The following is a 56,515-nucleotide window of genomic DNA, read 5'->3' as shown; positions in this document are numbered from 1 at the left end:
CACTCCGCACACCGCCCGTACGCACACACGCCGGACATTCGCCCCGGGAACTTCACCCCCCGGGGTGAATTCGGTATCGGTTCGCTTACAAGCAGCAACCGCACCACCACTCACGCAGTCAGACGGTGCACACCATCGTCACCATCGTCACCGAGTACGCCAACCGCACTCAACGGGGAGCGCATATGCACATCAGGGGCGACCATGCCGAGCTGGTCGTCGGGGGCCGCCTCGACGTTCGCAGCGCGGCGGACGCCCGTACGGCCCTGCACTCGGCCGTCGACGACGGAGTCGGCGATCTGGTGCTCGACCTGTCCGAACTGGACTCCTGGGACGCCACCGGGCTCGGGGTGATCATGGGGGCCCATCGGCGGGCCGGCCGCTGCGGTCGCCGTCTGGTGCTGCGCCGTGTCCCGCCGCAGATGCAGCGCCTGCTGGTGGCCACCCGGCTGCATCGCATCCTCGCCATCGAGGGCGGTATCGGGGTCGAGTCGCTGCCCCGGGCGTGACCCGCCGAACGGCCGTGGCAGCGCGATGGGCCGCGCCGCGGACGCGGTGAACGCGGGCACGGGCACGGTGAACGGAGGGGCGCGGGCGACGGGGGAGAACCGGGCGCAGCCGCCGAAGCGCACGTCGGGGGCAATCCTCACCGGACTGTGACGTCTCGGACCGCACGGCACCCCGCCCTGTCGGAGATACTGAGCGAAGGTTTAGGGTTCGGTCGCCCGCTCCCTCGCAACCCTCGACCGAGCGGGTCCGGACCAGAAGCGACAGCGCGGTGTGCGACAAGGCCGGGAGGGGCCGGAATCACGGGCACACGACGCTTTTGGGGGGCTAGGACCTATGGACCCGATCAACCCGGGACCCGAGGAGTACGGCCAGGCGCAACACCGCCGCCCGCCCCGGGAATCCCTCACCTCCGACTTCGGCCAGAGCGCACCCGCGCTCGCCCGTACGGCGCACCTCGTCGCCGGCGACCTGCTGCTGACCGTCAACCCCGTCGACGGCAGCGAGATAGAGCCCTGCCCGCCGGCCCGGCGGCCGCAAAGCCCACGCAAGCGCACCGCCGCCGAGCGCGCCGAGGCCGAGCGCGCCGCCCGGCCGCCCGTGCCGCCCGGTCCCGCCCAGCCGGCCCTCTCCCTGCTGGAACGCCAGGACGAACGCGAGCGCCTGGTCCGGCTGCTGGCCCGCGGCCGCACCGTCCGGCTCACCGGCCCCGCGGGCTCCGGCCGCACCGCCCTGCTGGACCTCGTCGCCGAGGACTGCCTGGACCTCGCCCCCGACGGCGTGGTCCGGCTCACCGGATTCCACCGCACCACCGCCGACCTCCTGCACGACCTCTTCCACGCCGTCTACGACGCCCCGCAGCACCGCCCCGAACCCGGCGAACTGCGCGCCCGCGTCCGTGAGATCGGCGCGGTCGTCGTGCTGGACGACATCGAGTTCGGCGGCGCCGCCCTCGACGAGCTGCTCGCCGCCACCCCGGAGTGCGCGTTCCTGATCGGTGCCACCCCCGAGGTGTCCGCGCCCTCCGCCGAGTCCGCGGTCGAGGAGGTCTTCCTCGGCGGTCTCGACCGCGCCGCCGGCGTGGAGATCCTGGAGCGGACCGTCGGCCGCGTCCTCACCGAGGAGGAGGCGAACTGGGCCGGCGACCTGTGGTTCGAGTCCGAGGGGCTGCCGCTGCGCTTCGTCCAGGCCGGCGCCCTGCTCCGGCAGCGTGACGAACTGCGGGCCGGCGCCGGGGCGGTGGACGAGTACGGCGTCTTCGAGGACGTACTCCAGCCGGCGGAGCTGTCCCCGGAGTCGGCGGACGAGGTTCCGCTGCCCTCGCTCGGCGAGGCGGCCGCGCCCGCCCCGCTGCTCGCCTCCCGGCTCAGCGCCTCCGCCCGGGCCACCCTGCGCTTCGCCGTGGCCCTCGGCGGTGAGGTGCCGCACCAGGCGCATCTGCCGGCGCTGATCGGTGACACCCACGCCGACGCCGCCCTCGGTGAGCTGACGGCCTGCGGACTGGTCTCCCCGGTCGGCGCCCGCTACCGGCTCGCGGCCGGTGTGCTCACCCAGCTGGAGGCCGCCGGATACGCCGACGACGCCGGGGCCCAGGCGCTGCGCGCCGTCGAGCACTACGCCTGGTGGGCCGGGCATCCGTCGGTCACCGCCGAGCGGGTGTGCGCGGAGGCCGACGCGGTGCTGGCCGCGCTCACCGCGATCGTCCCGCAGACGGCCCCGTCCGCCGAAGGGGAGCCGAGCAGTGCGGTGGGGCTCGCCCGTACGGCCGCGCCCGCCTTCGCCGCAGGGCTGCACTGGAGCGCCTGGGAACGGATCCTGCGCTCGGGTGCGGAGGCCGCCCGGCTCGCCGGCGAGGTGCGTGAACAGGCCTATTTCCACCATGAGTTGGGTGTCCTCGCGCTGTGCGCGGACCAGCTGGACCGGGCCCGTGCCGAGCTGGAGGCGTCCATCGGGCTGCGCGGGGCGCTCGCCGACAAGCGGGGTACCGTCGCCGGGCGCCGTGCCCTCGCGCTGGTCGCCGACCGCTCCGGAGAGCTGCCCGGCATCGCGGCGACGGCGGGGGAGGAGCTGCCGGAGACACGGCACGAGGAGTCGGCGCCGCCGCCGTACGAGCCGCTCGGCGACCCCCTGGTCACACGGCGGCTGCCGGCCGCCCCGGCGCGAGGCGCGGGCCTCGTGCGGCTGGCCCGCCGCAACCTGGTGGCGGTGGGATCCGGGGCGCTGCTCGCCGCCGTGCTCGGTACGGTCGTCACGCTCGGCATGACGTCCAACGAGAACGCGGACAAGAACCCGGCCGGCAAGGTCGACGTCAATCCGTCGGCGAGCCAGGGCACGGACGACGGCAGCCTCGGCGCGGACCCGAAGAAGGACCCGGCGGCGGGCACCAGCTCGGTCCCGACCAGAGTCCACCCGACGAATCCCGGCCCGGACGGCTCCTACGGCACGTCCGACGACCCGAAGCCGTCGCGGCCGAACACGACGCCTTCGGCCGACCCGAGCGACACCGGGAGCACGGGCAGCGGGGGAGACACGTCCCCGACGCCGTCCAAGTCCCATACGACCAGGCCGGGTTCGCCGACGCCGACGAAGACGACCCCCTCGGGCACCCCGACCCCGACCAACACCACCCCCACGTCGACGCCGACGCCGACAGCGACCCCGACCCAGACGGGCACGACCCCGACCACGACGAACACGGCGAGCGGTCCGACCACGCCGCAGGGTTCGGGGAGCGCGTCGCAGTCCGCCGGCTCGGTGATGTGAGCGTCGCCCTTGTTCCGCCGCCCACCGGGACCTTCACCGGGAAGAGTGGGCGGCGGAAGAAGATCTAGAACAGGCGGAGCTTGTCGTCCTCGATGCCGCGGAGGGCGTTGTAGTCGAGGATCTGGCAGTTGATGCCGCGGTCGGTGGCGAGGACGCGGGCCTGGGGCTTGATCTCCTGGGCGGCGAAGACGCCGCGGACCGGCGCGAGATGTGGGTCGCGGTTCAACAGCTCCAGATAGCGCGTGAGTTGCTCCACGCCGTCGATCTCGCCCCGGCGCTTGATCTCGACCGCGACCGTCTGGCCGTCCGCGTCGCGGCACAGGATGTCCACGGGGCCGATGGCCGTCATGTACTCGCGCCGGATGAGCGTGTACCCCTCGCCGAGCGTCTCGATGCGGTCGGCGAGCAGCTCCTGGAGGTGCGCTTCCACGCCGTCCTTGATCAGACCCGGGTCCACGCCGAGTTCGTGCGAGGAGTCATGGAGGATCTCCTCCATGGTGATGATCAGTTTCTCGCCCGTCTTGTTGACGACGGTCCAGACCCCCTCGTCCTCGCCGCTTCCCTCCTTCAGCGTGCAGGGCGGCGACATCCAGTTGAGGGGCTTGTAGGCCCGGTCGTCGGCGTGGATGGAGACGCTGCCGTCCGCCTTGACCAGGATCAGGCGGGGTGCCGAGGGCAGGTGGGCGGTGAGCCGGCCGGCGTAGTCGACCGAGCACCGGGCAATGACGAGACGCATGGTCGGCAACGCTACTCGACGCGCGCCGGTGCACGCGATTCGCCCATCGTGCTCCCTGTGTATCGCCCCAATTGTCCCTGGAAACTCTTGTTCATCCCTGGCCGATTGTGCCCGTAAAGGGACCGTTCCATATACGCATTCTGCTGGTGTGGTCACCGACGGTTGCCTACCGTAGAGAACGGGAGGTCGCCGCATAAGTACTGAGCGTGTTCGATATCGCGAACTTCCCTTATCTGTCCGGCAACCCCTGCTCTTCGGGGGTGCGAGAGGAGAACCCATGTCGCTCGACGTCTCACCGGCCCTACTCGAACAGGCCGAGCGAGGCGAGGTCGACGAAGCAGCATTCGTCGACTGCGTCCGGACCTCCCTGCCCTATGCGTGGGAGATGATCAGCTCCCTGGTGGCCCAGCTGAAGGTCGACGGCGGACCGTTCGCCGACAACCAGACGCCGCCGCCGGACGAGCAGGCACGCGGTCAGCTGCTGCGCGCACTCGCGAGTGACGCCATCCGCGGCGCCCTGCAGCGGCACTTCGGTGTGCGGCTGGCGTTCCAGAACTGCCACCGGGTGGCGGTGTTCCCGCCGGACGCCTCGGCGGACGCGACGCTGGCCCGCTTCACGTCGATGCGCAACCAGCTGCTGAACCAGTCGCCGGAGCTTCGGGACTGCTGACGGGCAAAGCTGGCACGGCGCAGGCAGTGAGCCGCTCGCTTGCCGCTCCACCCGCGGGAGGTGCATGCACCACTGGGGCGGCAAGTCACCAAGGCAGCCGGGGAGTTGCGGGTGCGCTCAGCGCAGCTGGGGCAGCACCTCGGCGCCCAGGCGCCGCAGGTTCTCCTCTGTCGCGGCGAGATCGCCCGAGCCCTCCACGAGGAGGGCGAAACGGGAGATGCCGGTGCGCTCGGAGGTGGCCGCGAGCCGGTCGGCGGCGAGCCGTGGGGTGCCGACCGGGTGCAGGCCGCAGAGCAGTTCGGTGTAGGCGTGCGGGTCGCGCATGGCGCGCGTCCGGCCGTCGACCGTCACATGTGCGTCCAGGCCCTGCTTCAGCCAGCCCGGCATCGCCTTCAGCAGTGTCTCCGCCGCGTCCGTGCGCCGGTCCGCGAGCTGGCACACGCCGGCCGAGACATGGGCGGCACCCGCGATCTCCTCGGCCGGCCGGCCCGCCGCCTGGGCGCAGTGCCGCCACAGGGCGACCATCTCGGCCTTCTCCTCGTCCCCGACGTGCATGCCGAGCAGCATCGGCAGCCCGCGCTCGGCGGCCAGCCGTACGCTCGCCGGGGAGGTGCAGGCGACGACGACCTCGGGTCCCGGGATCTCCGTCAAGGCCTCCGAGGGGCGGGGTACGACCGGCACCTCGCGGAAGCTGAACCGCTCGCCGGAGGCCGACACCCGTGGCTCGCGCAGCCAGCGCAGCAGCAGATCGAGCGACTCCGGGAATCCCTGTTCGTACGCCGCGAGACCCGTGCCGAAGACCTCCAGGTCCACCCAGGGGCCGCCGCGGCCCACGCCCAGCGTGAACCGTCCGCCGGTCGTCAGGTGCAGCAGCGCGGCCTGTTCGCCGAGGGCGACCGGGTGGGCGGTGGGCAGTACGCTGACCGCGGTGCCGACGCGGATGCGGCGGGTGCGGCCGAGCAGTAACGCGGCCAGGGTGACCGCGGACGGGCATGTGCCGTACGGCACGAAGTGGTGCTCGGCCAGCCACACGGCGTCCAGGCCGGCCTCCTCGGCGACCTCCGCCGAGCGGACCGTCCGGTGCAGGGCCTCCCCGGGGCCCTGGCCCGGGAACTGGGCGCCCAGCACAAAACTTCCTACGTACATCGCTTTTCCTGCTTCCTCGGCTCCGACGCGGAGCTCCCCCACCCGGCATAACCGTCTGACACGTGCCCAGGACACGGCCTGGTGGAGAGATTTGCGGATTGTCTGCAGAATGGCCGCTCCCGGAGGGGGACTTGTGTGGGTTGTTCCGTACGTGTACCCCACTCGGCGGCGCGTAGGCTGGAAGCAGCCGTGCTTCCTGTATAGCCCCGAGAGGTGTCCCGTGTCCCCGCGTCGCAACCGACCGAAGGCAGCCGGATCGTCGGGCCGGAGCGCCGAGGACGACCCGGCCGGCCGGTACGGCGGCTGGCAGTCGACCGAGAGCTGGCAGGGCGAGGAGTGGAGCGTGCGCCATGTCGCCGGGGCGAGCGCGGAGGGCAAGACGTACCGCTGCCCGGGCTGCGACCAGCTGATCTCCTCCGGTGTCCCGCACGTGGTGGCCTGGCCCGAGCACGCGGGCGTGGACGACCGCCGGCACTGGCACAAGGCGTGCTGGAACGCGAAGGACCGCCGCACCACGCGGGTGCGGCGGTCCCGTAACGCACCGAGGTTCTAGTGCCCCTGTCGGGGCACCAGGGCTACACGTCCCGCTTCTGCAGCAGCGCGTAGGCGCCGGCGAACGCGGCCGCCGACAGGCCCAGCATGATCCACAGCGGGTCCCAGCCCGTGGGGCCGGAGCGGCTCAGGGAGTTGTCGTAGAAGCAGCTCATCTGGCTCGGGATGGAGTACTCCAGCAGCCACTGGCGGACCTTGGACAGCGAATCCGAGGCCATGAACAGCGCGATCACCAGCGGGGCCAGCACCGCGCCGATCATGATGGTGATGGCGCCCGCGGAGTGCCGGATGACCGAGCCGATGAGCAGCGAGAACAGCCCGAGTAGCGCGATGTAGAGGCTGATGCCGACGGTCGCCTTCAGCCAGTCGCCGCCGGAGGGGGTGCGGGCGTCGCCGACCCCTTCGAGCATGGACGCGTGGATCATCGCCATGAGGCCGGACGTGACCAGGGTGACGACGAAGGCGACGGCGAAGAACACGATCGCCTTCGCGGCGAGCACCCGGGCCCGGCTCGGGCACGCGGTCATCGTCGTACGGATCATGCCGGTTCCGTACTCCGAGGCTGTCGTCAGCACGCCGAGCGTGATGATGCACATGCTGCCGAGGAGCAGGCCGAAGAACCCGAACTGGAGCGGGCTCTGGTCCGACAGGCTCTCCGACCCGGAGTGGGCGCTGACCACCGAGCCGGTCAGCAGGCCTATGCCGAGCACCAGGACGATGAACACGCCGAGCGTCCACATCGTCGACCGCACCGACTTGATCTTCGTCCACTCGGAGGCCAGCGCATGCCCGAGGTGGGTGCGCACGACCGGGATCGGCGAGGTGTAACCGGGGTACGCCCCGCCGGGCGCCGCCTGCCAGGCGGGCGCTGCAGGGGCCTGCGGCATCGGGGGCTGCTGGGTGCTCATCGGGCGTCCTCGGGCTTGGTCAGGTCGGCGGGGGCAGGGGCCGCGGGCGCGGCGGCGGGCGCCTGCTGCGGCGCGGGCGGGGCCGGGGCCACGGGGGCGGCCTGCGGTGCCTGCGGGACCACGGCGGCCGGGGCGGCCTGCGGCGCCTGCGGGGCCTGGGCGGCGGGGGCCGACGGCTGGCCCTGCGGGGCCTGGGGTGCCGCGGGGGCCTGCGGGATCTGCTGGGCCTGCTGGGCGTACGGGTTGGGGGCGCCGGCGGCCGGGGCACCGGGAGCGCCGTAGCCGCCGCCCTGGGCGCCGCCGTACGGTCCCGCGGGCGTCCCGGGGCCCTGGGCCGGCATCGCGAACGGCTGACCGCCCTGCTGGGGCGACGGCGGGGCGTACCAGCCGGGCTGGCCCTGGCCCGGCACCGGCATGGGCGGCTGGGCGCCGGGCGGCAGCTGCTGCTGCAGGCCCGCCTTCTGGTCGATGGTCGAGCGGTAGTCCACCGCGCCCTGCGTCATCCGCATGTACGCCTCCTCCAGCGAGGCCTGGTGCGGCGACAGCTCCCACAGCCGCACGCCCGCCTCGTGCGCGACGTCGCTGATCCGGGGCAGCGGCAGCCCGGTCACCCGCAGCGCGCCGTCCTGCTCCGGCAGCACATGGCCGCCCGCCTCGGCGAGCGCGCCGCTCAGCTTCTCGCGCAGCTGCGGATCGGTGTCGGGGGTGCGCACCCGCGCGAAGTCGGCGGAGTTGGCCGAGATGAAGTCCTTCACGCTCATGTCGGCGAGCAGCTGACCGCGCCCGATGACGATGAGGTGGTCGGCGGTCAGCGCCATCTCGCTCATCAGGTGCGAGGAGACGAAGACCGTACGGCCCTCGGCGGCGAGTGCCTTCATCAGGTTGCGGACCCAGAGGATGCCCTCGGGGTCGAGGCCGTTGACCGGCTCGTCGAACAGCAGCACCTGCGGGTCGCCGAGCAGCGCGGCGGCGATGCCGAGGCGCTGGCCCATGCCGAGCGAGAAGCCCTTGGATCGTTTCTTCGCGACCTCCTGCAGGCCGACGACCCCGAGCACCTCGTCCACGCGCCGGGCCGGGATGCCCGACAGCTGGGCGAGGCTCAGCAGGTGGTTGCGGGCACTGCGGCCGCCGTGCACGGCCTTGGCGTCGAGCAGCGCGCCGACCTGGCGGGGGGCGTTGGGCAGCTTGCGGTACGGGTAGCCGCCGATCGTCACCGCCCCGGACGTCGGGTTGTCCAGCCCGAGGATCATCCGCATCGTCGTCGACTTGCCCGAGCCGTTCGGCCCGAGGAAGCCGGTGACGGCCCCGGGCCGCACCTGGAAGGAAAGGTTGTACACGGCGGTCTTGTCGCCGTACCGCTTGGTCAGGCCGACAGCCTCGATCATGCTCCGCACCCATCGAAAGGATCAGGACAGCGGGGCGCACGCCCCCGTAAGGGTTAGGAGGATATCGAGGCGCTGACGGTTCCGCCCAAAAGCAAGTAAAGTCAGAGCGCTACGCTGCGTGATGATCGGCTCTACTGGGCGTCCCTGCGCTGGAGCAGGACGTACCCCCCGAGCAGCGCTACCAGCACCCACAGCACCATGATCCCGAGTCCGCCCCAGGACCCGTACGGGGTGTCGTCGCCGAATCTCGGCACGACCCGCATGATCCGGCTGCCCGCCTGGTCCGGCAGGAACCGGCCGATCTTCTTCGTCGCGTCGACGTTGCCGAGAATGCTGGAGATCAGGAAGAAGAACGGCATCAGGATGCCGAGCGACAGCATCGGCGAGCGCAGCATCGCGGCGACGCCCATGGAGAACACTGCGATCAGCGTCATGTACAGCCCGCCGCCGAGCACCGCGCGCAGCACACCGGGATCGTCGATGTACGCCCGGTGCGGGCCGAGCATCGCCTGCCCGAGGAAGAACGCGGCGAAGCTCGTGCACATGCCGACCGCCAGCGCCAGCGCGGCGGCCACCGCGATCTTGCTGAACAGAAAGGTGGCGCGCCGCGGCACGGCGGCCAGCGAGGCCCGGATCATGCCGGTGCTGTACTCGTTGGAGACGACCAGCACCCCGAACACGATCATGGCGAGCTGGCCGAGGCTCATGCCCGCGAAGGACACATAGGTCGGATCGAACGACAGCCGGTCCCGAACCGGCAACGAGTCGAACTGGTTCCGCGACAGCCCGGAGATGAGCATCCCGAGCGCGATGGTGACGACCACGGCCAGCGACAGCGTCCACACCGTGGACGCCACCGACCGGATCTTGGTCCATTCGGACCGGATGACCTGAACGGCCGTCATCCTTCAGGCCCCTTCCAGTCGGCGCCCCGGTCCCACGGGGCGGGTCCGGGTCCGGCATGCGCGTGGTACTCCACCGTCTCCGCTGTCAGCTGCATGAACGCCTCCTCCAGCGAGGCCTGCTGCGGGCTCAGCTCATGCAGCACGATCCCGTGCCGCGCCGCCAGCTCGCCGATCCGCTCGGCCTTGCCGCCCTCCACCTCCAGCGTGCCGCCGCCCGCCTCCACGACGGTGACCCCGGCCTCGTGCAGCGCGTCGAGCAGCCGCTCGCGCTGCGGGGAGCGGATCCGCACGTACGACCGCGAGTTCTGCCGGATGAAGTCGGGCATGGAGGTGTCCGCGAGCAGCCGTCCCTGCCCGATGACCACCAGATGATCGGCGGTCAGGGCCATCTCGCTCATCAGATGGCTGGACACGAACACCGTCCGCCCCTGCGCGGCCAGCGATTTCATCAGATTCCGGATCCAGTGGATGCCCTCCGGGTCGAGCCCGTTCACCGGCTCGTCGAACATCAGGATCCGCGGGTCCCCGAGCAGCGCCGCGGCGATCCCGAGCCGCTGCCCCATGCCGTACGAGAACCCCTTGGCCTTCTTCCTCGCCACGGCGGTGAGCCCCACGGTGTCCAGCACCTCGCCGACCCGCCGTTTCGGGATCCCGTTGCTCTGCGCGAGACACAGCAGGTGGTTGTAGGCGCTCCGCCCGCCGTGCACGGCCTTGGCGTCCAGCAGCGCACCGAGGTACGTCAGTGGGTCCTTCAGCTGCGGATAGTGCAGGCCGTCGATACGGACGTCGCCCGCGGTGGGGTGATCGAGCCCCAGGATCATCCGCATGGTGGTGGACTTCCCGGCCCCGTTCGGCCCGAGGAAGCCGGTGACGATGCCCGGGCGCACGGCGAACGTCAGATGGTTGACCGCCACCTTCTCGCCGTACCGCTTGGTCAGCCCCACCAGCTCGATCATGCGGCCACGCTAGGACGAGAAAGAGCCCCCTGCCACTTGACGGCAAGGGGGCTTCAAGCGCCCCGAGGGGCACGGGGAACTGCGCGACCAGCCACAACGGACCCGCAGCTCCCCTACGACCTGTTGGTCACCGGGTCTGCTGCGCCGGGACACCCCGAGAGATGGGCTCGTCGTCGGTCGTCGTTCCGGCGGCAGCCACCGCGGCGCCGGTCAGCGTGGCGAGCATCTCGCGGACGTTCGTCAGCTGGGCGTTGATGCTGTCGCGGCGGTTGGTGAGCGCCGCCAGCTCGCGCTCGGATTCCGAGCGGATGCGGTCGGCCTTGGCGTTGGCGTCGGCCACGATGTCCTCGGCCTGGCGCTGGGCCGTCTCCACCGTCTGGCGGGCGCGGCGCTCGGCATCCGTGCGCAGCTTCTCCGCCTCCAGGCGGAGCTGCTCGGCGCGGTGCTCGATCTCCGCGAGTCGCTTCTCGGCCTTCTGCTGACGCGAGGCCAGGTCACGCTCGGACTGCTCGCGGCGCTTGGCGAGGTTCGTCTCGAAGTCGGCGGCGGCCTGCGCGGCCTTGGCGCGGGTCTCCTCGAAGAGGGCGTCCGCCTCCTCGCGCTTGGACTGTGCGTCCTTCTGCGCCTCGGCGCGCAGCCCGGCGGAGTCGGCCTTCGCCTTCTCGACGATCCGGACGCCCTCGTCCTCGGCCTTGGCCTTGCGCTCGGCGGCGTACGCCTCGGCGTCGTTGCGGACCTGCTGGGCCGACGACTCGGCGAGGTCACGGTGCTGTTCGGCCGCCCGCCGAGCCTCCTCACGCAGCTCCTTGGCCTCTTCCTCGGCCAGGCGCAGGATCTTCTCGACCCGCGCGCCGAGACCCGCGTACGACGGCTCGGCGTCGGCGACCTGGGCCTGGGCGTTCTGCGTTTCGAGGTGCAGCTCCTCGATGCGCTTCTCCAGGGCGGTGATGCGGGAGAGAGCGCTGTCACGGTCGGAGACGAGCTTGGAGATACGTTCGTCCACCTGAGCGCGGTCGTACCCACGCCGCACTAGCTCGAAGCCGTAGGGGGAAGTGTCGCTCATGGGGTTCCTGTCGAATGAGACCGGTGAGGTGATAGGGGGAATCCTAGGGGCCGAAGCGGTGTGTCATCGAGCGGATACGTGTTTGATCTGGAGAATGACACCTCTTTCGGGTGGCTGACCGTCAGAGAGCTTGCCAAAAGACTCGGGCAAAGCCCCCAGAAGACACCGGAACGTGCCTCCTACGCTAGCCCTCTGACGACTTGCCACCCGAACGGGGGGCTCCCACCGTCGCTCCGGCCTTGACTCCGCCCTCCTTGCCGGACGCCGGGGCCTCGAAGGACTCCAACGCTTCCAGGACGTCTTGGACACGGGAGATCTCGGCGTTGATGTCCTCGCGCCGGCGCACCAGGATCTCCAGCTCGCGCTTGCCCTCCTCGACCGTGCGCCGGGCCTCGCGGATCGCCTCGGCCTTCAGCTCCTCGGCCTCCCTGACGAGGCTGGCCTTCTTCAGCTCGGCCTCCTTGAGCAGCCCCTCCGCCTTCTTGACGGCGGCGATGCGCACCTTGCCCGCCTCGGAGTTCGCCTCCGACACCAGCTCCTTGGCCTTCGCGTCCGCCTTCTCCAGCTGCTCCTCGGCGGCCTTGATGAGCGCGTCGCAGCGGTCGCCGGTGGACTTCATGGTCTCGGCGGCCTCGCGGCGGGCCCGCTCGTGCAGCTCCTCGACCTCGGTGGTGATGCGCTCGCGCAGCTCCTCCGCGCGCTCCCGGATCGCGGTCGCGTCCCGGCGGGTGCCGACCAGCAGCTCGTCGGCGTCCGTACGGGCCTTCTCCACCAGGGAATTGCCCTCGACGGTCGCCTCGGAGACGATCCGCTCGGCCTCGCTGCGGGCCGCGCCGACCATCGTGTCGGCCTGCGACTCGGCGTCCGCGGTGGTCTTCAGCGCCTGCTGCCGCGCCTCGCCGAGCAGCTTGTCCGCCTCGGCCGTGGTCTCGGTGATGAGCGTGTCGACCTGCTCGGCCGCCTCCGAACGCCGCTTGTTGGCGTCCTTGCGGGCCTCGTCCAGGGTCCGCTCGGCCTCCTCACGCGCGGAGTTGACGAGCCGTTCGGCCGCGTCCTGCGCGTCCGCCTTGAGCTGTTCGGCCTCCGCCCGCGCCCGCTCGGCGTGCTGCTGGGCCGAGCCCACCGTCTCGGCGGCCTCGGCGCGCAGCCGCTCCGCCTCGCCGGTGGCGTCCCCGACCAGCTGCTCGGCGGCCGCCAGCGCCTCCGCGCGCACCCGGTCCGCCTCGGCCACGGAGTCGGTGCGCACCCGCTCGGCCTCGGCGACGGTCTCCGTCTGCAGCCGCTCGGCCTCGGCCAGCGCCTCCGTACGCACCCGGTCGGCCTCCGCGACCGTCTCGGTCGTGAGCCGCTCGGCCTCGTTACGGGCCTCGGTGATCAGGGTGTCGGCCTGCGTCGCCGCGTCCGAGCGGATGCGGTTGGCGTCCTCGCGGGCATCGGCACGGGTGCGGGCCGCCGCCTGGTCGGCCTCGGCCAGCGCGTCCGAGGCCTCCGTACGCACCCGCTGCGCGTACTCGGACGTGTCCGCGCGCAGCCGCTCGGCCTCCGCGATCGCCTCCGTGACCGTGCGCTCGGCCAGCGCCTTGGCGGCCTCCGCCTCCTCGTTCGCCCCGCGGCGGACCCGGCTCGCGTCCTCGCTCGCCCGCTCCCGCTCGGCGTAGGCGTCGGCGCGGACCCGGTCCGCCTCCCCCTCGGCCTCCCGCCGCGTACGGTCCGCGGCGTGCTCGGCGGCCGAACGCAGCCCGGTGATCTCCTCCTGCGCCTGCTCGTGCAGCCCGGCGACGGAGTCCCGTACCTGCTGGGCGTGCAGCTCGGCGGCGGACACCATCTCGGTGGCGCGCCGGTCGGCCTCCTCGACCAGCCGGGTCGCCTCGGCCTGTGCCTCCTCCACCCGCTTGCGGGCGGAGGCCAGCAGCTCCTCGCTCTGCTCGCGGGCCCGCTCGCGCTCCTGGTCGGCCTCGGCCCGCGCGCCGCCGAGGGTCTCCTCGGCCTCGCGGCGGCGCCGGGCGGCCTCCTCCTGGGCGGCGGCCAGCGTCTCGGACGCCTCCGTACCGAGCCGCTCGGCGGCGGCCTGCGCCTCCGCGCGCACCCGGTCGGCGGTCTCCTGCGCCTCGGTGCGCAGCCGCTCGGCCTCGGCGGCGGCCTCACCGCGCAGTCGTACGGCGACGGCCTCGCCCTCGGCGCGGGAGGCGGACGCGTCGGACGCGGCCTCGGTGCGCAGCCGTTCGGCCTCGGCCTCGGCCTGCTCCTGCAGGGTGCGGATCCGATCCGCCGCCTCGGCGCGCAGCCGCTCGGTCTCCTCGCCGGCCTCGCGGCGGATCCGGGCGGCGTCCTCGCGGGCGTCGGTCAGCGCCTGCTCGGCCGACGCGAGCCGCTCCTGCGCCTCGGTCTGCAGCCGCGTCAGCTCCTCGGCGGCCTCGGTGCGGCGGGCCTCGACGCCGCGCTCGGTCTCCTCGCGCAGCTCGCGCGCGGCGCTCTCGGCGTCCGTACGGACCGTCTCGGCCTGCTCGTCGGCCTCGGCGCGCAGCCGCTCGGCCTCCTTGCGGGCCCGGTCCAGGGTCTCCTCGGCCTGCCGGCGCAGCGCCGTGGCCCGCTCGATGGCCTCGGTGCGGACCTTCTCGCTGTCGGTAGTCGCGGTCTGCCGCAGCTCGTCGGCGTCCGCCTTGGCCTTGGCCAGCAGTTCCTCGGCGGACCTGGCCGCCTCCTCGATCTGCGCGACCGCCTCCCGGCGGGCCTCCGCGCGGATCGACTCGCCCTCGGCGACCGCGTCGGCGCGCAGCTGCTCGGCCTCGCCGCGCAGCCGGCGGGCCTCCTCCTGCAGCTCGACCGTCTTGGCGCGGTACTCCTTGGTGTCGTCCTTCGCCGCGCCCTTGAGCTGCTCGGCGATGTCGTGCGCCTCGGCGCGCAGCCGGTCCGCCTCGGCCTCGGCCTCGGTGCGGATCCGCTCGGCCTCCTCGGCGGCCGCCTTGGTGGTGCTCCTGGCTTCCTCCGCCGCCTTGTTCAGGACGTCCTCGGCGGTCTTGGCGGCCTTGGAGAGCTGGGTCGCGCTCTCCTCGGCGGTGACCGTACGGGCCTTCTCGGCGGCCTCCGCGAGGATCTTCTCGGCCTCGGCGCGCGCGTCCCCGACGAGCTGCTCGGCCTCGGACCGGGTGGTCTCGGCCTCCTTGGTGGCCTCCTCGACCAGCCGGGCGACCTGCTCCTTCGCCGTACGCGTCCGTGCCTCGCCCGCGGCCTCGGCGCTCGCCAGCCGCTTGGCGGCGGTCTGCTCGGCCTCCGTGACCACCTTCTCGGCCTCGGCCTGCGCCTTGCGCAGCGCCTCCTCGGCCGCCGTCATCCGCTCCTCGGCGGCCCGGCTCAGCTCGGCGGCCTGCCGGCGGGCCGTGTCCGACTCGCTGGCCGTGGTGGTGCGCAGCTGCTCGGCGTGGTCGGTGGCCTCCTGGGCCTGTGTGGAGGCGGCGTTCAGCAGGCGCTCGGCGTCCGTGCGGGCGCGGCGCAGGAGCTGCTCGGCCTCGGCGCGGGCCGTCTCGGCGTCGTTCTGCAGCCGCTCGCGGGCCTCCCGGACCAGCCGCTCGGCCTCCGCGCGGGCGGTGGCCATCGCCTGGTCGGCCTCGGCGCGGGACTCGTCGAGGAGGCGGCGGGCCTGCTGCTCGGTGCGGGCGCGCAGCTGCTCCGCCCAGGCCACGTTCTCGTTGACGTGCGACTCGACGGTGGTGCGGCGCTCGGCCAGCTCCTGGTCGAGCTGCTGGCGCCGGGTCACCGCCTCCTGGTGCAGCTCGGCCTGGAGCCGGGCGGCCTGCTCGGCGTGCTCCTGCAGGATCCGCTGGGTCTGCGCCCGGACCTGGCTCAGCTCCCGCTCGGCGTCCTGGCGCAGCTGGTCGGCCTGCATCTGGGCATTGCGGAGCAACTGCTCGGCCTGATAGCCGATGTCACCGCCGTCGAAGGCGGGCCGGGTCATGAGGGTGCGGCGCGCCTCGTGAAGCTTGGCGCGCAGCACCTCGACCTGGTAGCCGAGGTCCTCGGCGTGCTGGATCGCCTTCTCCCGCTCGGTCCTCAGCCGTTTCATCTCGGCCTCGAACCGAGAGAGGTGGTCGACGTCAGCCGCCGGCTCTCGCTCCTGGCTCTCGTAGCCCCGCACTGCGCGGTCCCATCCGTCCCCTGGTCAGCTTCTCCAACGAGCTCCGTCCATCCGCCGAACGGGGCCCCCGGGGAATGGTGTCAGATCAACGGCGGAGCACGGGCTGCTGCCCCGACGCTCGTCCCCCGAAACCCGGACCCCGGAACGGCCGTCCCCCATTTTCAGGGACGACCGCCCCCAACCCTACCGGCCCTTATGTACGGGGGTCAGTGCTCGGGCGACTCAACAGGGGCCGAAGTGACCAGTTCTGTCAGGACTCCATGGCAGTCCTTCGGGTGCAGGAAGGTGATCCGCGACCCCATCGAACCGCGCCGCGGCTCCTCGTACAGCACGCGTACGCCCTTGCCGCGGATCTCCTCGGAGTCCCCGTCCACGTCCGCCGTACCGAAGGCGATGTGGTGGACGCCCTCCCCGTTCTTCGCGAGCCACTTGCCGACCGCGGAGTCCTCGCGGGTCGGCTCCAGCAGCTGGAGGTAGGAGGCGCCGCCGTCCGAGGTCCCGTTGATCCTGAGCATGGCCTCGCGCACGCCCTGCTCCTCGTTGACCTCGGTGTGGAACACCTCGAAGCCGTACGTGGCCCGGTAGAACTCGACGGTCGTGTCGAGGTCGTGGCAGGCGATCCCGATGTGGTCGATTCGCGTCAGCATGGACTCAGTGCAGCGCGCCGAGGGTGGTTACGCAACGTGCGCGCGATCACACCTACGGCCCGATGACGGCACGGAGTGCCATCAGTACATTCGAAGTAAACCCTCGTTCACTCCTCGGCTGTGCAGGCCGGTAAGGGGATCGCAGCTCATGCCTTCTGGAACGACCAGCTCCGTGATCGTCGCGGGCGCGCGCACGCCCATGGGACGACTTCTGGGCTCCCTCAAGTCATTCTCCGGCGCCGACCTGGGCGGCTTCGCGATCAAGGCCGCCCTCGACCGTGCGGGGATCGGCGGCGACCAGGTGCAGTACGTGATCATGGGCCAGGTGCTGCAGGCCGGCGCCGGCCAGATCCCGGCCCGCCAGGCCGCCGTCAAGGCCGGTATCCCGATGAGCGTCCCGGCGCTCACCATCAACAAGGTGTGCCTCTCCGGCCTCGACGCCATCGCCCTGGCCGACCAGCTGATCCGCGCCGGCGAGTTCGACATCGTCGTGGCCGGCGGCCAGGAGTCCATGACCAACGCCCCGCACCTGCTGCCGAAGTCCCGCGAGGGCTTCAAGTACGGCGCGGTGCAGATGCTCGACGCGATGGCCCACGACGGTCTGACCGACTCCTTCGAGGGCATCGCCATGGGCGAGTCCACGGAGAAGCACAACACCCGCCTCGGCATCGGCCGCGCCGAGCAGGACGAGATCGCCGCCCTGTCCCACCAGCGGGCCGCCGCGGCGCAGAAGAACGGCCTGTTCGAGGCCGAGATCACCCCGGTGGAGATCCCGCAGCGCAAGGGCGACCCGGTCCTGTTCAGCAAGGACGAGGGCATCCGCGGCGACACCACGGTGGAGTCCCTCGGCAAGCTCCGCCCGGCCTTCTCCCGCGAGGGCACGATCACGGCCGGCACCTCCTCGCAGATCTCCGACGGTGCGGCGGCGGTGGTCGTGATGAGCAAGGCCAAGGCCGAGGAACTGGGCCTCACCTGGCTCGCCGAGATCGGCGCGCACGGCAATGTGGCCGGCCCGGACAACTCCCTGCAGTCCCAGCCGTCCAACGCCATACTGCACGCCCTGAAGAAGGACGGCCTGGAGGTCTCCGACCTCGACCTCATCGAGATCAACGAGGCCTTCGCCGCGGTCGCCGTGCAGTCAATGAAGGACCTCGGCGTGTCCACGGAAAAGGTGAACGTCAACGGCGGCGCCATCGCGCTGGGCCACCCGATCGGCATGTCCGGCGCCCGTCTGGTGCTCCACCTGGCGCTCGAACTCAAGCGCCGCGGCGGCGGTGTCGGCGCGGCCGCGCTGTGCGGTGGCGGCGGCCAGGGCGACGCGCTCGTCGTGCGGGTGCCGAAGGCCTGAGTTCCCTCTTTCTGTACGTCTGTACGTCGCTGAAGTGAACGGAGCTGTTTGATGCAGGACGTCTCCTCTCTGGTGGCCCTGGCCAGGGAAGGCCGGCCGCGTGCCGTGGCCCGGCTGATCTCCCTTGTGGAGGGGGCGTCCCCGCAGCTCAGGGAGGTCATGGCGGCGCTGGCGCCATTGACCGGAAACGCCTATGTGGTGGGCCTCACCGGCTCTCCGGGAGTCGGCAAGTCGACATCGACCTCCGCGCTGGTGAGTGCCTATCGCAAACAGGGAAAGCGGGTCGGCGTCCTGGCCGTCGACCCGTCGTCCCCCTTCTCCGGCGGCGCCCTGCTAGGCGACCGCGTCCGGATGTCGGAGCACGCCTCCGACCCCGGTGTCTACATCCGCTCCATGGCCACCCGCGGCCATCTCGGCGGCCTCGCCTGGGCCGCCCCGCAGGCGATCCGCGTCCTGGACGCGGCGGGCTGCGACGTGATCCTGGTCGAGACGGTCGGCGTCGGCCAGTCGGAGGTGGAGATCGCCTCCCAGGCGGACACATCCGTGGTCCTCCTGGCCCCGGGCATGGGCGACGGCATCCAGGCGGCCAAGGCCGGCATCCTGGAGATCGGCGACGTGTACGTCGTCAACAAGGCGGACCGGGACGGCGCCGACGCCACGGCCCGCGAGCTGAACCACATGCTGGGCCTGGGCGAGTCCCGCGGCCCCGGTGACTGGCGCCCGCCGATCGTGAAGACGGTCGCGGCCCGCGCCGAGGGCATCGACGAGGTCGTGGAGGCCCTGGAGAAGCACCGCGCGTGGATGGAGGAGCGGGGCGTGCTCATCGAGCGCCGCAGGGCCCGCGCGGCCCGCGAGGTGGAGACCATCGCTGTCACGGCGCTGCGGGAGCGCATCGGCGACCTGCACGGCGACCGCCGTCTCAGCGCGCTCGCGGAGCGCATCGTCGCGGGCGAACTGGACCCCTACCGCGCGGCGGACGAACTGGTCACGGGCCTGACCCAGGGCTGATCCCGGGCCTGCTCCCGCACCTCAGGCGCGGCCTCCAGGGCTCGGGTCACCCCGCGCCCTGGAGGCTCGGCCAGGCTCAGGGGCGCCCCCGCTGCCCTCTGAGGTGCTCGGCGATGGGCTTGAGCGCCTTGTCCAGCTCCGTCAGCGCCTCCGGCGGCAGCAGATCGATGAAGTGCCGCCGCACGGAGGCGACATGATGTGGCGCCACCTTCCGCATCGTCTCCATGCCGTGCTCAGTGAGCACGGCGTACAGCCCCCGCCGGTCGGACTCGCAGTTCTCACGGCGCACCAGATTCGCGTTCTCCATGCGCGTGATCTGGTGCGAGAGCCGGCTCTTGGACTGCAGGGTCGCGGAGGCGAGGTCGCTCATCCGCATACGTACGTCGTCCGACTCGGACAAGTTAACGAGGATCTCGTAGTCGTTCATAGTCAGGCCGAACGGCTGCAGATCCTTCTCCAGCTGGTACGTCAACAGCCTGTTGACCTCCAGGTGGGTGCGCCAGGCGCACTGCTCCGCATCGGTCAGCCAGCGCGTGGCCGTCTCGGTCTCCATGAATGAAGTCTACCTAAGAAGTTGAATGCCGAACTACTTTGGATGGTGTGACAGTGCGCACGCGTTCGACGTCACACTCCGCAGACTACCGCTCACAGCCCGAAGCGACGCTGGAGGTCCCCCAGCTGTCCGGGAAGGCGCGGTGCACCCGACGGTTGCGGACCGTGCCCGCTCGGTGCCGCTCCGCCACCTCCGGGCACCCCGGGTTCGGACGGCACGGCCCCTGTCGCGGCCTCGTCCATGAGGGCCTCCGTCGACTGCAGCAGGACCGTCCCGGCGCCCACGAACTCGAACTGGTGCTCCTCCCCGGATACCCCGCCGAGGCCCGTCATCGCACGTAGACCGCCCAGCACACCCGTCAGATAGCCGTGGTCGTAGTGATGGCACGGCGACGGGCAGTCGGCCCACCCGACGAGCGCCTGCGGGTCGACCCGGATCGGAGGTTCCATGAACACCACCGGACCGTTAGATGCGGCCACAAACTTGCCGGTTCCGATAAGGGTCAGAAAACCCGGCACGATCGACTGCTTGAGCGCGAGACTTGGCTGAAAAGCGAGCAGGTTGCCCGCGCGAATGGTCAAGTTCCCGTCGTCCAGGTCGTAGGAGTTGACGTCGAAGGCCCGGTCGGCGAGGAGCATCTTGCCCGAGCCCGCCGCCACGACCCAGTCGCTCGCGTGCAGTGGCGAATGGAATGACGTACGGATAATCCGGTCAAGTCGGCCGTGCCCGATGCCGTTGAACTCGATCGCCCCGTAGTAGGCGATCATCTTCCCCTTCTGCAGGAACCACTGCCCGCTCTTCAGCTCGACACAGAACGTGTACTTGTTCACGTTGTCGTCGGCGGGCAGGGTCATCGGGTCGTACACCACCGGGCCGCCGGGGGTGCCGTACGTGCCTCCGTACGCGCTCACAGCTTCTCCTCCGACGCCTGGACGTACACCGTGCCGTTGCCGCTCAGCTCCAGCTGGAAGGCCTCGCCGGAGCCGCGGCCCACCATCTCGCGCCAGCCCAGCGCGGCGGACAGCTTGTTGCGGACCTCGCCGTGATGGGCGACGTAGGCCTGCGGGTCGACGTGGACCGGGCGCTGGGGGGTGATCGGGATCTCGAAGACCCCGCCGTGTGCCATCACGGCGACCGAGCCCTGTCCCTGGAGCGTGGTGGTGAACAGGCCCTGCCCGGTGACCTGGCCCCGCACCAGGCCCATCACCCCGCCCTGCGAGCCCATGAACATCGTGCCCTGCCGGAGCGTGCCCTCGAAGGCGAGCAGCCGGTCGGCCTCCACGTAGAGGGTGTCGCCGGTGAGGTGGATGACATGCACGTGGTGGCCGCCGTGCCCGAAGAAGACGGTGCCGTTGCCCTCGACGGACATCAGCGGCGTCGCCTCGCCCGTCACCCGGCGCCCGAGCATGGACATCAGCCCGCCCTGGCCGCCCTGGATGTTCGGAGTGAAGGACACGTCCCCCTTGTAGGCGAGCATCGCGCCGCGCTGGCTGTACAGCCGCTGTCCCGGCACCACGGTCGCCTCGACCATCTTGGAGTTGATCTCCCGGAACGCCATGGCTACAGATCCCCCGCGATCGTGTTCCGCTCGCTCGGCTGCACGTACACCAGTCCGTCGCCCTCGAAGCGGATCTGGAAGGCCTCGCCGCCGCCCTCCCCGAAGAATGTGCGGAACGTCACGCCGGACTGGAAGGACTGCCGGACGTTGCCCTGGTGGGCGATGTAGGCGCCCGGGTCGACGATCAGCGGGTACTGCGGGCTGACCCGGAGCACGACCGCCGGCCCGTCGGACATGATCGCCGCCTGCCCGTGTCCCTCGATGGTCGTCGTGAACAGTCCGTTGCCCTGCGAGGCGCCGCGCAGCCCGGTGAACGTCGTGCCCGTGCGCAGTCCCGCGTCCGTCACGAGCAGGTTGCTCGACTCCACGTACAACTTGTCGCCCTGGAGGCTCACGAGGTTGATCTCGGTGGCCCGGTCCGCGAACCAGCACGTGCCGTGCCCCTTCACCTCCATCACCGTCATCTGCTCGCCGGTGAGCCGCCGGGTCACCATGCCGCGCAACCCCTCACCCCCACCGGTGAGCTTCTTGAAGCTCATCTGCCCGTCGTACGCGACCATCGAGCCGTTCTTCGCCTTCACGGCATCCCCGGTCATGTCGACGGCGAGCACCTTGCTGCCTTGGAGTCGGAACATCGCCACGCAGCGAAAGTATCGGTGACGCGGGTGGACCCGACAGAGCCCATAGGTGGATACCGACCCTGAGCGGACCCCTACGGGCGCCGTTTGCCACAATGGCCTGACGTTTGTGCTTCCGTTCACAAGGCGGATCACGCAGCGATCGCGTCGTCAGCGACTCTCCCACCGAAGGTGACCCGTGGACCTCAAGACAGCCTCCGCCATCCGCCGCTTCCGACTGATCTCCGTGCCGGAGGGCATCTCCTGGATCATCCTCGCGGCCTGCACGATCATCAAGTACACGGTCGACAGCGGCTTCGACGTCGCCCCGGTGCTGGGCCCGATCCACGGCGTGCTGTTCGTTCTCTACGTCGTCTTCTGGGCGGACGCCTGGAACCGCACCAAGTGGAACAAGGGCAAGGCCGCCCTCTACTTCGCGTACTCGATCATCCCCGGCGGCGGGTTCATCATCGAGCGCGCGCTGCGCCGCGAGGCCGAGGACGCGGTCATCGCCGCCCGCGCCCGCAAGGAAGGAGTCGTGAACGCATGATTGTCGCCTTCTCCGTGACGCCGCTCGGTGTCGGCGAGGATGTGGGGGAGTACGTCGCCGACGCCGTCCGCGTGGTACGCGAGTCGGGTCTGCCCCACCGCACCGACGCGATGTTCACCTCCGTCGAGGGCGAGTGGGACGAGGTCATGGACGTCGTCAAGCGTGCGGTCGCCGCGGTGGAGAAGCGGGCGCCGCGGGTCTCTCTCGTCCTGAAGGCCGACATCCGTCCCGGCGTGACCGACGGCCTGACCTCCAAGGTGGAGACGGTCGAGCGGTATCTGGCCTAGGCAGGGTGGCCGTAGCGGCGCAGTGCTGCCGCGGCCTGGCCGCGGCGGTCCGGCGACCGAAAGCCGAGACGGGGCTGACCGGAATATGACTGGCCGGTAGGGTCTGATGACGTGCCGAAGCCTCTCAGCCTCCCCTTTGATCCCATCGCCCGTGCCGACGAACTCTGGAAGCAGCGCTGGGGAAACGTGCCGTCCATGGCCGCGATCACCTCGATCATGCGGGCCCAGCAGATCCTGCTCGCCGAGGTGGACGCGGTGGTCAAGCCGTACGGACTGACGTTCGCGCGCTACGAGGCACTGGTGCTGCTCACCTTCTCCAAGGCCGGCGAGCTGCCCATGTCCAAGATCGGTGAGCGGCTCATGGTGCATCCCACGTCGGTGACGAACACCGTCGACCGGCTGGTGAAGTCCGGGCTGGTGGCCAAGCGCCCGAACCCCAACGACGGCCGCGGCACGCTGGCCGTCATCACCGCCAAGGGCCGCGAGGTGGTCGACGCGGCCACCCGTGACCTGATGGCCATGGACTTCGGGCTCGGGGTGTACGACGCGGAGGAGTGCGGGGAGATCTTCGCGATGCTCCGTCCGCTGCGGGTCGCGGCACACGACTTCGACGAGGAGTGAGCTGGGGGCCGACCCCGGCCAAGATCTCCCGGAACGGGTGGTTACGCTCGACCCCATGAAGAAAAGCGTGCTGACCCGCTACCGCGTCATGGCCTACACCACCGGTGTCCTGCTGGTGCTGCTGTGTCTGAGCATGATCGCCAAGTACGGGATGGACGTCAGCGGTGCCGCGGACTTCACGCGCGTCGTGGCCATCGCCCACGGCTGGCTGTACGTCGTCTACCTGATCTTCGCCTTCGACCTGGGCTCGAAGGCGAAATGGCCCGTCGGCAAGCAGTTGTGGGTGCTGCTCGCGGGGACCATCCCCAGCGCCGCCTTCTTCGTCGAGCGCAGGATCAGCCGCGAGCTGGAGGCCAAGGCCGCCGACCAGGCCCCGGTCGCGGCCAAGGCCTGAGCCTTCGTCGCCTGAGGTTTCACCGCCGTACGGACATTGTGCGGCGGTCAGCCATCGACATTTACTAGGACGTCCTAGTAAATTCGAGGGTATGGACGCTCACGCCATCGAGGAGGGCCGCCGGCGCTGGCAGGCCCGATACGACGCCGCGCGCAAGCGCGACGCTGACTTCACCACGCTCTCCGGTGATCCCGTGGAGCCGGTGTACGGGCCCCGACCGGGCGACACGTACGAGGGATTCGACCGGATCGGCTGGCCCGGGGAGTATCCCTTCACGCGCGGGCTCCATCCGACCGGCTACCGCGGGCGCACCTGGACGATCCGGCAGTTCGCCGGCTTCGGCAACGCCGAGCAGACCAACGAGCGGTACAAGATGATCCTTGCCGCGGGCGGCGGAGGGCTGTCCGTCGCCTTCGACATGCCGACGCTCATGGGACGCGACTCCGACGACCCGCGCTCGCTCGGCGAGGTCGGGCACTGCGGGGTCGCCATCGACTCGGCCGCCGACATGGAGGTCCTGTTCAAGGACATCCCGCTCGGCGACGTCACCACCTCCATGACCATCAGCGGGCCCGCCGTGCCCGTCTTCTGTATGTACCTGGTCGCCGCCGAGCGCCAGGGCGTGGACCCGTCGGTCCTCAACGGCACGCTCCAGACCGACATATTCAAGGAGTACATCGCGCAGAAGGAGTGGCTCTTCCAGCCCGAGCCGCATCTGCGCCTCATCGGCGACCTGATGGAGTACTGCGCGGCCGGCATCCCCGCCTACAAGCCGCTGTCCGTCTCCGGCTACCACATCCGCGAGGCCGGGTCGACGGCCGCGCAGGAGCTGGCGTACACGCTGGCCGACGGCTTCGGGTACGTGGAGCTGGGGCTCAGCCGCGGCCTGGACGTGGACGTCTTCGCGCCCGGCCTCTCCTTCTTCTTCGACGCGCACCTCGACTTCTTCGAGGAGATCGCCAAGTTCCGTGCGGCGCGCAGGATCTGGGCACGGTGGATGCGGGACGTCTACGGCGCCCGGTCCGAGAAGGCGCAGTGGCTGCGGTTCCACACGCAGACCGCGGGGGTCTCGCTGACCGCGCAGCAGCCGTACAACAACGTGGTGCGTACGGCCGTGGAGGCACTCGCCGCCGTGCTCGGCGGGACCAACTCGCTGCACACCAACGCCCTCGACGAGACCCTCGCGCTGCCGAGCGAGCAGGCGGCGGAGATCGCGCTGAGGACCCAGCAGGTGCTGATGGAGGAGACCGGGGTCGCCAACGTGGCCGATCCGCTGGGTGGTTCGTGGTTCGTCGAGCAGCTGACGGACCGGATCGAGGCCGACGCGGAGAAGATCTTCGAGCAGATCAAGGAGCGGGGGCTGCGGGCGCACCCGGACGGGCGGCACCCGATCGGGCCGATCACTTCCGGGATCCTGCGCGGGATCGAGGACGGCTGGTTCACCGGGGAGATCGCCGAGTCCGCGTTCCGCTATCAGCAGGCGCTGGAGAAGGGCGACAAGAAGGTCGTCGGCGTCAACGTCGCCACCGGGTCCGTCACCGGGGATCTGGAGATCCTGCGGGTGAGCCATGAGGTGGAGCGGGAGCAGGTGCGGATGCTCGCCGAGCGGAAGGCGGGGCGGGACGAGTCCGCGGTGCGCTCCGCGCTTGCGGCCATGCTGAGTGCCGCGCGGGACGGCTCCAACATGATCGAGCCGATGCTGGAGGCCGTGCGGGCCGAGGCGACGCTGGGCGAGATCTGCGGGGTGCTCCGCGACGAGTGGGGGGTGTACACGGAGCCCGCCGGTTTCTAGGCACCGTCGCCGGGTGCGGGCGTACCAGGGGGCGCCGCCCCCTGGACCCCCGGCCCATGCCCACCCATCACCCGTCTCGGTGGGTCGAGAAGTGACCGCCCGGGGTTATGACTCGGTCTGCTGAGAAGTCAGGCCCAGGAGCAGCACCCGGGTGAAGCTGCGGACCCAGTCCTCGTCCGCCGGTTTGCCGCTCACCAGGGTGCGGTGGACCACCGCGCCCGCCACCACGTCGAAGATCAGGTCCACCGTGCGGGCGGACTCCTCCGGATCGGGTTCCGCAGGGAGTTCGCCCCGGCTCTGCGCGCGGGCGCGGCCCTCCAGTACCAGCCGCATCTGGCGGTCCACGATGGAGGCGCGGATGCGCTCGCGCAGGGCGTCGTCGCGGGTGGACTCGGCGACGACCGCCATGAGGCCGCTCTTCGCCTCCGGGCGGGCCAGGATCGCCGCGAACTGCAGGACCACGCCCTCGATGTCGGCGGCCAGGCTGCCCCGGTCGGGGAGTTCCAGCTCGTCGAACAGCTCCGCCACCGCGTCGCACACCAGCTCCGGCTTGCCGGCCCAGCGGCGGTACAGCGTCGTCTTCGCAACCCCGGCGCGCGTCGCCACATCTCCCAGGGTGAGCTTGGACCACCCGAGCTCCACCAGCGCCTCCCGGGTCGCGGCCAGGATCGCGGTGTCCGCGGCGGCGCTGCGCGGACGTCCGGTACGGCTGGCGGGAGTGCGGCTCTGCATCCCTTGACCATAACCGGCGGGAACTGTGCGGTCGTGAGGGAGATCACCGGGGCGTGGTGTCGCGCGGGGTGCCGATGGCATTACGCTACGACTCGTAGCGAAAGCTCGTGAGAGCTCGTGACGGACGTACGCGAGCGGCGACCACGGGGCGTGGGGTGGGGACCCCGGCGCCCGCACACACGGCTTTTTCATTTCGACGCGGTAACGGGGGAGGATAGACGCATGCAGCCACGGAACATGTCCATGAGCGGCGTCGTCGACCTCGCCGCGGTGAAGGCGGCCCAGGAGGCCAAGGCCAAGGCCGAGCAGACGCGCGCCGAGGTCGCCCGGCAGGGCGGCGCGGGGGCTGTCGCCCCGGCCGATCTCGTCATCGACGTCGATGAGGCGGGCTTCGAGCGGGAAGTCCTCCAGCGGTCCGCCGAAGTGCCCGTCGTCATCGACTTCTGGGCCGAGTGGTGTCAGCCCTGCAAGCAGCTGAGCCCGGTCCTGGAGCGGCTGGCCGTCGAGTACGCCGGGCGCTTCCTTCTCGCCAAGATCGACGTCGACGCCAACCAGATGCTGATGCAGCAGTTCGGGGTGCAGGGCATCCCGGCGGTGTTCGCCGTCGTCGCGGGCCAGGCGCTGCCGCTGTTCCAGGGCGCGGCCGGCGAGGAGCAGATCCGGCAGACCCTGGAGCAGCTGGTGCAGGTCGCCGAGCAGCGGTTCGGGATCACCGGTCTGACCGTCGACCCGGACGCCCAGCCGGGCGCCGCGGTCACCGCACCCCAGGAGGGCCCCTACGACGCCGCGCTGAACGCCGCCGCCGACGCACTGGACGCCGGTGACCTGGCCGGTGCCGTCCGGGCCTACCAGAACGTGCTGGCCGACGACCCGGCCCACCCCGAGGCCAAGCTGGGTCTCGCGCAGGCCGAGCTGCTGCAGCGGGTGCAGGGCTTCGACCCGCAGAAGGTCCGCCAGGAGGCCGCCGAGAAGCCGAAGGACGTCGACGCGCAGATCGCCGCCGCCGACCTGGACCTGGTGGGCGGCCATGTCGAGGACGCCTTCGGGCGGCTGATCGAGACCGTGCAGCGCACCGCCGGTGACGACCGGGACACGGTGCGGCGCCGGCTGCTGGAGCTGTTCGAGGTCGTGGGCCCCGAGGACCCGCGCGTGATCGGGGCGCGCAGGGCGCTCGCACGGGCTTTGTTCTGACCAGTCGCTAAACGCCACGGCTTGTGATGCCGGGGTGAAAGATTTGCCGACGAGACGTCAGGGCGGCGCCGCTTTACCAAATCTTGGTAATTGCGCAAACTGTTACTCCGAGTAAGTCGAAGCCGTTGATCTGTCTGGTTTTGTCCAGGGATCAACGGCTTTGCTCTGCCCAAGGTTGCCACCGAGCGTCGCACTCCGAGACCGGTCGGTCGTCCTCCGGTTATCCGCCCGTTACTAGCCAGTAACGAACCCCCTTGTGCCCGGCGCGAGAATGCACCACGATCGGCGACGCTCGGTCCATTCCCGATACCCCGACAGCCGGTCGGGTCGCGGGAGACTCTGGGTCCCCACCGAGCAGAGTCGGCGGCAGTGGCGCCGGCTCTTGGGCAGGGGGGTCTTCGCCCATCCGGCGAAGCCTGTCCAGCAAGGTTGTGCGTGATGCGTGTCAGGCGCGACCAGTGGTTGTCGCTCGGGGGTGATCGCCGGTGATTCGGGCGCGGTTCGCGCCACCGAGCGCGGGCGTTCTCCTTCCCGAGGACGTAGCACTTCTCCCATCCCTGCCCGGCTGAGCCGCCGAATCGAGGCGAATCCGGGCCAGGAGATGTACGTCCGAGAAGGAGGAAAAATGGAGTCCCAGGTGCGTGGCGGGACCAGATGGAAGCGGTTCGCTGTGGTCATGGTGCCCAGCGTGGCCGCCACGGCGTGCATAGGTGTCGCCCTCGCGCAGGGTGCTCTCGCCGCCTCGTTCAGCGTGTCCGGTCAGTCCTTCAAGGTGACCGCGGACAAGCTGGTCGGTACCGGCTTCGAGCAGTACGGTGCGATCGACGACGGCTACACCCTCAGCGGGAAGAACACCGCTCACCCGGTCGCGGTCTCGGCCTTCAAGAGCGCCTCGATCACCAACATGTGCCAGTCCGTCGTCACGCCGGACATCCCGGTGCTGGGCTCGGTGAGCCTGGTTCTGAAGGCGGGCGCGGACAAACCGGTCGAGGCCGACAATCTCTACATCGACCTCGACGACCTCAGCGCCGACGCCACCTTCAACAACATCGACATCGGTGTTGCCGCCAAGGACGCAGGCAAGGGTCCGGGCATGAAGGGCGGGAAGGAGCAGTCCAACCCGTACGGCTTCGCCCAGCAGGCCGACTCGGCCACGCTGACCGGCGTGAAGCAGACGGCGTGGGCGACCACGGCCGGAACCTTCAAGCTCAGCGGGCTGCACATGTCGGTGCAGACGGGTACGCACGAGTGCTACTGAGCACTCGCTGACGGGCGGGGGAGCCGGTGGCGCCCCCGCCTGTCCAGTCTCCGGCCGCGTTTCACACGCGGCACACATCACCACCACAGCAACGCCGCACCAGGGAGCTGTTTTCCATGAGCGCCGAGACTCCTGCCGCCGCCGCGCCCGGCCAGTTCACCCGCCGGAGGCTGCAGTTCCGCGCCTGGCGGGGCACCCGTCCGTTCTGGGCCGGCCTGATGGTCATGCTCGGCGGCTTTCTCATCTTGTACTTCCCGTACGCACACCTGCAGCTGGGCCATCTCACGATGACGATGGGGACCCCCGGTGGTTCCGGTTCCCTGATCATCGGCGTGCTGCTCATCGTCATCGGGATCAGCCTCTGGTTCCAGCAGCACATCCGCGTGTTCGGGGGTGTCGCGGCGATCCTGCTGGCGCTGGTGTCCATTCCGATGTCCAACATCGGCGGCTTCATCGTCGGCTTCCTCTCCTCGATGATCGGCGGAGCGATGGCCGTGGCCTGGTCACCGGGCGCGCCTCCGCAGGCGCAGCCGCCCGCCGAGGCGGCCCCGGGCGAGGGCGGTGCCCCGCAGACCGCCCCGCTGCCGGAGCAGGACATGGACATGTTCGGGGAGAACGACCTGTCAGGAACGAACCCGGCCAACGGGGCGAACGGGAGGCACAGTGCCGGCTGACGAGGTGATCCGCGGGACCGATGTGGACGGGTCCCACGTGAGAACCGGGCCCCGCCACGCGGCCCCCAGAAAGCCCTTGTTCACCAGGTTCCACATGCCGGCCGGCAAGGCGATCGCCTCCGTGGCGATGCCGACGGCGGTTCTGATGGGCATGGGCTTCACGTCCTCGCTCGCCCTGGCGGACAACAACACCAGCCCGTCCCCGTCGACCACGTCCAAGAGTCTGACGGCCGACGAGTACAAGGACTGTGTGAAGGCGCTCGGCGGCTCCAAGGACGCCTCGTCCTCGCCGTCGCCGTCCGCCTCGGACAGCAAGCCCGCCGACACGGCCACGCCGACGCCCTCGGCGAGCGCCGACACCACGGGCTCGAAGGACACGACGTCGACGTCCTCGGACTCGGGCAAGACCTCTTCGCCGGATTCAGGTTCCGGCGACACGGCCTCGCCCAAGCCGACCGCGACGTCCGGCTCCTCCGGCTCCGGCTCGTCGAGCCCGTCCGGTGACACGGCCACGCCCACACCGTCGGCGTCCAAGAGCAGCGGCGGTCTGCTGGACACCATCGGTGACACGCTCGGCGGCATCCTCGGCGGCGGCAGCACGGCCTCCGGGTCCTCGTCCGCGAGCCCGACGCCGTCCGCGACCCCGTCGGCGAGCGCGTCCTCGGCCGCGCCGTCCCCGTCGGACTCCTCGTCCGCCGGTGGCAAGCTCTCCGACACGGTGAAGGACACCGCCTCGACGGCCGGCAACGCGGTCGGCGACACCGTCAAGAAGACCACCGACACGGTCAAGAGCACGACGGACTCGGCCACCAAGACGGTGCAGGACACGGCCGCGTCGGCCACGCCGAGCCCGTCCGCCAGCTCCAGCACCTCGGCGGCGAACTGCCCGGCGGCCACGACCGACCAGGGCGGCGTCGACAACAAGGTGCCGGTGGCGGACGACCCCTGGTACCTGGACGCCAGCTCGCTGCTGCTCAAGGGCGCCGACTACCAGGGCATCGTCGAGGTGAAGACGGCCTCCGGCACCACCAAGAAGGTGCTGAAGTACGTCATCTCCGGCGGCACGGACATCGGTGACCTGCACCAGACGGTGAAGGACAAGCTCTCGGGCAAGACCTACCACGTGCAGGCGTCCCAGGGCTCGACGTCCACCATCCGGGGCGGCGACACCACGATGTACACCGAGAGCATCTCGGGCAACCTGTTCGGTCTCATCCCGATGACGTTCACGCCCGACAGCCCGCCGCCGCTCAACCTCCCGCTGATCTACTTCACCCATGTGAAGGTGGTTCAGGCCGCCCAGTTCGGCGGCAACCTGCACGTGCCCGGCATGCACGTGTACACGACCGGCTGACCGGTCCTGCAAGCCCGTTCGGGAGCCGCAACACACTGAGGGCGCCCCCTGGTCCAGGGGGCGCCCTCAGTGCCGTCCAAGGCCCTTGCCGGGCTTGTCAGTTGGCCTGCGCGCCCAGGTGGTGGACGCGGACCATGTTGGTGGTGCCGGGGACGCCGGGAGGCGAGCCGGCGGTGATGATCACCACGTCACCGGGGTTGAAGCGGCCCAGCTTGGCCAGCTCCTGGTCGACCATGTCCACCATCTCGTCGGTGCTGTTCACGAACGGCACGACGTGGGGCTCCACACCCCAGCTGAGGGTCAGCTGGTTGCGGGTGCCCTCGTCGGTGGTGAAGGCGAGGATCGGCTGGGCCGCGCGGTAGCGGGACAGACGGCGGGCCGTGTCGCCGGACTGGGTGAAGGCGATCAGGCCCTTGCCGCCGAGGAAGTCGGCGATCTCGCAGGCCGCGCGGGCCACCGAACCACCCTGCGTGCGCGGCTTCTTGCCCGGCACCAGCGGCTGCAGGCCCTTGGAGAGCAGCTCCTGCTCGGCCGCCGCGACGATCTTCGACATGGTCTTGACCGTCTCGACCGGGTAGGCGCCCACGCTCGACTCGGCCGACAGCATGACCGCGTCGGCGCCGTCCAGGATCGCGTTGGCCACGTCGGAGGCCTCGGCGCGGGTCGGCCGGGAGTTGGTGATCATCGACTCCATCATCTGGGTCGCCACGATCACCGGCTTGGCGTTGCGCCGGCACATCTCCACCAGGCGCTTCTGCACCATCGGGACCTTCTCCAGCGGGTACTCGACGGCGAGGTCGCCACGGGCCACCATGACGGCGTCGAACGCCGCGACGACCTCCTCCATGTTCTCGACCGCCTGCGGCTTCTCCACCTTGGCGATCACCGGGACCCGGCGGCCCTCCTCGTCCATCACGCGGTGGACGTCCTGTACGTCCTTGGCGTCGCGGACGAAGGACAGGGCGACCATGTCGCAGCCCATGCGGAGGGCGAAGCGCAGGTCCTCGATGTCCTTCTCGCTGAGCGCGGGCACGTTGACGGCCGCGCCGGGCAGGTTGATGCCCTTGTGGTCGGAGACGACACCGCCCTCGATGACGATGGTCTTCACCCGCGGGCCCTCGACGTCCAGGACCTTCAGCTCGACGTTGCCGTCGTTGATCAGGACCTGGTCGCCGCGCGAGACGTCGCCCGGCAGCCCCTTGTACGTCGTACCGCAGATGTGCCTGTCGCCCGGCACGTCCTCGATCGTGATGACGAACTCGTCACCGCGCTCCAGCTCGACCGGACCCTCGGCGAAGGTCTCCAGGCGGATCTTCGGGCCCTGCAGGTCGGCGAGGACACCGATGGCCCGGCCGGTCTCCTTGGCGGCGGCACGGAGGCGGTCGTACCGCGCCTGGTGCTCGGCGTGGGTGCTGTGGCTGAAGTTGAACCGGGCCACATTCATGCCCGCCTCGATCATGGCGACGAGCATCTCGTGGGAGTCGACCGCGGGGCCGAGAGTACAGACGATTTTCGAACGGCGCATGGGGCGATCCTATCGGTTTGTTTCGCTACGGAATATTCCGTCTGGCGGAAGATACAAATGAGTGGCACACCGCTCAGGTGCTATTCAGTTGTTCTTTCCGACCAGTGCGTAGGTCTGCGTCGCGATCTCCAGTTCTTCATCCGTCGGCACCACGGCCACCGCCACCCGCGCACCCTGTGGCGAGACGAGACGGGCCCGGTCCGCCCGCACCGCGTTCAGCCCCGGGTCGACCGCGAGGCCGAGGCCCTCGAGGCCCGCGATCGCCGCCTCCCGCACGGGCGCCGCGTTCTCGCCGACCCCGGCCGTGAACGCGATCGCGTCCACCTGTCCGAGGACGGCGTAATAGGCGCCGATGTACTTCTTGAGCCGGTGAATGTAAATGTCGAACGCGAGAGCGGCCTCTTCGTCCCCCTCGTCGATCCGGCGGCGGATCTCCCGCATGTCGTTGTCCCCGCACAGACCGAACAGGCCGCTCCTCTTGTTGAGAAGAGTGTCGATCTCGTCCATGGACATTCCGCCAACCCGCGCCAAATGGAAGATGACGGCGGGATCCAGATCGCCGGAGCGCGTACCCATCACCAGCCCCTCCAGAGGCGTCAGCCCCATGGAGGTGTCCACGCACCGGCCCCCGGCCACCGCGGACGCGGAGGCGCCGTTGCCCAGGTGCAGCACGATGACGTTGACCTCGGACGGGTCCTTGCCCAGCAGCCTCGCGGTCTCCCGCGAGACATAGGCGTGCGAGGTGCCGTGGAAGCCGTAGCGGCGGATGCGGTGCCGGTCGGCGATCTTCGGGTCGATCGCGTAGCGCGCCGCGGACTCCGGCATCGTCGTGTGGAACGCGGTGTCGAAGACGGCGACCTGGGGCAGGTCGGGGCGGAGCGCCCGGGCGGTGCGGATGCCGGTCAGGTTGGCCGGGTTGTGCAGCGGGGCGACCGGGATCAGCCGCTCGATCTCGGCGAGCACCTCGTCGTCGATGACGGTCGGCTCGGTGAAGAACATGCCGCCGTGCACCACCCGGTGCCCGATCGCGGCCAGCTCCGGCGAGTCGAGGCCGAGGCCGTCCCGGGCCAGCTCCTCGGCGACCGCCTTGAGGGCGGAGTCGTGGTCGGCGATCGGCCCGGTGTGCTCACGGGTCTCACCCGTGGTGAGGCAGGTGTGCTTGAGCCGGGAGGTCTGCTCGCCGATGCGCTCCACCAGGCCGGCGGCGAGCCGGCCGGCGTCGCGCATGTCGAGGAGCTGGTACTTCACCGACGAGGAGCCGGAGTTGAGGACGAGGACGCGGCTGGCCGCGCGAGTCTCTGTCACGGTGAATCTATTGCTCTCTGTGGTCAGTTGGCGGGCGTCTGGGCCTGGATGGCCGTGATGGCGACGGTGTTGACGATGTCTTGGACAAGAGCGCCCCGGGACAGGTCGTTGACCGGCTTGCGCAGACCCTGCAGGACCGGGCCGACGGCGATGGCGCCGGCCGAACGCTGCACGGCCTTGTACGTGTTGTTGCCCGTATTGAGGTCCGGGAAGATCAGAACCGTCGCCTGCCCGGCGACATCGGAGTCCGGCAGCTTGGTGGCCGCGACCGACGGCTCCACGGCCGCGTCGTACTGGATCGGCCCCTCGATCTTCAGGTCGGTCCGGCGCGAGCGCGCCAGCTCGGTGGCCTCGCGCACCTTGTCGACGTCGGCGCCCGAGCCGGAGGTGCCGGTGGAGTACGACAGCATGGCGATCCTGGGCTCCACGCCGAACTGCGCGGCCGTGGACGCCGACTGGATGGCGATGTCCGCGAGCGCCTGCGCGTTCGGGTCCGGGTTGACCGCGCAGTCGCCGTAGACCAGCACCTTGTCGGCCAGGCACATGAAGAAGACGGACGAGACGATCGAGGACTCGGGCCTGGTCTTGATGATCTCGAAGGCCGGGCGGATGGTGGCCGCGGTCGAGTGCACGGACCCGGAGACCATGCCGTCGGCCAGGCCCTCCTGGACCATCAGGGTGCCGAAGTAGTTGACGTCCGAGACGACGTCGTAGGCCAGCTCGACCGTGACGCCCTTGTGGGCGCGCAGCGCCGCGTACTTCTCGGCGAAGGAGTCCCGCAGTTCGGCGGTGGCCGGGTCGATCAGCTGGGTGTCGCCGAGGTCGATGCCGAGGTCGGCGGCCTTCTTGCGGATCTGGTCCTCGGGCCCGAGCAGGGTCAGGTCGCAGACGCCGCGGCGCAGCAGCACCTCGGCCGCGTGCAGCACCCGCGGCTCGGTGCCCTCCGGCAGGACGACCCTGCGTTTGTCGGAGCGGGCCTGTTCCAGCAGCTTGTGCTCGAACATCATCGGGGTGACCCGGTCGCTGCTCGGCGCCGAGACCCGGCGGGCCAGGCCGGCGGTGTCGGCGTACCGCTCGAACAGGCCGAGCGCGGTCTCCGCCTTGCGCGGGGTGGCCGCGGTCATCTTCCCCTCCAGCGAGAAGAGCTGCTCGGCGGTGGGGAAGCTGTTGCCGGTCACGGACAGGACCGGTGTGCCCGGGGCGAGCCGGGCGGCGAGGGTGAGGATCTCCTCGGTCGGCACCTCGTTCAGGGTGAGCAGCACACCGGCTATCGGCGGGGTGCCGGCGCTGTGCGCGGCCAGCGAGCCGACGACCAGGTCGGCGCGGTCGCCCGGGGTGACGACCAGGCAGCCGGGGGTCAGGGCGGCGAGCAGCTTCGGCAGCATCGCGCCGCCGAACACGAAGTCCAGCGCGTCCCGGGCGAGGCCCGAGTCGTCGCCGAGCAGGACCTTGGCGTCCAGGGCGTGGGCGATCTGGGAGACGGTCGGCGCGGACAGCGCGGGCTCGTCGGGCAGGACGTAGCAGGGCACCGGCATCCGGGCGCCGAGCCGCTCGGCGATCAGGTCGCGGTCCTCGCGGGCCACCCGGTTGACGGCCATGGCGAGCACGTCGCAGCCGAGGCCGTCGTAGGCGCGGTACGCGTTGCGGGTCTCCGCCAGCACGGACTCGGCGGTCTGCTTGCGGCCGCCGACCACCGGGATCACGGAGGCGCCGAACTCGTTGGCGAGGCGGGCGTTCAGGGACAGCTCGTCCGGCAGCTGGGTGTCGGCGAAGTCGGTGCCGAGGACGAGGACGACGTCGTAGTCGCGGGCCACCAGGTGGAAACGGTCGACCAGCGCCGAGACCAGCTCGTCGGTGCCCTGCTCGGCCTGGAGCGCGGACGCCTCGTGGTAGTCCATGCCGTAGACGGTCGCCGGGTCCTGCGAGAGGCGGTAGCGCGACCGCAGCAGCTCGAACAGTCGATCGGGACCGTCGTGCACGAGGGGACGGAAGACGCCCACCCGGTCCACCTGCCGGGTCAGCAGTTCCATGACTCCCAGCTCCACGACCTGGCGGCCGTCACCGCGGTCGATCCCGGTCACGTACACGCTGCGCGTCACGCGTCGACTCCGTTCTTCATCTCATATGGGTTGAATATCGCGTCTTCGGCATAAAAATCGCTCACCAAGGTGAGCAGAACCCTCTTGACAATACCCCTGGCCCCGGATAAGGCGCCCGTCAAGTGCCTCAGCGTCCCGGTGGACGTGGAACAATCGACACTGGCTCACCGGCACCGACAGCGAGCAGGAGACACAGCACGATGCGCATCGGAGTTCTCACCGCAGGCGGCGACTGCCCCGGCCTGAACGCCGTGATCCGGTCGGTCGTGCACCGGGCGGTGGCGCAGTACGGCGACGAGGTCATCGGCTTCGAGGACGGCTACCGGGGTCTGCTCGACCGCCACTACACCGGCCTCGACCTGGACGCGGTCAGCGGCATCCTGGCCCGCGGCGGCACCATCCTCGGCTCCTCCCGGCTGGAGCGCGACCGGCTGCGCGAGGCCTGCGAGGGCGCCGCCGACATGGTCGAGGAGTTCGGCATCGACGCCCTGATCCCGATCGGCGGCGAGGGCACGCTGACCGCGGCCCGCATGCTCTCCGACGCGGGCCTCCCGGTCGTCGGCGTCCCCAAGACCATCGACAACGACATCTCCTCCACCGACCGCACCTTCGGCTTCGACACGGCCGTCGGCGTCGCCACCGAGGCGATGGACCGCCTGAAGACGACCGCCGAGTCCCACCAGCGCGTGATGGTCGTCGAGGTCATGGGCCGGCACGCCGGCTGGATCGCCCTGGAGTCCGGCATGGCCGCCGGCGCCCACGGCATCTGCCTGCCCGAGCGGCCCTTCGACCCCGCCCACCTGGTCAAGATGGTCGAGGAGCGCTTCTCCCGCGGCAAGAAGTTCGCCGTCATCTGCGTCGCCGAGGGCGCCCACCCCGCCGAGGGCACCATGGACTACGGCAAGGGCGAGATCGACCAGTACGGCCACGAGCGCTTCCAGGGCATCGGCACGGCGCTCGCGTACGAGCTGGAGCGGCGCCTCGGCAAGGAGGCCAAGCCGGTCATCCTCGGCCACGTCCAGCGCGGCGGCGTTCCGACCGCCTACGACCGTGTCCTCGCCACCCGCTTCGGCTGGCACGCCGTCGAGGCCGCGCACCGCGGCGAGTTCGGCCGGATGACCGCGCTGCGCGGCACCGACATCGTGATGGTGCCGCTCGCGGAGGCGGTCACCGAGCTGAAGACGGTGCCGAAGGACCGCATGGACGAGGCCGAGTCGGTCTTCTAGGCCGCCGCGTCCTGCACCCTCGCCCAGAAGTCCGCCACGATCCGGTCGAGGAACTCCCTGCCGGACTCGCTGGACTCCTTGCTGCCGCCGCCCCAGCTGAGGGTGGCGGCCATGTGGCCCTGGTAGTCCTCGTGCAGCTCCCGCAGGACGTCCTCCAGGACGCCGCGGTCCACGGGCGCCAGCTTCGCCACCGGACGCACGTAGGCCTGCCAGCGGGTGGTCACCGCGCTGTGCAGCAGCTCGGTGAGCTTCACCTCGCGGCCGGTGACGGTGACGAAGTCGGGCAGGGTGAGATCCAGCGCCCGGGCGAGCGCGGCCGACTGGCGCTCGTTGCCCCGCCACTGCCCGCTCTCCTCCATGCGCAGATAGCTGCGCAGGTCCATGTCGACGGCGTGGGCGATGTCCTCGGGTGCGACGGCGCGGGCGATGCGGTGCTCGCGCAGGGTCTGCGGCCGGCTGAGGAGTTCGCCCGGAGAGCACCACAGCACGCCGGCCAGCGCGGTGAGTTCCGGGTGGCCGGGGACCATGGAGCCGCGTTCCCAGGCGATCACCAGATCGGGTGTGACGTAGGGCAGGCCGTACGAGGCCCGCATGCCGTAGGCGACATGCTCGGGGCCCATGCCGAGCGCGGCACGCAGTCTGCGGGCCGCCGGAGCGTTGAACGGAGGAGCTGAGGGTTGGCGCACCCCGCACAAGCTAGGGGCGCTCTCCCGCGCTGACTACGGTCCGTTCGAACGAGATCACCCATCGTAGATTCGTACGTCTAGATCGCTCCGATCGTCGTGGCACTCGGTGTCAGGTCTGTCACCTGGGGTTACCCACCGTTACCCCTTCACCGCCCCGCCCAGCGCGAAACCACCGCCCAGTCTGCGGGCCACCAGCACGTAGAGCAGGATCACCGGCGTCGAATAGATCACGGAGAACGCGGCGAGCTGCCCGTAGGCCACCATGCCCCGGTTGCCGAAGAAGTCGTTGATGCTGACCGAGGCCGGCATCTGGTCCGGGGTGAGCAGCAGCATGAAGGGGACGAAGAAGTTCCCCCACATCATCACGAACGAGAACACGGTGACGACGGCGAGCCCCGGCCCCATCAACGGCAGCACGATCCGGACCAGGGACTGCAGCGAGGACGCCCCGTCCGTCCAGGCCGCCTCCTCCAGCTCCCTCGGCACCCCGTCCATGAAGTTCTTCATCAGCCAGACGGCGAACGGGAGCTGGGAGGCGGCGAAGAAGAAGATCGTGCCCTGCAGGGTGTCGATCAGGTTCACCCGCACGAACAGCGCGTACACCGGCACCATGATCGCGGTGATCGGCAGGCTCGTCGCGAACAGGATCGTCAGCAGGAACGGGCGGTTGAGCTGGGAGCGGAAACGGGAGAGCGGATACGCGGCGAGCGCGGCGCAGACGACGGTCAGCGCGGTGCCGCCGCCGCACAGGATCAGGCTGTTCAGCAGCGGTGTGTAGGTGATGTCCGGGGTCAGGATCGCGTCGAAGTTGTCCAGGGTGAACCCGTCCGGGACCCTGACCCGCAGATCGGCGTGCGGATCCACACAGGACAGCACCACCCAGGCGAGGGGCAGCGCGAAGACGACGGCCAGGCCCAGCAGACAGATGTCGGCGGCGAACCGGCGGGAGGCGCGCTTGCGGGGCATCAGACCTCCGTCCGCAGGAGCCGGAGATAGACGACCGAGAACAGGGACCCGACGAGCAGCAGAAGCAGGGCGACCGCGGTGCCGTAGCCGATCATGCTGTTCTGGAAGGCCTGCTCGTACATGAACAGCGGCAGGGTCTGGCTCCTGTTCCCGGGCCCGCCCCGGGTCATCACCCAGATCAGCCCGAACACGGACAGCGTCTGCAGGGTGTTGAGCATGAGATTGGTGCCGATGGACCGCCGGATCATCGGCAGGGTGATGTGCCACATCCGCCGCCACCCGCCGGCCCCGTCCACCTCCGCCGCCTCGGTGATCTCGCTCGGTATCTCGTCGAGGGCGGCGGAGTAGACGAGCATCGAGAACGCCGTGCCGCGCCAGACGTTGGCGAAGGACACGGCGAGGATCGGCAGCGTGAACAGCCAGTTCTGGCGCGGCAGACGGAGCCAGTCCAGGATCGCGTCGAGCGTCCCCTCGCGCCGGAAGAAGGCGTACAGCAGGAACCCGGCCACCACCTCCGGCAGCACCCACGCCGTGATCACGACCCCGCCGGTGAGGGTGCGCACCGGCCGGGAGGCCCGCTTCATCAGCGCGGCCAGGGCGAGCCCCAGGGTGTTCTGCCCGACGAGCGAGGACAGCAGGGTGAACACCAGGGTCAGCCAGACGGCGTTCAGGAACGCGTCGTCCTGGAACGCGCGGCGGAAGTTGGCGAACCCGACGAACGAGGAGTGCGCCTGGCCCGTCAACTGCAGGTCGGTGAAGGCGATGTAGACGCAGTAGGCGATCGGTCCGGCGAGGAAGAGCAGCAGCAGGACGACGGCGGGGGCGAGCGGGAGGGCCCGGGTGATCCGCCGCCTCATTTCTGGATCACTTGGCCGCCGGTCACGTCCTTCAGCGCCGAGTCGTACGCACTCGCCGCCTTCTGGGCCGAGGTGTCGCCGGTCGTCACGCCCTCCATCGCCTCCTGGATCGCGGTCGACACCTTCGGGTACGCCGGATACGCGGGCCGGTAGTGCGTGGCGGAGACCAGGTCGGTGAAGAACCTGATGCCGGGCTGGGCGGTGGCGTACGACGGGTCCTTCGCGACGTCCTTGCGCACCGAGATGCCGGAGTTGGCGATGTACCACTTCCTGGCGTTCGCCTCGGTCTGCATCGTCCTGATGAAGTCGAAGGCGAGGTCCGGGTGGCCCGCCTTGGCCGGGATCGCCCAGGTCCAGCCGCCGGACATGCTCACCTTGCCCGGCGCCTGGCCGGCCTGCGTGGGCATGTAGGCGAGGCCCAGTTGCCCGGACCAGTCGGGCCACTCGTGGCCGCTGCCGGGGAGCCATGTCTGCGGAAGCCAGGAGCCGTCGAGGTCGATGCCGATCTTGCCCTGGGGGAGCAGCTCGCCCCAGACGGTGGTGGCGAAGTTGGGATCGAGGGCGTCGGAGACGTCCGGGCCGAGCTTCTCCTTGTAGACGGTCTCGACGAACTTCAGCGAGTCCGTGAAGCCCTGGCTCCCGGCGATCCACTTCTTGCTGCCGCTGTCGTAGAGCGGATCGGTCGTGCCGTCGCCCGTGCCGTACAGGAGCATCTCGAACCCCTGCATGGTGGCCCGCTCACCGGCCGGCTTGCCGGTGTAGACGTTGATCGGGGTGACACCGGGCACCTTCTGCTTGATGGTGCGGGCCGCGGCGAGGACGTCGGCCCAGGTCCTCGGCTGCCAGTTCACCGGCAGCCCGGCCTTCCTGAACACCCGCTTGTCGAACCACAGCCCGCGGGTGTCGGTCCCGTCCGGCACGCCGTACGTCTTCCCGTCCTCCCCTCTGGCCGACGCCTTCGCGGTGCCGATGAACTGTCCCCAGTCCGGCCACTTCGCCAGGTACGGGTCGAGCGGCTTCAAGTACCCGCTGGTGATGTCGGAGTTGATGAGGAAGGTGTCCTCGTAGACCAGGTCCGGCGCGGTCCTCGGCGAGCGCATCATCTGCTGGACCTTGGTGTAGTACTCCGAGTCGGGGGCCTTGATCGGCACGAACTCGACCTTCTTGCCGGGGTACTTCTTCTCGAACTCCTTCTTGATCCCGGCGAGATAGGTGTCCATCACCTTGACCGAGTTGTCGGTCGACTGCTTGTACGACACCTTCAGCGTGTTCGGGCCGCTGCCGGACCCAGAGCCGCACGCGGTGAGTGCGGTGGCGGCGAGGGCGGCGGTGAGGAGGGCGGAGAGGGCGGCGGTGGGGCGCACGGGCATGACCTCCTGCGAGCGCACTTCTACGTGGCCAGGTGGTTGCCGTGCGAAGGTAAGAGGAGTGGTCTAGTCAGGTCAATGCGTGTGCGCGCAATTGGAGTACGCGGATCCTGCCGGCGCCGTCCACCCGCTCACCGCCCCTGCGGAACCCACCGGTACACCAGCTCCGGCCGCCCCACCTGCCCGTACTGCGGGCTCCGCGCGGCCCGGCCCGCGTCGACCAGGTGTTCCAGGTAGCGGCGCGCGGTGATGCGGGAGATGCCGACCGCCTCGGCCACCCCCGCCGCGGTGATCCCCTCGGCCGCCTCCCGGACGGCCCCCGTCACCCGCTCCAGCGTGGGCGCGCTGAGCCCCTTCGGCAGCGCCGCGGGCGACGGCGCCCGCAGCGAGGCCAGCGCCCGGTCCACCTCGTCCTGGCCGCTCGCCTCGCCCGCCGCCGCGTGGAACTCGGCGTAGCGGACCAGGCGGTCCCGGAGCGTGGCGAAGGTGAAGGGCTTCAGGACGTACTGGACCACGCCCAGCGAGACGCCCTCCCGCACCATGGCCAGATCGCGGGCCGAGGTCACCGCTATGACGTCCGCGTGATGGCCGGCCGCGCGCAGGGACCGGGCGAACTGCAGGCCGTGGACGTCGGGGAGGTGCAGGTCGAGCAGCAGCAGATCGACGGCCGTACGGTCCAGGACACGGCGCGCCTGAGCGCCCGTGTGTGCCTTGCCGACCGCGACGAAGCCCGGCACCCGGCCGACGTACAGCACATGGGCGTCGGCGGCCACCGGATCGTCCTCGACCACGAGGACGCGGATCGGCTGCTGTTCTCGCGTCATCTGCCGTCTCCCACCGCCGACCGCAGCGGCAACCGCACCTCGAACACCGCTCCGCCCTCGCCATCCTCGTCGGACTCCGCCACCGTCAACGTGCCCTCGTGGCGGGTCACCGCCTGCCGGACCAGGGCCAGCCCGAGGCCCCGGCCGCCGGGCCCGGCCGGCTTCGTCGAGAACCCCCGCTGGAATACCAGGTCGGCGTGGTCCGGGTCGACACCGGGGCCCGTGTCGGACACCCGGAGCACCAGTTCGGCGTCCGCGGCGTACGCCGTCACGGTCACCCGCGCCCCCGCACTGCCCTGCGCCGCGTCCACCGCGTTGTCGATCAGGTTGCCGAGGATGGTGACGAGGTCCCGCGCGGACAGGCCCTCGGGCAGCAGACCGTCGTCGAGCCGGCTGTCCGGGGACACCACCAGTTCCACGCCCCGCTCGTTGGCCTGGGCCGTCTTGCCGAGCAGCAGGGCCGCGAGCACCGGCTCGCCGACCGCCGCGACCACCTGGTCGGTCAGGGCCTGGGCCAGCTCCAGTTCCGCCGTCGCGAACGCCACCGCCTCCTCGGCCCGGCCCAGCTCGATCAGCGACACCACGGTGTGCAGCCGGTTGGCGGCCTCGTGCGCCTGGGAGCGCAGCGCCTGGGTGAATCCGCGTTCCGAGTCCAACTCGCCCATCAGGGACTGGAGTTCGGTGACATCGCGGAGGGTGGCGACGGTGCCGCGGTGCTCTCCGCCGGACACCGGGGAGGTGTTCACCACCAGGACCCGGGACGCCGTCAGATGCACCTCGTCCACCCGGGGCTGCGAGGACAGCAGCGCCCCGGTCAGCGGGGCCGGAAGGCCGAGGTCGGCGACCGAGCGGCCGATCACGTCGTCCTCGGCGCCGACCCCCAGCAACTCCCGCCCGCCGTCGTTGATCAGCGCCACCCTGTACTGCCCGTCCAGCATCAGCAGGCCCTCGCGGACCGCGTGCAGCGCCGCCTGGTGGTAGTCGTGCATCCGGCTCAGCTCGGTGGCGTTCATGCCGTGGGTGTGGCGGCGCAGCCGGGCGTTGACGACATAGGTGCCGACCGCGCCCAGCAGCAGCGTGCCGCCGGCCACCCCGAGCAGCGCCGTGACCTGGTCCTGGACCCGGGCGCTGATCTCCTCCACCTTGATCCCGGCGCTGACCAGGCCGATGACGTGGCCGTTCTCCTCGACCGGGGTCACCGCGCGGACGGAGGGCCCGAGGGTGCCGGTGTAGGTCTCGGTGAAGGTGCGGCCGTGCAGGGCGGGGGCGATACGGCCGAGGAAGCGTTTGCCGATCTGTTTCCGGTCGGGGTGGGTCCAGCGGATCCCCTCCGGGTTCATGATCGTGACGAAGTCGACGTCCGTGTCCCGCATGACCTGCAGGGCGTACGGCTCCAGTGCGGCCGAGGGGTCGGAGGTGCGGATCGCCGAGCGGACCGAGGGCGCGTCCGCGATGGAGCGGGCCACCGCGGTGACCTGGCGGACCGCCGCGTCCTCGGCCTGGCGCCGGTCGCTGACGTAGGTGAACAGCGCGTATCCGGCCACGACCAGCGCGATCAGCACGGCCTGCATGGCGAACAGCTGGCCGGCCAGGCTGCGGGGCCGGGGGAGACGGGGGACGCGCATGCCTGCAGTGTGCCTCTTCGCATGTCTCGCCGGTTAAGCGTGAACTAAATGAACGGAAGGGTGACCGCCCTCACAGGGCGGGAGATAGTCACGGCATCCCCCACACCCCCACAACCCCCGGACGTGAGCCGCACGCCGGTGATGCCGACGAAGACGTCAAGGAGGGCAGCCGTGGCCGCCAGCACCCCCGATACGGCACCTGCCGCACCCCGTGTGAAACGGGACCGCACCCATTACCTGTACATCGCGGTCATCGCGGCCGTCGCGCTCGGCATCGCCGTGGGTCTCATCTGGCCCGATGCCGCGGTCCAGCTGAAACCGCTCGGTACCGGTTTCGTGAACCTGATCAAGATGATGATCTCGCCGATCATCTTCTGCACGATCGTGCTCGGCATCGGGTCCGTACGGAAGGCCGCCAAGGTCGGTGCCGTCGGCGGTATCGCCCTCGGCTACTTCCTCGTGATGTCGCTCGTCGCGCTGGCCATCGGGCTCGTCGTCGGCAATGTGCTGCACCCGGGTGACGGGCTGCACCTGACGAACGCGATCAAGCAGTCCGGCCACGCCCAGGTGTCCACCGAAGCGCTGCCGCCCGTCGAGTTCGTGCTGTCGATCATCCCGACCACGTTCGTCTCCGCCTTCACCGGGCAGTCGGTCCTCCAGACGCTGCTGGTGGCCCTGCTCGCCGGGTTCGCGCTGCAGTCCATGGGCTCGGTCGGGCAGCCGGTGCTGCGTGGCATCGAGCACATCCAGCGGCTCGTCTTCCGCATCCTGTCGATGGTCATGTGGGCCGCGCCGATCGGCGCGTTCGGCGCGATCGCGGCCGTGACCGGCTCGGCCGGCGTCGCCGCGCTCAAGAGCCTCGTCGTGCTGATGCTCGGTTTCTACGTCACCTGTGTGCTGTTCGTCTTCGTCGTGCTCGGCGCGATTCTGCGGATCGTCGCGGGACTGAACGTCTTCTCGCTGCTCAAGTACCTGGCGCGGGAGTTCCTGCTGATCCTGTCCACCTCCTCCTCCGAGTCCGCGCTGCCGCGGCTGATCGCGAAGATGGAGCACCTGGGCGTCAGCAAGCCGGTCGTCGGCATCACCGTGCCGACCGGTTACTCCTTCAATCTCGACGGCACGATGATCTACATGACCATGGCGTCGCTGTACATCGCGGACGCGCTGGGCACGCCGATGTCGGTCGGTGAGCAGATCCCCCTTCTGCTGTTCCTGCTGCTGGCGTCCAAGGGCGCGGCGGGCGTCAGCGGCGCCGGTCTCGCCACCCTGGCCGGCGGCCTGCAGTCGCACAAGCCCGCGCTGGTCGACGGCGTCGGCCTGATCGTCGGTATCGACCGCTTCATGAGCGAGGCGCGCGCGCTGACCAACTTCGCGGGCAACGCGGTGGCCACGGTGCTGGTCGGCACCTGGACCAAGGAGATCGACAAGGAGCGGGTGCGGCAGGTCCTCGCCGGAGAGCTGCCGTTCGACGAGACGACCCTGATGGACGAGGGCCAGGAGACGGTCACCGAGGTGCCCGAGCCGAGGGAAGAGGAGCTGGCCAAGGCCTGACCCCGCACAAGCTCCGGATGTCCGGCCCCGCCTGAACCGGGGCCGGGCATCCGGCTGTCTCCGCGACGCTCTCTGGAAAACCCCTGCTAGGACTCCGCACTCACCTCGGCCACCAGTGCCGTGGCCGTCGAGGCGGGCACGCCCGAGGCGGTCAGCACCGTGACCGTGGCCGAGCGGCCCGCCTCCTGTGCTGTCAGCAGCCCGTCGTTCACCGCCTCCATCACCGCGAACACCGTCTGTTCATGGACATACGCCAGCGCCGGCGCGGGCAGTGCGGAGGCGAACACGCCCTGGTCCAGGCCGCGTTGGAGCAGCCTGATCTTCGTCGCCCGCAGCGGTGCGAGGCGTTCGCGGATGCCCTGGACGGTGACCGTGCGCTGGGCCAGGGCGATCAGCAGCCGGTAGCGGTCGGCTGTCTCCCAGATGGCGAGGACCGATCGGGCCACCGCCTCCGCCGGGTCCTCGACCCCCTCGCGCACCGTGGCGTCCGCGTCGGTCAGCGCCTGCACCGCCTCGTCGACAAGGGTGCTGATCAGTGCCTCGCGGCTGGGGAAGTGGCCGTACACCGTCCGCCGTACGACCCCCGCGGCGCGCGCGATCTGGTCCATGGAGGCGTCGGGGTCGCGCAGCAGCTCGGCGAGGGCGACGTCGAGGATGCGGCGCCGGTTGGCGTCGGCGCGGCTGGGGTTACCCGTGGTCATGGCAGTCATTCTGCACGTCCTTTCCCGAGTTGCACGGCACTGTGCAACGGCGTACATTGCACATGGTTGTGCAATTGCACGCCACTGTGCAAGCACTGTCGCGCACCCGAGGAAGGCGACCCCTGCCATGCGACTCGTCATGACCGAACCGGTCGAGAAGATGGAGCGCCCGTACGCCCGGCGCTGGTGGGCACTGCTCGTGCTCTGCCTGAGCCTGCTGGTCATCGTGATGGCGAACACCGCCCTCACCGTCGCCGCACCCGACATGACCCGGGACCTCGGGCTCTCCAGCGCCGACCTGCAATGGGTGATCGACGGCTACACCGTCCCCTACGCGGCGCTGATGCTGCTGCTCGGCGCGATCGGCGACAAGTACAGCCGGCGCGGCGCACTCGTCCTCGGTCTCCTCGTCTTCGGCGGCGGCGCCGTCTTCGGGTACCTCGCCGACAGCGCGGCCACCGTCATCGCGGCCCGTGCCGTGATGGGCGTCGGCGCGGCGCTGATCATGCCCGCCACGCTCTCCCTGCTCGCCGCGACCTTCCCGCGCGCGGAGCGGGCCAAGGCGATCACCCTGTGGACGGCGACGGCCGGCCTCGCCATCGCCGCGGGTCCCGTGGTCGCGGGCGCGCTGCTGCGCGACCACGGCTGGTCCTCGACCTTCCTGATCAACGTGCCCATCGCGGCCGTGGCGATCATCGCCGCCCTCGTGCTCATCCCGCCGTCCAAGGCCGGTCACCACGACCGCATCGACTACGTCGGCGGACTGCTGTCGGTGATCTGGACCGGCTCGCTGATCTACATGATCATCGAGGGCCCGCACTTCGGCTGGGGCGTGAAGGCCGTCACGGCGGCGGTGGTCGCGGGCGTCGGCCTGGTCGCCTTCGTCCTCTGGGAGCTGCGCCACCCCCGCCCGATCCTGGACGTCCGCCGCTTCACGCAGCGCCGCTTCGCGGGCTCCAACCTCGCCGTGGCCCTGTTCTTCCTGGCCGTCTTCGGCGCCTTCTACTACCTGACCCAGCACCTGCAGTTCGTCCTCGGCTACGACGCCCTGGAGACCGGCGTACGGATGCTGCCGCTGGCCGGCGCGGTCTTCGTCGGCTCGGCCGTCACCGGATTCCTGACCCCGCGCGTCGGCATGAAGTGGACCGTCACGGCGGGCATGGTCGGCGGCACGACCGCCCTCGCCCTGCTGACCCAGGTCGACGCGGGCTCCACGTACGCCGACTTCCTGGCCCCCCTGATCATCCTGGGCCTCGCCATCGGCCTCGCCCTCTCGCCCTGCACCGACGCGATCATGGGCGCCTTCCCGGAGTCCGAGCTGGGCGTCGGCGGCGCGGTCAACGACACCTCGCTGGAGCTGGGCGGCTCGCTCGGCATCGCGATCCTCGGCTCGCTGCTCGCCACGTCGTACGGCAACCACCTGCGCGACGCCACCGCCGGCAGCAAGCTCCCGGCGAGCGCCCTGGACACCGCCCAGGACTCGGTCGGCGCCGGATACGCCGTCGCGCAGGGCATCGGCGACAAGGCGCACGCGCTGGCCGCGCAGGCGGCAGGGGCCAAGGACCCGCACCAGGCGGCACAACTGGGGCAGCAGGCCGCCGAACTCGCCTCCGGCGCCCGGCAGATGGCCCACGCGGTCGGCTCCTCCTTCTCCGACGCCGTAGCGCACACCAGCCTGGTCGGCGCGGTGATCCTCGGCATCGGCACGGTCCTGGTGGCGGTTCTGCTGCCGCGCCGTGAAAAGGCCGCGCCGGAGGTGAAGACCGAGGAGAAGGAACTCGTGGAGAGCCAGGCCGGCTGACCACTTCGCACGCCCATCCACTAACGTGCCGCTCCGGACCAATCGGAACGGCACGTTCGTGCGTGGCGTCAGTATGGGTGAGTCAGTTACGTGTACGGAGGCACGGGGGATGAGCATCGACTGGGACCGGCGGACCTGCGCGCGCAAGGGACATGTGACCTACGCGCCCGACGACCCCCGGCTGCGGCTGCGGCTGCACGCCGAGACCGCGCTCGGGGACGTCTGGCGCTGTCTGCGCTGCGGTGACTTCGTGCTCGGCGAGCCGCACGGCTCGGGACCGGCCGACGAGGCGCCGCTGGTGCCGCGCGGCAAGGTGCTGCGGGACCTGTTCATCCTGCGCTTCCTCGCCATCGAGCGGGCCGTGCGCGGGGTGTTCATCGTGGCCGTCGCGGTGGCCGTCTGGAAGTTCAGCAACAGCCAGGACGCGGTGCGCCGGCTCTTCAACGAGAACCTGGACGTCTTCCGCCCGGTCTTCAAGCACTTCCACTACGACCTCGACCACTCACCGGTCGTCGGCTCCATCCAGAAGGCGTTCGGCTACAAGCACTCCACGCTGCTGCTGGTCGCCGCCCTCCTCCTCGTCTACGCGCTGATCGAGCTGGTCGAGGCGGTCGGCCTCTGGTACGCCAAGCGCTGGGCGGAGTATCTGACGGTGGTCGCGACGGCTGCCTTCCTCCCGCTGGAGATCTACGAACTCACCGAGAAGGTCAGCTATCTGAAGATCGCCACGCTCGCCCTCAACATCCTCGCGGTCCTCTACATCGCCGTGGCCAAGCGCCTGTTCGGCCTCCGGGGCGGCCGCAAGGCCTTCGAGGAGGAACGGCACAGCGCGTCCCTGATGGAGGTGGAGGAGTCGGCGGGGGTGCCCGTCTGACGCGGCCACCGGTGGTCTCGCCGCCGACCTCCTGGCCGACGGCTACGCCAGCCGCGTCAGCTCCTCCTCCGTCAGCACCAGATCCGCGGCCCCCGCCGAGTTCCGGATCGTCTCGGGACGGCTCGCGCCCGGGATAGGGATCACGGCCGGCGCGAGGGACGACAGCCAGGCCAGGCAGATCTGCTGGGGGGTCACCCCACGCTCCCGTGCCACGTGGCGGAAGGCGGCGAAGCGGCCGTCGTCCGCCAGACCCGACGGGCCGTCCAGCGAGCTGCGCGAGATCCCGCCGAGCGGGCTCCACGGCAGGAAGGCCAGGCCCAGGTCGGCGCAGAGCCGCAGCTCGGGGTCGCTGTCACGGACCTCGGGGGAGTATCGGTTCTGGACCGAGACCAGGCGGTCGCCGAGGATCGTGCGGGCCCGCAGGATCTGGTCGGAGGTCACGTTCGACAGGCCCGCCAGGCGGATCTTGCCCTCGTCGAGCAGGTCGCGCAGGGCGCCGACGGACTCCTCGAACGGGACGGCGGGGTCGGGCTTGTGGAGCTGGTAGAGGCCGATCGCCTCGGTGCCGAGCCGCCGCAGGGAGGCCTCCGCGGCCGCCTTGAGGTGCCGGGGCGTGCCCGTCACCGTCCAGCTGCCGTCGGCCGGGCGGCCCCGGCCGCCCTTGGTGGCCACCAGGACGCCCTCGGTGTCGCCGCCGTAGGCCGCGAGGGCGCGGGCGAGGAGGAGTTCGTTGTGGCCGGGGTCCTGGCCGGGCAGGTGGTAGGAGTCGGCGGTGTCCAGCAGGGTCACGCCCGCGTCGAGCGCCGCGTGGACCGTGGCCAGGGCCCGCTGCTCGTCCGGCCGGCCCTCGATCGACAGGGGCATGGCGCCGAGCCCGACCGCGCTCACCTTCAGTCCGCCAAGAGTGCGGTAGCGCATGTCAGTGGTCCTTTCCGAGTGTCTCGGCGACGGCCTTCGGCAGCCACTGCCGTACGTCCCCGAAGGTGAAACCGAGCTGCTCGGCCCGGGAGTTGTCCATGCCGTAGCGGCGGCGGAAGGCGAAGGGGGAGAGCGCGGCGGACTCGCTCGCCTCGAACCGGACCTCGCCCTCAGGGAGTTGTGCGGCGACCGCGGTGCACAGCTCGTCCAGGGTCAGCAGGCCGTGGGAGGCGGCGTTCACCGGGCCGGTGAAGTCCGCGTGCGCCGCCCAGAACAGGAAGTCGGCGATCTCCTCGACGTGGATGTACGTCGCCGGGTGCGCGACCGGCGGTGCGGCGATGGACGCGCCGGTGCGGATGCGGTCGGCGTAGTGCTCCAGCCGGCTGGTGAAGTCGTCGCCGCCGCCCAGCACATGGGCCACGCGAACGGATGCGAAGGGGAGGCCGGAGCCCGTGAACACCGCCTCGGCCTGCCGCTTGCCCTCGCCGTAGTGCGCCTCGACGAACTCCGGTCCGTCCCAGGGGAGTTCCAGGTCCACGGTGACCGCAGCAGGGTCGACCGCGCTCTCCGGCACCGGCACCGGGGAGTCCTCGTGCTCGTACACCTCCACCGTCGACGTCATGACATAGCGTCCGGTGCGGCCCGTGAAGACCCGGCGGGCGATCTCCGCCTGGCGCGGGGTGTAGCAGACCTGGTCGATGACGACGTCGAAGGTGCGGGCGCCGACCGCTTCGGCCAGCGCCTTCTCGTCGTCGCGGTCGGCCACCAGGTGCGCCGCCCCCGGCGGTGGCGCCGACGACCCCCGGTTCAGGACCGTCACCCGGTCGCCCGCCGCCAGCAGCCGGGTGATCAGCCGCTTGCCGAAGTAGCGGCTGCCGCCGATGACCAGTACCTCTCGTGCCCTATTCATGACCATAATTCTCCGGGCCCCATGGGGCGTTCTGAAGGGGGAGACATGGGAGATACGGCCGCTGCGCCGAAAGAAGCACGGCATCTGCGCGCTGTCGCCGACGAAACGCGGGTGGCGTTCGACGGTGTGGACCGGGAGATCCTCCGGCTGCTGCAGACGGACGGGCGGATCAAGCTGAGCGAGCTGGGCCGCCGGGTCAGCCTGAGCCCGGCCGCCGTGGCCGAGCGGGTGCGCCGGCTAGAGGGGGCCGGTGTGGTCGAGGGGTACGGCGCCCGGGTGGCGCCCGCCCGGCTCGGCTATGGCATCCAGGCCTTCATCCGGGTGAGCCCGCACGGCGGATACACCCTCAAGCACCCGAGGACCCTGGAGCTGCTCGACCGCCCCGAGATCACCGAGGTGCACCACGTGGTCGGCGAGGACTGCTGGATCCTCAGGGTCGCCGTCGAGGACACCGGGCACCTGGAGGAGATCCTGGAGCGGACCTCGGCGCTGGGCCGGACGACGACGTCGATCGTGCTGTCCTCGCCGGTGAGCGGCAAACCGCTCCTGCCGCCCGCCTCGCCCTGACGTCGACGGCAAACCAAAAAATCCCCTGAGCAATTGCGCTCGGGGGATTTCTGTGCGTATATTCAGTGGTTCGCGACTTCAATTCAGAAAGGTCGCGGAGAAGCTCAACGAGCACACTATATCCGGGCGGGAGCGGAATTGTCAAACGCGGATTGGTCGAACACCGAATTTCCGGACGATGAATTGCGCGGCGAGCAGGAATTCATCGACGGGCTGTACGCGCGCGTGGACGTGCTGCGCGGCGCGGCCGCGACCTCGGTCACGGACGCGCTCGCCCAGGGCGACAAGCCCATGCAGGCGCGGCTGGAGCGGGACATCCTCGTCGCCGAGCGCTCGGGGCTGCTCGCCGCGCTGAACGCCGTCGACGGCTCGCTCTGCTTCGGCCGGATCGACCTGGCCGACGGCACCGCCCATCGCATCGGCCGGATCGGGCTGCGCGAGGACGACGCCGAGCGCACCCCGGTCCTCATCGACTGGCGGGCCGAGGTCGCCCGCCCCTTCTACCTGGCCACCGGGCACACCCCGATGGGCCTGCGCCGGCGCCGGCACATCACCACCCAGGGCCGGACCGTGACCTCCCTGCACGACGAGATCCTCGACCTCGGCGACGCCACCCGCACCGGGTACGAGGACCCGAGCGGCGACGCCGTGCTGCTGGCCGCGCTGAACTCGGCGCGCACCGGCCGTATGAACGACATCGTGCAGACCATCCAGGCCGAGCAGGACGAGATCATCCGGGCGCCGCACCGCGGAGTCCTGGTCGTCGAGGGCGGACCGGGCACGGGCAAGACGGCGGTCGCGCTGCACCGCGCGGCCTTCCTGCTCTACGAGTACCGGGAACTGCTGGCCCGCCGGGCGGTCCTGATCGTCGGCCCCAACCCCGCCTTCCTCGGCTACATCGGCGAGGTGCTGCCCTCGCTCGGCGAGACCGGGGTGCTGCTCGCCACGGTCGGCGAGCTGTTCCCCGGGGTGAAGGCGACCGCCGCCGACACCCCCGAGGCGGCCGCCGTGAAGGGCCGCGCCGACATGGCCGACGTACTCGCCGCCGTCGTACGCGACCGGCAGGCCCTGCCCGACCCGGTGATCGCGATCGAGCACGACCGCGAGGTGCTGATGCTCGACGACGGTCTCGTCGGCGTCGCCCGTGAGCGCACCCGCGCGGCCAAGCTGCCGCACAACGCCGCCCGCGAGCACTTCGAGGGCTACATCCTCAACACCCTCACCGAGCTGTACGCCGAACGCGTCGGCACCGACCCCTACGACGGCGGCAGCCTGCTCGACGCCTCCGACGTCACCCAGATCCGCGACGAACTCGCCGAGAGCCCCGAAGTCTGGTCCGCCGTCGACCAGTTGTGGCCCAGGATCACCCCGCAGCGCCTCGTCGCCGACTTCCTGGCGGAGCCGGAGGGGTACGTCGACGACGCGGACGCGGCCGCCATCCGGCGCCCGGTGACCCGCGCCTGGACCGTCGCCGACGTCCCCCTGCTGGACGAGGCTGCCGAACTCCTCGGCGAGGACGACCGGTGGGCGCGGGCTCGCGCCGAGCGCGAGCGCGAGACCCAGGTCGCCTACGCGCAGGGCGTGCTGGACGTGTCGTACGCCTCCCGGACCTACGAGTTCGAGGACAAGGACGACGACGACTCCGAGGTGCTGTCCGCGCACGACATCATCGACGCCGAGCGGTTCGCCGAGCGGCAGGAGGAGGCGGACCACCGCAGCGCGGCCGAGCGGGCCGCGGCCGACCGCACCTGGGCGTTCGGGCACATCATCGTCGACGAGGCGCAGGAGCTGTCGCCGATGGCCTGGCGGCTGCTGATGCGGCGCAGCCCGACCCGCTCGATGACCCTGGTCGGCGACCCGGCGCAGACCGCCGAGGCGGCCGGTGTCGGCTCCTGGGCGGACATCCTCGCGCCCTATGTCGAGGACCGCTGGGAGCACACCCGGCTCGGCGTCAACTACCGCACCCCGGCCGAGATCATGGAGCTGGCCGCGGCCGTGGTCCGCGCGGAGCGCCCGGACTTCGAACCGCCCAGCTCGGTCCGCTCGACCGGGGTACGGCCCTGGGTGCGCCAGGCGCCCGACGACCTTCCCGGCGCCGTGGCCGAGGCGGTCGCCGAACTCACCCCGGACGAGGGCCGCCTCGCGGTCATCGCCCCGCGCGAGCTGCACCGCTCCCTGGCCGCCCGGCTGGACGGGGTCACGGCGGGTGCCGAGCCCGACCTGACCCGTACGGTCGTGCTGCTCGACCCCCGCCAGGCCAAGGGCCTCGAATTCGACTCGGTCCTGGTGGTGGAACCGGCCCGCTACGGCACCAGCGACCTGTATGTCGCCCTGACCCGGGCCACCCAGCGGCTCGGGGTGCTGTACACCGGCCGGCTGCCGCGGGCGCTGGCCGAGGGCGCCACCGGGGTGTAGCGGTCGTCGTACGGGTCGGTGAGGCGGACGGCGGCGTGACCCGAACGGTCAGGCGGGCTTCAGCCAGAGTGTGGCCAGCGGCGGCAGGGTCAGCCGGATGCTCGCCGGGCGGCCGTGCCAGGCCCGGGGCTCCGGTTTGACGACATCGGGGTTGGTGACGCCGCCGCCGCCGTACCGCACGGCGTCCGTGTTCAACGACTCGTGCCAGGCCGGTACGTCCTCCGGGACGCCGAGCCGGTAGTCGTGGCGGACCACCGGGGACAGATGGGAGATCGCGAGGAGCGGGCTGCCGTCGGCGTCGAGGCGCAGGAACGCGAAGACGTTGTCGTCCGCCGCGTCCCCGGTGATCCACTGGAAGCCCGCGGGATCGGCGTCCCGCTGCCACAGGGCCGGCGTGGCCCGGTACAGCGCGTTCAGGTCCCGTACGAGATCCCGTACACCCCGGTGGTCGGCCTCGGCGCCGTAGGACGGGTCGAGCAGCCACCAGTCGGGGCCGTGCGTCTCGGACCACTCGGCGCCCTGGGCGAACTCCTGGCCCATGAAGAGGAGTTGCTTGCCCGGGTGGGCCCACATGAAGCCCAGGTAGGCGCGGTGGTCGGCGCGCTGCTGCCACCAGTCGCCCGGCATCTTCGACACCAGGGCCCGCTTGCCGTGCACGACCTCGTCGTGGGAGATCGGCAGGACGTAGTTCTCGCTGTACGCGTAGACCATCGAGAAGGTCATCTCGTGGTGGTGGTACTTGCGGTGCACCGGCTCGTGGGCCATGTATTCCAGCGAGTCGTGCATCCAGCCCATGTTCCACTTCAGCCCGAAGCCGAGCCCCCCGAAACCGCTCGGGCCCTTGTGGTGGGTGGGGCGGGTGACGCCGTCCCAGGCCGTGGACTCCTCGGCGATGGTCACCACGCCCGGGCAGCGCCGGTACACCGTGGCGTTCATCTCCTGCAGGAAGGCCACCGCGTCCAGGTTCTCCCGGCCGCCGTGCTCGTTCGGCGTCCACTGGCCCTGCTCGCGCGAGTAGTCCAGGTAGAGCATCGAGGCCACCGCGTCCACGCGCAGGCCGTCGATGTGGAACTCCTCGCACCAGTACACGGCGTTCGCCACCAGGAAGTTGCGCACCTCGCGGCGGCCGAAGTCGAACTCCAGGGTGCCCCAGTCGGGATGGGCGGCCCGCAGCGGATCGTGGTGCTCGTACAGCGGGCGCCCGTCGAACTCGGCCAGCGCCCAGTCGTCGCGCGGGAAGTGCGCCGGCACCCAGTCCATCAGCACGCCGATCCCGGCCTGGTGCAGCCGGTCCACCAGGTACCTGAAGTCGTCCGGGGTGCCGAGCCGGGCCGTCGGCGCGTAGAAGCCGGTCACCTGGTAGCCCCAGGAGCCGCCGAAGGGATGCTCGGCGACCGGCATCAGCTCCACATGGGTGAAGCCCATCTCCGTCACATACGCCGGCAGCCGGTCCGCGAGCTGCCGGTACGTCAGTCCCGGCCGCCAGGAGGGAAGGTGGACCTCGTACACCGAGAAGGGGGCCTCGTGCACCGGGGTGTCGGCGCGGTGCGCCATCCACCGGCCGTCGGCCCACTCGTGGTGCGAGGCGGTGACGATCGACGCGGTGGCGGGCGGTGCCTCCGTACGGCGGGCCAGCGGATCGGCGCGCAGCGTGTGCGAGCCGTCCGGCCGGGTGATCTCGAACTTGTACGCCTCGCCCTCGCCGATCCCCGGCACGAACAGCTCCCACACCCCGCTGGAGCCCAGCGAGCGCATCGGAAAGCCCGTCCCGTCCCAGAAGTTGAAGCCGCCCGCGATCCGCACCCCCCGCGCATCCGGCGCCCACACCGCGAACCGGGTGCCGGGCACGCCCTGATGGGTGGTGACCTGCGCGCCGAGCGCCCGCCACAGCTGCTCGTGCCGGCCCTCGCCGATCAGATGCAGGTCCAGCTCGCCGAGGGCGGGCAGAAAGCGGTAGGGATCGTCGGTGTCCAGGGCCGTCCCCTCGTACGCCACCCGCAGCCGGTACTCCGGCACGCCCGCAAGGGGCAGCAGCCCCGAGAAGAACCCGTCGCCGTCGTCGTGCAGCGCCACCGGCAGCTCGCCGGTGACGACCGCGACGGACAGCGCGTACGGCCGGAGGACTCTGAGAGCGACACCTCCGGGCACCGGGTGGGCGCCCAGCACGGAGTGCGGGTCGTGGTGGGTGCCGTGCAGCAGCCGTTCACGGTCGTCGGGGGAGACCGGTACGGACGGGGCGTGCTGCGAGGTGGCCGGCTTCTTGGTCGTCACGGACGAGCCTCCAGGTCTTCACGCGGCGAGGCGACGGATCGCCGAGAGCGGTACGGGGAGCCAGTCGGGCCGGTGCCGGGCCTCGTAGACGACCTCGTAGACCGCCTTGTCGGTCTCGTAGGCCCGCAGCAGCGCGGCGTCGGCGCGTGGATCGCGGCCGGTCACCTCCGCGTACCCGCAGCAGTAGGCGGCCCGGCAGACGCGCGCCCAGTCCGGCGCGGGCGGGCTCGCCGAGTGGGCCGCGTAGTCGAAGGAGCGCAGCATGCCCGCGATGTCCCGCACCGGCGGCTGCGGCAGCCGCCGTTCGGCCGGCGGCCGGGCCGGCTCGCCCTCGAAGTCGATCAGCGACCAGGCGCCGGAGGGCGAGCGCAGGCACTGGCCGAGGTGCAGATCGCCGTGGATGCGCTGCGCGGTCCAGGTGCGGTCGTCGCCGGCGAGTGAGGCCAGCGCCCGGTAGGCCGCGCGCAGCCCGCTCTCGTACGGCCGCAGGCCGGGCACCGCCTGGACGGCCGCCGCCAGCCGCTCGGTCATCCCGTCGGCCAGCGAGCGCAGCTGGGCGTGGCCGAGAGTGGCCGTCGGCAGGGCACGGGCGAGCGCGGTGTGCACCTCGGCGGTGGCCCGGCCCAGCGCCCGCGCCTCGGCGGCGAAGTCCTCGCCCTTGGCCAGCTCGCGCAGCGCCAGCTCCCAGCCGTCGCTCGCCCCGCTGATGAACGGCTGCAGCACGGCCAGGACGTACGGCTCGGTGTCGATCTCGGCGTGCAGCCAGGCCGTCGGCGCGGGCACCCGGGGGCAGCCCTCGCGGGCCAGCGCCAGCGGGATCTCCAGGTCGGGGTTGACGCCGGGCACGACCCGGCGCAGCAGCTTCAGGATGAACGTATCGCCGTAGACGACCGAGGAGTTGGACTGCTCGGCGGTCATCAGCCGGGCCACGAGAGAGTCGCGGATCTCGTGGCGCGGGTCCCGCTCGAAACGCAGCCCGCCGATGCGGGCCTGGGTGCGCAGGGCCTCCAGGAGCATTTCGGCGGGCCGGGGGTCGTACAGGGCCTCGTACACCGTGCGTCCGGCGAGCGGCCCGTCCTCCACATGTCCGATCAGCGCGGGCGCGAGCCGGGGCGGCAGCGCCTCGCGCACGCCTATGAGGAGCTGGTAGCAGTCCCCGGGGTGCGGCTCGGCGCCCAGCGCGGACGGCTGGTGGACGCGCAGCAGCAGATGGTAGAGGCCCAACCGGCCGTCGGGCGGCAGCAGTTCGGTGGCGGCCACGGGTGTGAACCCGGTGACCGGGCGCCCCTTGCCGGCGAACCAGCGCTGCCTGGGCAGCCACTCGCGCAGCAGGGGATCGAGCGAAGCGAGGAGGTGACCGGTCGTACGGGGGCTGTCGGAAGGGGTGACCGTGTCCGCCATGGGCGTCACATCCTTTCCCCGGATCGTCGGGGTGTTACTGATGCGTGCCCCGGGCGGGACGGGGGAAACCGGCCCGCCCGGAGCGGTTCTACGCCGCGTCCCGGCGCAACCGGAACCAGTAGAAGCCGTGCCCCGCGAGGGTGAGCAGATACGGCAGCTCGCCGATCGCCGGGAAGCGGACCCCGCCGAACAGCTCGACCGGGTGCCGGCCGCTGAACCGGCTGAGATCCAGCTCGGTGGGCTGTGCGAAGCGGGAGAAGTTGTGCACGCACAGCACCAGGTCGTCCTCGAACTCCCGGAGGAAGGCGAGGACCGCGGG

At 70.9% G+C, this 56,515-nt stretch carries 50 protein-coding genes; 21 read left to right on the top strand and 29 right to left on the bottom strand.

The annotated features are described in order from the left end of the window. The first annotated feature begins 185 nt into the window (after positions 1-185). Together AB0L75_RS34000 and AB0L75_RS33995 are read left to right on the top strand one after the other, a co-directional pair. Complete coding sequence (locus AB0L75_RS34000) at positions 186-509, top strand: STAS domain-containing protein (RefSeq protein ID WP_365189045.1); 324 nt, start codon at positions 186-188, stop codon at positions 507-509. 334 nt (positions 510-843) lie between these two features. Next, positions 844-3,270 carry an ATP-binding protein gene (locus AB0L75_RS33995; protein ID WP_365188921.1) on the top strand — a complete coding sequence of 809 codons (2,427 nt, stop codon included), beginning with the start codon at positions 844-846 and terminating at the stop codon, positions 3,268-3,270. Between the two features lie 64 nt (positions 3,271-3,334). Here the strand turns inward: AB0L75_RS33995 and nucS are convergent, their stop codons facing one another. Beyond that, a complete protein-coding gene (nucS, locus tag AB0L75_RS33990) occupies positions 3,335-4,006 on the bottom strand; it encodes an endonuclease NucS (protein WP_365188918.1) in 672 nt (223 codons plus the stop codon). Between the two features lie 277 nt (positions 4,007-4,283). Between nucS and AB0L75_RS33985 the strand changes: the two genes are divergently transcribed. Further along, a complete protein-coding gene (locus AB0L75_RS33985) occupies positions 4,284-4,676 on the top strand; it encodes an SCO5389 family protein (protein WP_365188916.1) in 393 nt (130 codons plus the stop codon). A gap of 117 nt (positions 4,677-4,793) precedes the next feature. Here the strand turns inward: AB0L75_RS33985 and AB0L75_RS33980 are convergent, their stop codons facing one another. After that, the gene (locus tag AB0L75_RS33980) at positions 4,794-5,822 is read right to left on the bottom strand and encodes an LLM class flavin-dependent oxidoreductase (RefSeq protein ID WP_365188914.1); all 1,029 of its coding nucleotides are present in this window, start codon (positions 5,820-5,822) and stop codon (positions 4,794-4,796) included. A 220-nt stretch (positions 5,823-6,042) separates the two neighbouring features. On the opposite strand from AB0L75_RS33980, the gene AB0L75_RS33975 reads away from it, so the two are divergent. Further along, the gene (locus tag AB0L75_RS33975; RefSeq protein WP_365188911.1) at positions 6,043-6,375 is read left to right on the top strand and encodes an ATP/GTP-binding protein; all 333 of its coding nucleotides are present in this window, start codon (positions 6,043-6,045) and stop codon (positions 6,373-6,375) included. A gap of 22 nt (positions 6,376-6,397) precedes the next feature. On the opposite strand, the gene AB0L75_RS33970 is transcribed toward AB0L75_RS33975, so the two are convergent. From AB0L75_RS33970 to mce, 7 genes are all read right to left on the bottom strand, one after another. After that, the gene (locus tag AB0L75_RS33970) at positions 6,398-7,282 is read right to left on the bottom strand and encodes an ABC transporter permease subunit (RefSeq protein WP_365188910.1); all 885 of its coding nucleotides are present in this window, start codon (positions 7,280-7,282) and stop codon (positions 6,398-6,400) included. Next, positions 7,279-8,667, bottom strand: a complete 1,389-nt coding sequence (locus AB0L75_RS33965) for an ABC transporter ATP-binding protein (RefSeq protein WP_365188908.1) — start codon at positions 8,665-8,667, stop codon at positions 7,279-7,281. The genes AB0L75_RS33970 and AB0L75_RS33965 overlap by 4 nt, the downstream gene beginning before the upstream one ends. A gap of 131 nt (positions 8,668-8,798) precedes the next feature. Beyond that, a complete protein-coding gene (locus tag AB0L75_RS33960; RefSeq protein ID WP_365188906.1) occupies positions 8,799-9,572 on the bottom strand; it encodes an ABC transporter permease in 774 nt (257 codons plus the stop codon). Continuing rightward, positions 9,569-10,528, bottom strand: coding sequence for an ATP-binding cassette domain-containing protein (locus AB0L75_RS33955; RefSeq protein ID WP_365188903.1), 960 nt, complete (start codon positions 10,526-10,528; stop codon positions 9,569-9,571). Before AB0L75_RS33955 ends, AB0L75_RS33960 begins: the two co-directional genes overlap by 4 nt. Before the next feature lie 127 nt (positions 10,529-10,655). Beyond that, entirely contained in the window at positions 10,656-11,591 is a 936-nt protein-coding gene (locus AB0L75_RS33950) for a cellulose-binding protein (protein ID WP_365188901.1), read from the bottom strand. Between the two features lie 184 nt (positions 11,592-11,775). Next, entirely contained in the window at positions 11,776-15,723 is a 3,948-nt protein-coding gene (gene scy / locus AB0L75_RS33945; protein ID WP_365188898.1) for a polarized growth protein Scy, read from the bottom strand. 206 nt (positions 15,724-15,929) lie between these two features. Further along, positions 15,930-16,370: a methylmalonyl-CoA epimerase gene (gene mce, locus AB0L75_RS33940; protein WP_365188896.1), complete on the bottom strand. Its 441-nt coding sequence runs from the start codon at positions 16,368-16,370 to the stop codon at positions 15,930-15,932. Between the two features lie 148 nt (positions 16,371-16,518). Between mce and AB0L75_RS33935 the strand changes: the two genes are divergently transcribed. Both AB0L75_RS33935 and meaB read left to right on the top strand, forming a co-directional pair. Further along, complete coding sequence (locus AB0L75_RS33935) at positions 16,519-17,718, top strand: acetyl-CoA C-acetyltransferase (protein WP_365188893.1); 1,200 nt, start codon at positions 16,519-16,521, stop codon at positions 17,716-17,718. A gap of 51 nt (positions 17,719-17,769) precedes the next feature. Next, positions 17,770-18,726: a methylmalonyl Co-A mutase-associated GTPase MeaB gene (gene meaB, locus AB0L75_RS33930; protein WP_365188891.1), complete on the top strand. Its 957-nt coding sequence runs from the start codon at positions 17,770-17,772 to the stop codon at positions 18,724-18,726. 76 nt (positions 18,727-18,802) lie between these two features. Here the strand turns inward: meaB and AB0L75_RS33925 are convergent, their stop codons facing one another. From AB0L75_RS33925 to AB0L75_RS33910, 4 genes are all read right to left on the bottom strand, one after another. Then, positions 18,803-19,279: a MarR family transcriptional regulator gene (locus AB0L75_RS33925; protein ID WP_365188888.1), complete on the bottom strand. Its 477-nt coding sequence runs from the start codon at positions 19,277-19,279 to the stop codon at positions 18,803-18,805. 92 nt (positions 19,280-19,371) lie between these two features. Then, positions 19,372-20,133 (bottom strand): AIM24 family protein, encoded by a 762-nt coding sequence (locus tag AB0L75_RS33920; RefSeq protein WP_365189043.1) that lies wholly within the window; start codon positions 20,131-20,133, stop codon positions 19,372-19,374. 53 nt (positions 20,134-20,186) lie between these two features. Further along, complete coding sequence (locus tag AB0L75_RS33915) at positions 20,187-20,837, bottom strand: AIM24 family protein (RefSeq protein ID WP_365188886.1); 651 nt, start codon at positions 20,835-20,837, stop codon at positions 20,187-20,189. A gap of 2 nt (positions 20,838-20,839) precedes the next feature. Next, positions 20,840-21,472, bottom strand: a complete 633-nt coding sequence (locus tag AB0L75_RS33910; protein WP_365189040.1) for an AIM24 family protein — start codon at positions 21,470-21,472, stop codon at positions 20,840-20,842. Positions 21,473-21,653: 181 nt separating this feature from the next. Between AB0L75_RS33910 and AB0L75_RS33905 the strand changes: the two genes are divergently transcribed. From AB0L75_RS33905 to AB0L75_RS33885, 5 genes are all read left to right on the top strand, one after another. Next, a complete protein-coding gene (locus AB0L75_RS33905) occupies positions 21,654-22,004 on the top strand; it encodes a DUF3817 domain-containing protein (protein ID WP_365188883.1) in 351 nt (116 codons plus the stop codon). After that, a complete protein-coding gene (locus AB0L75_RS33900) occupies positions 22,001-22,291 on the top strand; it encodes an MTH1187 family thiamine-binding protein (RefSeq protein WP_365188881.1) in 291 nt (96 codons plus the stop codon). Before AB0L75_RS33905 ends, AB0L75_RS33900 begins: the two co-directional genes overlap by 4 nt. 111 nt (positions 22,292-22,402) lie before the next feature. Then, positions 22,403-22,912, top strand: a complete 510-nt coding sequence (locus tag AB0L75_RS33895; RefSeq protein WP_365188879.1) for a MarR family transcriptional regulator — start codon at positions 22,403-22,405, stop codon at positions 22,910-22,912. A gap of 55 nt (positions 22,913-22,967) precedes the next feature. Next, a complete protein-coding gene (locus AB0L75_RS33890) occupies positions 22,968-23,306 on the top strand; it encodes a DUF3817 domain-containing protein (RefSeq protein ID WP_365188877.1) in 339 nt (112 codons plus the stop codon). A gap of 91 nt (positions 23,307-23,397) precedes the next feature. Beyond that, a complete protein-coding gene (locus tag AB0L75_RS33885; protein WP_365188874.1) occupies positions 23,398-25,098 on the top strand; it encodes a methylmalonyl-CoA mutase family protein in 1,701 nt (566 codons plus the stop codon). A 105-nt stretch (positions 25,099-25,203) separates the two neighbouring features. Here AB0L75_RS33885 and AB0L75_RS33880 read toward each other — a convergent pair whose 3' ends face one another. Then, complete coding sequence (locus AB0L75_RS33880) at positions 25,204-25,830, bottom strand: TetR/AcrR family transcriptional regulator (protein WP_365188873.1); 627 nt, start codon at positions 25,828-25,830, stop codon at positions 25,204-25,206. A 222-nt stretch (positions 25,831-26,052) separates the two neighbouring features. Here AB0L75_RS33880 and AB0L75_RS33875 point away from each other — a divergent pair, with 222 nt between their 5' ends. The 4 genes from AB0L75_RS33875 (at position 26,053) to AB0L75_RS33860 (ending at position 30,307) form a co-directional block, all read left to right on the top strand. Next, entirely contained in the window at positions 26,053-27,021 is a 969-nt protein-coding gene (locus tag AB0L75_RS33875) for a tetratricopeptide repeat protein (RefSeq protein WP_365188870.1), read from the top strand. A gap of 625 nt (positions 27,022-27,646) precedes the next feature. Continuing rightward, a complete protein-coding gene (locus AB0L75_RS33870) occupies positions 27,647-28,279 on the top strand; it encodes a DUF6230 family protein (protein WP_365188868.1) in 633 nt (210 codons plus the stop codon). A gap of 116 nt (positions 28,280-28,395) precedes the next feature. Then, complete coding sequence (locus AB0L75_RS33865) at positions 28,396-28,953, top strand: DUF6114 domain-containing protein (RefSeq protein WP_365188866.1); 558 nt, start codon at positions 28,396-28,398, stop codon at positions 28,951-28,953. Continuing rightward, a complete protein-coding gene (locus AB0L75_RS33860) occupies positions 28,943-30,307 on the top strand; it encodes a hypothetical protein (RefSeq protein WP_365188864.1) in 1,365 nt (454 codons plus the stop codon). Before AB0L75_RS33865 ends, AB0L75_RS33860 begins: the two co-directional genes overlap by 11 nt. A gap of 97 nt (positions 30,308-30,404) precedes the next feature. On the opposite strand, the gene pyk is transcribed toward AB0L75_RS33860, so the two are convergent. The 3 genes from pyk to pta all read right to left on the bottom strand — a co-directional run bounded on the left by pyk (position 30,405) and on the right by pta (position 35,236). After that, positions 30,405-31,832 (bottom strand): pyruvate kinase, encoded by a 1,428-nt coding sequence (gene pyk / locus AB0L75_RS33855; RefSeq protein ID WP_365188861.1) that lies wholly within the window; start codon positions 31,830-31,832, stop codon positions 30,405-30,407. 84 nt (positions 31,833-31,916) lie between these two features. Then, positions 31,917-33,137: an acetate kinase gene (locus tag AB0L75_RS33850; RefSeq protein WP_365188858.1), complete on the bottom strand. Its 1,221-nt coding sequence runs from the start codon at positions 33,135-33,137 to the stop codon at positions 31,917-31,919. A gap of 23 nt (positions 33,138-33,160) precedes the next feature. Beyond that, positions 33,161-35,236: a phosphate acetyltransferase gene (gene pta, locus AB0L75_RS33845; protein WP_365188856.1), complete on the bottom strand. Its 2,076-nt coding sequence runs from the start codon at positions 35,234-35,236 to the stop codon at positions 33,161-33,163. Positions 35,237-35,436: 200 nt separating this feature from the next. On the opposite strand from pta, the gene AB0L75_RS33840 reads away from it, so the two are divergent. Next, complete coding sequence (locus AB0L75_RS33840) at positions 35,437-36,462, top strand: ATP-dependent 6-phosphofructokinase (protein ID WP_365188854.1); 1,026 nt, start codon at positions 35,437-35,439, stop codon at positions 36,460-36,462. Here AB0L75_RS33840 and AB0L75_RS33835 read toward each other — a convergent pair. The 6 genes from AB0L75_RS33835 to AB0L75_RS33810 all read right to left on the bottom strand — a co-directional run bounded on the left by AB0L75_RS33835 (position 36,459) and on the right by AB0L75_RS33810 (position 42,787). After that, positions 36,459-37,148: a helix-turn-helix transcriptional regulator gene (locus tag AB0L75_RS33835; protein WP_365188851.1), complete on the bottom strand. Its 690-nt coding sequence runs from the start codon at positions 37,146-37,148 to the stop codon at positions 36,459-36,461. The genes AB0L75_RS33840 and AB0L75_RS33835 overlap by 4 nt on opposite strands. Positions 37,149-37,286: 138 nt before the next feature. Continuing rightward, a complete protein-coding gene (locus tag AB0L75_RS33830) occupies positions 37,287-38,114 on the bottom strand; it encodes a carbohydrate ABC transporter permease (protein ID WP_365188849.1) in 828 nt (275 codons plus the stop codon). After that, positions 38,114-38,971, bottom strand: a complete 858-nt coding sequence (locus AB0L75_RS33825; RefSeq protein WP_365188847.1) for a sugar ABC transporter permease — start codon at positions 38,969-38,971, stop codon at positions 38,114-38,116. Before AB0L75_RS33825 ends, AB0L75_RS33830 begins: the two co-directional genes overlap by 1 nt. After that, the gene (locus AB0L75_RS33820) at positions 38,968-40,341 is read right to left on the bottom strand and encodes an extracellular solute-binding protein (RefSeq protein ID WP_365188845.1); all 1,374 of its coding nucleotides are present in this window, start codon (positions 40,339-40,341) and stop codon (positions 38,968-38,970) included. Before AB0L75_RS33820 ends, AB0L75_RS33825 begins: the two co-directional genes overlap by 4 nt. A gap of 128 nt (positions 40,342-40,469) precedes the next feature. Further along, on the bottom strand, positions 40,470-41,162 hold the full coding sequence (locus AB0L75_RS33815) for a response regulator (RefSeq protein WP_365188843.1): 693 nt from the start codon (positions 41,160-41,162) through the stop codon (positions 40,470-40,472). After that, positions 41,159-42,787, bottom strand: a complete 1,629-nt coding sequence (locus AB0L75_RS33810) for a sensor histidine kinase (RefSeq protein WP_365188841.1) — start codon at positions 42,785-42,787, stop codon at positions 41,159-41,161. Before AB0L75_RS33810 ends, AB0L75_RS33815 begins: the two co-directional genes overlap by 4 nt. 141 nt (positions 42,788-42,928) lie before the next feature. Between AB0L75_RS33810 and AB0L75_RS33805 the strand changes: the two genes are divergently transcribed. After that, entirely contained in the window at positions 42,929-44,338 is a 1,410-nt protein-coding gene (locus AB0L75_RS33805) for a cation:dicarboxylase symporter family transporter (RefSeq protein WP_365189038.1), read from the top strand. A gap of 86 nt (positions 44,339-44,424) precedes the next feature. Here the strand turns inward: AB0L75_RS33805 and AB0L75_RS33800 are convergent, their stop codons facing one another. Next, a complete protein-coding gene (locus tag AB0L75_RS33800) occupies positions 44,425-45,048 on the bottom strand; it encodes a TetR/AcrR family transcriptional regulator (protein WP_365188839.1) in 624 nt (207 codons plus the stop codon). Positions 45,049-45,166: 118 nt separating this feature from the next. Between AB0L75_RS33800 and AB0L75_RS33795 the strand changes: the two genes are divergently transcribed. Both AB0L75_RS33795 and AB0L75_RS33790 read left to right on the top strand, forming a co-directional pair. Next, positions 45,167-46,840, top strand: a complete 1,674-nt coding sequence (locus tag AB0L75_RS33795; RefSeq protein ID WP_365188836.1) for an MFS transporter — start codon at positions 45,167-45,169, stop codon at positions 46,838-46,840. 109 nt (positions 46,841-46,949) lie between these two features. Continuing rightward, positions 46,950-47,714, top strand: a complete 765-nt coding sequence (locus tag AB0L75_RS33790) for a DUF2127 domain-containing protein (RefSeq protein WP_365188834.1) — start codon at positions 46,950-46,952, stop codon at positions 47,712-47,714. Positions 47,715-47,756: 42 nt separating this feature from the next. Here the strand turns inward: AB0L75_RS33790 and AB0L75_RS33785 are convergent, their stop codons facing one another. Together AB0L75_RS33785 and AB0L75_RS33780 are read right to left on the bottom strand one after the other, a co-directional pair. After that, on the bottom strand, positions 47,757-48,632 hold the full coding sequence (locus AB0L75_RS33785) for an aldo/keto reductase (protein ID WP_365188832.1): 876 nt from the start codon (positions 48,630-48,632) through the stop codon (positions 47,757-47,759). A gap of 1 nt (position 48,633) precedes the next feature. Then, positions 48,634-49,542 (bottom strand): NAD-dependent epimerase/dehydratase family protein, encoded by a 909-nt coding sequence (locus AB0L75_RS33780; protein ID WP_365188829.1) that lies wholly within the window; start codon positions 49,540-49,542, stop codon positions 48,634-48,636. Positions 49,543-49,587: 45 nt separating this feature from the next. Here AB0L75_RS33780 and AB0L75_RS33775 point away from each other — a divergent pair, with 45 nt between their 5' ends. After that, positions 49,588-50,109, top strand: coding sequence for an Lrp/AsnC family transcriptional regulator (locus AB0L75_RS33775; RefSeq protein WP_365188826.1), 522 nt, complete (start codon positions 49,588-49,590; stop codon positions 50,107-50,109). Between the two features lie 138 nt (positions 50,110-50,247). After that, positions 50,248-52,524 (top strand): ATP-dependent DNA helicase, encoded by a 2,277-nt coding sequence (locus tag AB0L75_RS33770; protein WP_365188824.1) that lies wholly within the window; start codon positions 50,248-50,250, stop codon positions 52,522-52,524. Positions 52,525-52,572: 48 nt separating this feature from the next. On the opposite strand, the gene glgB is transcribed toward AB0L75_RS33770, so the two are convergent. From glgB to AB0L75_RS33755, 3 genes are all read right to left on the bottom strand, one after another. Then, positions 52,573-54,795 carry a 1,4-alpha-glucan branching enzyme gene (gene glgB / locus AB0L75_RS33765; protein WP_365188821.1) on the bottom strand — a complete coding sequence of 741 codons (2,223 nt, stop codon included), beginning with the start codon at positions 54,793-54,795 and terminating at the stop codon, positions 52,573-52,575. A gap of 18 nt (positions 54,796-54,813) precedes the next feature. Then, complete coding sequence (locus AB0L75_RS33760; protein WP_365188819.1) at positions 54,814-56,196, bottom strand: maltokinase; 1,383 nt, start codon at positions 56,194-56,196, stop codon at positions 54,814-54,816. Positions 56,197-56,284: 88 nt separating this feature from the next. Further along, positions 56,285-56,515: alpha-glucosidase C-terminal domain-containing protein (locus AB0L75_RS33755; protein WP_365188816.1), on the bottom strand; the 231-nt coding region annotated here is incomplete at its 5' end.

The organism is Streptomyces sp. NPDC052101 (assembly GCF_040680235.1).
In the GTDB taxonomy this organism is placed as follows: domain Bacteria; phylum Actinomycetota; class Actinomycetes; order Streptomycetales; family Streptomycetaceae; genus Streptomyces.
This window is presented reverse-complemented; position numbering and strand designations above follow the sequence as displayed.

Bases quoted from the DNA above. Each gene is read 5' to 3' on its own strand.
- AB0L75_RS33865 (WP_365188866.1), top strand. From the start codon at position 28,396: ATGAGCGCCGAGACTCCTGCCGCCGCCGCGCCCGGCCAGTTCACCCGC.
- AB0L75_RS33935 (WP_365188893.1), top strand. From the start codon at position 16,519: ATGCCTTCTGGAACGACCAGCTCCGTGATCGTCGCGGGCGCGCGCACG.
- AB0L75_RS33980 (WP_365188914.1), bottom strand. From the start codon at position 5,822: ATGTACGTAGGAAGTTTTGTGCTGGGCGCCCAGTTCCCGGGCCAGGGC.
- AB0L75_RS33995 (WP_365188921.1), top strand. From the start codon at position 844: ATGGACCCGATCAACCCGGGACCCGAGGAGTACGGCCAGGCGCAACAC.
- AB0L75_RS33815 (WP_365188843.1), bottom strand. From the start codon at position 41,162: ATGACGCGAGAACAGCAGCCGATCCGCGTCCTCGTGGTCGAGGACGAT.
- nucS (WP_365188918.1), bottom strand. From the start codon at position 4,006: ATGCGTCTCGTCATTGCCCGGTGCTCGGTCGACTACGCCGGCCGGCTC.
- AB0L75_RS33790 (WP_365188834.1), top strand. From the start codon at position 46,950: ATGAGCATCGACTGGGACCGGCGGACCTGCGCGCGCAAGGGACATGTG.
- AB0L75_RS33820 (WP_365188845.1), bottom strand. From the start codon at position 40,341: ATGCCCGTGCGCCCCACCGCCGCCCTCTCCGCCCTCCTCACCGCCGCC.
- AB0L75_RS33775 (WP_365188826.1), top strand. From the start codon at position 49,588: ATGGGAGATACGGCCGCTGCGCCGAAAGAAGCACGGCATCTGCGCGCT.
- pyk (WP_365188861.1), bottom strand. From the start codon at position 31,832: ATGCGCCGTTCGAAAATCGTCTGTACTCTCGGCCCCGCGGTCGACTCC.
- AB0L75_RS33800 (WP_365188839.1), bottom strand. From the start codon at position 45,048: ATGACTGCCATGACCACGGGTAACCCCAGCCGCGCCGACGCCAACCGG.
- AB0L75_RS33910 (WP_365189040.1), bottom strand. From the start codon at position 21,472: ATGTTCCGACTCCAAGGCAGCAAGGTGCTCGCCGTCGACATGACCGGG.
- meaB (WP_365188891.1), top strand. From the start codon at position 17,770: ATGCAGGACGTCTCCTCTCTGGTGGCCCTGGCCAGGGAAGGCCGGCCG.
- AB0L75_RS34000 (WP_365189045.1), top strand. From the start codon at position 186: ATGCACATCAGGGGCGACCATGCCGAGCTGGTCGTCGGGGGCCGCCTC.
- AB0L75_RS33825 (WP_365188847.1), bottom strand. From the start codon at position 38,971: ATGAGGCGGCGGATCACCCGGGCCCTCCCGCTCGCCCCCGCCGTCGTC.
- AB0L75_RS33875 (WP_365188870.1), top strand. From the start codon at position 26,053: ATGCAGCCACGGAACATGTCCATGAGCGGCGTCGTCGACCTCGCCGCG.
- AB0L75_RS33780 (WP_365188829.1), bottom strand. From the start codon at position 49,542: ATGAATAGGGCACGAGAGGTACTGGTCATCGGCGGCAGCCGCTACTTC.
- AB0L75_RS33970 (WP_365188910.1), bottom strand. From the start codon at position 7,282: ATGAGCACCCAGCAGCCCCCGATGCCGCAGGCCCCTGCAGCGCCCGCC.
- AB0L75_RS33915 (WP_365188886.1), bottom strand. From the start codon at position 20,837: ATGGCGTTCCGGGAGATCAACTCCAAGATGGTCGAGGCGACCGTGGTG.
- AB0L75_RS33760 (WP_365188819.1), bottom strand. From the start codon at position 56,196: ATGGCGGACACGGTCACCCCTTCCGACAGCCCCCGTACGACCGGTCAC.
- AB0L75_RS33960 (WP_365188906.1), bottom strand. From the start codon at position 9,572: ATGACGGCCGTTCAGGTCATCCGGTCCGAATGGACCAAGATCCGGTCG.
- AB0L75_RS33955 (WP_365188903.1), bottom strand. From the start codon at position 10,528: ATGATCGAGCTGGTGGGGCTGACCAAGCGGTACGGCGAGAAGGTGGCG.
- AB0L75_RS33885 (WP_365188874.1), top strand. From the start codon at position 23,398: ATGGACGCTCACGCCATCGAGGAGGGCCGCCGGCGCTGGCAGGCCCGA.
- AB0L75_RS33880 (WP_365188873.1), bottom strand. From the start codon at position 25,830: ATGCAGAGCCGCACTCCCGCCAGCCGTACCGGACGTCCGCGCAGCGCC.
- AB0L75_RS33900 (WP_365188881.1), top strand. From the start codon at position 22,001: ATGATTGTCGCCTTCTCCGTGACGCCGCTCGGTGTCGGCGAGGATGTG.
- AB0L75_RS33805 (WP_365189038.1), top strand. From the start codon at position 42,929: ATGCCGACGAAGACGTCAAGGAGGGCAGCCGTGGCCGCCAGCACCCCC.
- AB0L75_RS33920 (WP_365189043.1), bottom strand. From the start codon at position 20,133: ATGACCCTGCCCGCCGACGACAACGTGAACAAGTACACGTTCTGTGTC.
- AB0L75_RS33890 (WP_365188877.1), top strand. From the start codon at position 22,968: ATGAAGAAAAGCGTGCTGACCCGCTACCGCGTCATGGCCTACACCACC.
- AB0L75_RS33810 (WP_365188841.1), bottom strand. From the start codon at position 42,787: ATGCGCGTCCCCCGTCTCCCCCGGCCCCGCAGCCTGGCCGGCCAGCTG.
- AB0L75_RS33795 (WP_365188836.1), top strand. From the start codon at position 45,167: ATGCGACTCGTCATGACCGAACCGGTCGAGAAGATGGAGCGCCCGTAC.
- AB0L75_RS33985 (WP_365188916.1), top strand. From the start codon at position 4,284: ATGTCGCTCGACGTCTCACCGGCCCTACTCGAACAGGCCGAGCGAGGC.
- AB0L75_RS33870 (WP_365188868.1), top strand. From the start codon at position 27,647: ATGGAGTCCCAGGTGCGTGGCGGGACCAGATGGAAGCGGTTCGCTGTG.
- AB0L75_RS33840 (WP_365188854.1), top strand. From the start codon at position 35,437: ATGCGCATCGGAGTTCTCACCGCAGGCGGCGACTGCCCCGGCCTGAAC.
- AB0L75_RS33925 (WP_365188888.1), bottom strand. From the start codon at position 19,279: ATGGAGACCGAGACGGCCACGCGCTGGCTGACCGATGCGGAGCAGTGC.
- AB0L75_RS33785 (WP_365188832.1), bottom strand. From the start codon at position 48,632: ATGCGCTACCGCACTCTTGGCGGACTGAAGGTGAGCGCGGTCGGGCTC.
- mce (WP_365188896.1), bottom strand. From the start codon at position 16,370: ATGCTGACGCGAATCGACCACATCGGGATCGCCTGCCACGACCTCGAC.
- AB0L75_RS33950 (WP_365188901.1), bottom strand. From the start codon at position 11,591: ATGAGCGACACTTCCCCCTACGGCTTCGAGCTAGTGCGGCGTGGGTAC.
- AB0L75_RS33830 (WP_365188849.1), bottom strand. From the start codon at position 38,114: ATGCCCCGCAAGCGCGCCTCCCGCCGGTTCGCCGCCGACATCTGTCTG.
- AB0L75_RS33965 (WP_365188908.1), bottom strand. From the start codon at position 8,667: ATGATCGAGGCTGTCGGCCTGACCAAGCGGTACGGCGACAAGACCGCC.